At 38.2% G+C, this 57,671-nt stretch carries 52 protein-coding genes and 1 other RNA gene (1 of these 53 only partly in view); 7 read left to right on the forward strand and 46 right to left on the reverse strand.

Annotation, left to right across the window (positions count from 1 at the left end; all coding sequences use genetic code 11):
- Positions 1-206 precede the first annotated feature (206 nt).
- From trmD to G396_RS0100415, 25 genes are all read right to left on the reverse strand, one after another.
- Positions 207-929, reverse strand: a complete 723-nt coding sequence (gene trmD, locus G396_RS0100295; protein WP_028124672.1) for a tRNA (guanosine(37)-N1)-methyltransferase TrmD — start codon at positions 927-929, stop codon at positions 207-209.
- Positions 919-1,446 carry a ribosome maturation factor RimM gene (gene rimM, locus G396_RS0100300; RefSeq protein WP_028124673.1) on the reverse strand — a complete coding sequence of 176 codons (528 nt, stop codon included), beginning with the start codon at positions 1,444-1,446 and terminating at the stop codon, positions 919-921. The genes trmD and rimM overlap by 11 nt, the downstream gene beginning before the upstream one ends.
- A 469-nt stretch (positions 1,447-1,915) precedes the next feature.
- On the reverse strand, positions 1,916-2,185 hold the full coding sequence (locus G396_RS0100305; protein ID WP_028124674.1) for a KH domain-containing protein: 270 nt from the start codon (positions 2,183-2,185) through the stop codon (positions 1,916-1,918).
- A gap of 31 nt (positions 2,186-2,216) precedes the next feature.
- Positions 2,217-2,489, reverse strand: a complete 273-nt coding sequence (rpsP, locus tag G396_RS0100310; RefSeq protein WP_006418336.1) for a 30S ribosomal protein S16 — start codon at positions 2,487-2,489, stop codon at positions 2,217-2,219.
- Between the two features lie 95 nt (positions 2,490-2,584).
- Entirely contained in the window at positions 2,585-3,412 is an 828-nt protein-coding gene (locus G396_RS0100315) for an energy-coupling factor transporter transmembrane component T family protein (RefSeq protein WP_028124675.1), read from the reverse strand.
- A complete protein-coding gene (locus G396_RS0100320) occupies positions 3,405-5,135 on the reverse strand; it encodes an ABC transporter ATP-binding protein (RefSeq protein WP_028124676.1) in 1,731 nt (576 codons plus the stop codon). The genes G396_RS0100315 and G396_RS0100320 overlap by 8 nt, the downstream gene beginning before the upstream one ends.
- 6 nt (positions 5,136-5,141) lie before the next feature.
- Entirely contained in the window at positions 5,142-5,705 is a 564-nt protein-coding gene (locus G396_RS0100325; protein ID WP_028124677.1) for an ECF-type riboflavin transporter substrate-binding protein, read from the reverse strand.
- A gap of 14 nt (positions 5,706-5,719) precedes the next feature.
- The gene (locus tag G396_RS0100330; RefSeq protein ID WP_028124678.1) at positions 5,720-6,556 is read right to left on the reverse strand and encodes an SAM hydrolase/SAM-dependent halogenase family protein; all 837 of its coding nucleotides are present in this window, start codon (positions 6,554-6,556) and stop codon (positions 5,720-5,722) included.
- 188 nt (positions 6,557-6,744) lie between these two features.
- Positions 6,745-8,214, reverse strand: a complete 1,470-nt coding sequence (ffh, locus tag G396_RS0100335; protein ID WP_006418494.1) for a signal recognition particle protein — start codon at positions 8,212-8,214, stop codon at positions 6,745-6,747.
- A 17-nt stretch (positions 8,215-8,231) separates the two neighbouring features.
- Positions 8,232-8,555: a YlxM family DNA-binding protein gene (gene ylxM, locus G396_RS0100340; RefSeq protein ID WP_028124679.1), complete on the reverse strand. Its 324-nt coding sequence runs from the start codon at positions 8,553-8,555 to the stop codon at positions 8,232-8,234.
- A 193-nt stretch (positions 8,556-8,748) separates the two neighbouring features.
- Positions 8,749-9,762, reverse strand: a complete 1,014-nt coding sequence (gene ftsY / locus G396_RS0100345) for a signal recognition particle-docking protein FtsY (RefSeq protein WP_028124680.1) — start codon at positions 9,760-9,762, stop codon at positions 8,749-8,751.
- Between the two features lie 4 nt (positions 9,763-9,766).
- Positions 9,767-10,585: a Cof-type HAD-IIB family hydrolase gene (locus tag G396_RS0100350; RefSeq protein ID WP_028124681.1), complete on the reverse strand. Its 819-nt coding sequence runs from the start codon at positions 10,583-10,585 to the stop codon at positions 9,767-9,769.
- Entirely contained in the window at positions 10,586-14,161 is a 3,576-nt protein-coding gene (smc, locus tag G396_RS0100355) for a chromosome segregation protein SMC (protein WP_028124682.1), read from the reverse strand.
- A 2-nt stretch (positions 14,162-14,163) separates the two neighbouring features.
- Positions 14,164-14,865 (reverse strand): ribonuclease III, encoded by a 702-nt coding sequence (gene rnc, locus G396_RS0100360; protein WP_006418252.1) that lies wholly within the window; start codon positions 14,863-14,865, stop codon positions 14,164-14,166.
- 176 nt (positions 14,866-15,041) lie between these two features.
- Complete coding sequence (locus tag G396_RS0100365; RefSeq protein WP_028124683.1) at positions 15,042-16,802, reverse strand: oligopeptide ABC transporter substrate-binding protein; 1,761 nt, start codon at positions 16,800-16,802, stop codon at positions 15,042-15,044.
- A gap of 227 nt (positions 16,803-17,029) precedes the next feature.
- Complete coding sequence (locus tag G396_RS0100370) at positions 17,030-18,799, reverse strand: oligopeptide ABC transporter substrate-binding protein (RefSeq protein WP_028124684.1); 1,770 nt, start codon at positions 18,797-18,799, stop codon at positions 17,030-17,032.
- Between the two features lie 302 nt (positions 18,800-19,101).
- The gene (locus G396_RS0100375; RefSeq protein ID WP_100069384.1) at positions 19,102-20,031 is read right to left on the reverse strand and encodes an ABC transporter permease; all 930 of its coding nucleotides are present in this window, start codon (positions 20,029-20,031) and stop codon (positions 19,102-19,104) included.
- Positions 20,032-20,050: 19 nt separating this feature from the next.
- Complete coding sequence (gene opp4B, locus G396_RS0100380; RefSeq protein ID WP_006418432.1) at positions 20,051-21,013, reverse strand: oligopeptide ABC transporter permease; 963 nt, start codon at positions 21,011-21,013, stop codon at positions 20,051-20,053.
- A 2-nt stretch (positions 21,014-21,015) separates the two neighbouring features.
- Positions 21,016-21,978: an ABC transporter ATP-binding protein gene (locus tag G396_RS0100385; RefSeq protein WP_006418477.1), complete on the reverse strand. Its 963-nt coding sequence runs from the start codon at positions 21,976-21,978 to the stop codon at positions 21,016-21,018.
- A gap of 1 nt (position 21,979) precedes the next feature.
- Complete coding sequence (locus G396_RS0100390; RefSeq protein ID WP_006418499.1) at positions 21,980-22,993, reverse strand: ABC transporter ATP-binding protein; 1,014 nt, start codon at positions 22,991-22,993, stop codon at positions 21,980-21,982.
- 82 nt (positions 22,994-23,075) lie between these two features.
- Positions 23,076-23,315, reverse strand: a complete 240-nt coding sequence (acpP, locus tag G396_RS0100395) for an acyl carrier protein (RefSeq protein WP_028124686.1) — start codon at positions 23,313-23,315, stop codon at positions 23,076-23,078.
- A 101-nt stretch (positions 23,316-23,416) separates the two neighbouring features.
- Positions 23,417-24,409, reverse strand: a complete 993-nt coding sequence (gene plsX, locus G396_RS0100400) for a phosphate acyltransferase PlsX (RefSeq protein ID WP_028124687.1) — start codon at positions 24,407-24,409, stop codon at positions 23,417-23,419.
- 15 nt (positions 24,410-24,424) lie between these two features.
- Positions 24,425-26,449 carry an ATP-dependent DNA helicase RecG gene (gene recG / locus G396_RS0100405; protein ID WP_028124688.1) on the reverse strand — a complete coding sequence of 675 codons (2,025 nt, stop codon included), beginning with the start codon at positions 26,447-26,449 and terminating at the stop codon, positions 24,425-24,427.
- A gap of 82 nt (positions 26,450-26,531) precedes the next feature.
- Entirely contained in the window at positions 26,532-28,220 is a 1,689-nt protein-coding gene (locus G396_RS0100410) for a DAK2 domain-containing protein (protein ID WP_028124689.1), read from the reverse strand.
- Between the two features lie 31 nt (positions 28,221-28,251).
- The gene (locus G396_RS0100415) at positions 28,252-28,611 is read right to left on the reverse strand and encodes an Asp23/Gls24 family envelope stress response protein (RefSeq protein WP_006418203.1); all 360 of its coding nucleotides are present in this window, start codon (positions 28,609-28,611) and stop codon (positions 28,252-28,254) included.
- 253 nt (positions 28,612-28,864) lie between these two features.
- Between G396_RS0100415 and rpmB the strand changes: the two genes are divergently transcribed.
- Positions 28,865-29,053, forward strand: coding sequence for a 50S ribosomal protein L28 (rpmB, locus tag G396_RS0100420; protein ID WP_006418478.1), 189 nt, complete (start codon positions 28,865-28,867; stop codon positions 29,051-29,053).
- A gap of 178 nt (positions 29,054-29,231) precedes the next feature.
- Here rpmB and G396_RS0100425 read toward each other — a convergent pair whose 3' ends face one another.
- From G396_RS0100425 to gmk, 11 genes are all read right to left on the reverse strand, one after another.
- Entirely contained in the window at positions 29,232-30,194 is a 963-nt protein-coding gene (locus tag G396_RS0100425; RefSeq protein ID WP_028124690.1) for a phosphoglycerate dehydrogenase, read from the reverse strand.
- Between the two features lie 12 nt (positions 30,195-30,206).
- Positions 30,207-30,917 carry a thiamine diphosphokinase gene (locus G396_RS0100430; RefSeq protein ID WP_028124691.1) on the reverse strand — a complete coding sequence of 237 codons (711 nt, stop codon included), beginning with the start codon at positions 30,915-30,917 and terminating at the stop codon, positions 30,207-30,209.
- Complete coding sequence (gene rpe / locus G396_RS0100435) at positions 30,917-31,585, reverse strand: ribulose-phosphate 3-epimerase (protein ID WP_211224438.1); 669 nt, start codon at positions 31,583-31,585, stop codon at positions 30,917-30,919. The genes G396_RS0100430 and rpe overlap by 1 nt, the downstream gene beginning before the upstream one ends.
- A 22-nt stretch (positions 31,586-31,607) precedes the next feature.
- Entirely contained in the window at positions 31,608-32,525 is a 918-nt protein-coding gene (gene rsgA, locus G396_RS0100440) for a ribosome small subunit-dependent GTPase A (RefSeq protein WP_034907286.1), read from the reverse strand.
- A 186-nt stretch (positions 32,526-32,711) separates the two neighbouring features.
- The gene (pknB, locus tag G396_RS0100445; protein WP_028124694.1) at positions 32,712-34,736 is read right to left on the reverse strand and encodes a Stk1 family PASTA domain-containing Ser/Thr kinase; all 2,025 of its coding nucleotides are present in this window, start codon (positions 34,734-34,736) and stop codon (positions 32,712-32,714) included.
- Positions 34,736-35,488, reverse strand: a complete 753-nt coding sequence (locus G396_RS0100450; protein ID WP_006418430.1) for a Stp1/IreP family PP2C-type Ser/Thr phosphatase — start codon at positions 35,486-35,488, stop codon at positions 34,736-34,738. Before G396_RS0100450 ends, pknB begins: the two co-directional genes overlap by 1 nt.
- 20 nt (positions 35,489-35,508) lie before the next feature.
- Positions 35,509-36,879, reverse strand: a complete 1,371-nt coding sequence (gene rsmB / locus G396_RS0100455; RefSeq protein WP_028124695.1) for a 16S rRNA (cytosine(967)-C(5))-methyltransferase RsmB — start codon at positions 36,877-36,879, stop codon at positions 35,509-35,511.
- Complete coding sequence (gene fmt, locus G396_RS0100460; RefSeq protein ID WP_028124696.1) at positions 36,869-37,837, reverse strand: methionyl-tRNA formyltransferase; 969 nt, start codon at positions 37,835-37,837, stop codon at positions 36,869-36,871. The genes rsmB and fmt overlap by 11 nt, the downstream gene beginning before the upstream one ends.
- Before the next feature lie 14 nt (positions 37,838-37,851).
- The gene (gene priA, locus G396_RS0100465) at positions 37,852-40,263 is read right to left on the reverse strand and encodes a primosomal protein N' (RefSeq protein WP_028124697.1); all 2,412 of its coding nucleotides are present in this window, start codon (positions 40,261-40,263) and stop codon (positions 37,852-37,854) included.
- Between the two features lie 217 nt (positions 40,264-40,480).
- Positions 40,481-40,678 (reverse strand): DNA-directed RNA polymerase subunit omega, encoded by a 198-nt coding sequence (rpoZ, locus tag G396_RS0100470; RefSeq protein WP_006418446.1) that lies wholly within the window; start codon positions 40,676-40,678, stop codon positions 40,481-40,483.
- Positions 40,675-41,316, reverse strand: a complete 642-nt coding sequence (gene gmk, locus G396_RS0100475; RefSeq protein WP_006418227.1) for a guanylate kinase — start codon at positions 41,314-41,316, stop codon at positions 40,675-40,677. The genes rpoZ and gmk overlap by 4 nt, the downstream gene beginning before the upstream one ends.
- 177 nt (positions 41,317-41,493) lie before the next feature.
- Here gmk and G396_RS0100480 point away from each other — a divergent pair, with 177 nt between their 5' ends.
- Positions 41,494-41,853 (forward strand): hypothetical protein, encoded by a 360-nt coding sequence (locus G396_RS0100480; RefSeq protein WP_028124698.1) that lies wholly within the window; start codon positions 41,494-41,496, stop codon positions 41,851-41,853.
- Between the two features lie 68 nt (positions 41,854-41,921).
- Here the strand turns inward: G396_RS0100480 and G396_RS0100485 are convergent, their stop codons facing one another.
- The 5 genes from G396_RS0100485 to uvrB all read right to left on the reverse strand — a co-directional run bounded on the left by G396_RS0100485 (position 41,922) and on the right by uvrB (position 49,122).
- Positions 41,922-42,521, reverse strand: a complete 600-nt coding sequence (locus G396_RS0100485; RefSeq protein WP_028124699.1) for an energy-coupled thiamine transporter ThiT — start codon at positions 42,519-42,521, stop codon at positions 41,922-41,924.
- Between the two features lie 17 nt (positions 42,522-42,538).
- Positions 42,539-44,224 (reverse strand): ribonuclease J, encoded by a 1,686-nt coding sequence (locus tag G396_RS0100490; protein ID WP_006418349.1) that lies wholly within the window; start codon positions 44,222-44,224, stop codon positions 42,539-42,541.
- 200 nt (positions 44,225-44,424) lie between these two features.
- A complete protein-coding gene (gene pnp, locus G396_RS0100495) occupies positions 44,425-46,521 on the reverse strand; it encodes a polyribonucleotide nucleotidyltransferase (RefSeq protein WP_006418230.1) in 2,097 nt (698 codons plus the stop codon).
- Between the two features lie 157 nt (positions 46,522-46,678).
- The gene (gene rpsO / locus G396_RS0100500) at positions 46,679-46,948 is read right to left on the reverse strand and encodes a 30S ribosomal protein S15 (RefSeq protein ID WP_006418372.1); all 270 of its coding nucleotides are present in this window, start codon (positions 46,946-46,948) and stop codon (positions 46,679-46,681) included.
- Positions 46,949-47,127: 179 nt separating this feature from the next.
- Positions 47,128-49,122, reverse strand: coding sequence for an excinuclease ABC subunit UvrB (uvrB, locus tag G396_RS0100505; protein ID WP_028124700.1), 1,995 nt, complete (start codon positions 49,120-49,122; stop codon positions 47,128-47,130).
- A 197-nt stretch (positions 49,123-49,319) separates the two neighbouring features.
- Here uvrB and rpsT point away from each other — a divergent pair, with 197 nt between their 5' ends.
- Entirely contained in the window at positions 49,320-49,574 is a 255-nt protein-coding gene (gene rpsT, locus G396_RS0100510; protein WP_006418511.1) for a 30S ribosomal protein S20, read from the forward strand.
- Positions 49,575-49,649: 75 nt separating this feature from the next.
- Here rpsT and holA read toward each other — a convergent pair whose 3' ends face one another.
- Entirely contained in the window at positions 49,650-50,690 is a 1,041-nt protein-coding gene (holA, locus tag G396_RS09730; protein WP_006418375.1) for a DNA polymerase III subunit delta, read from the reverse strand.
- 135 nt (positions 50,691-50,825) lie between these two features.
- Between holA and G396_RS0100520 the strand changes: the two genes are divergently transcribed.
- On the forward strand, positions 50,826-51,551 hold the full coding sequence (locus G396_RS0100520; RefSeq protein ID WP_028124701.1) for a gamma-glutamyl-gamma-aminobutyrate hydrolase family protein: 726 nt from the start codon (positions 50,826-50,828) through the stop codon (positions 51,549-51,551).
- A gap of 47 nt (positions 51,552-51,598) precedes the next feature.
- Here the strand turns inward: G396_RS0100520 and G396_RS0100525 are convergent, their stop codons facing one another.
- The 3 genes from G396_RS0100525 to G396_RS09735 are packed head-to-tail and all read right to left on the reverse strand — an operon-like array spanning position 51,599 to position 54,078.
- Positions 51,599-51,889, reverse strand: coding sequence for a glycine cleavage system H family protein (locus G396_RS0100525; protein WP_006418382.1), 291 nt, complete (start codon positions 51,887-51,889; stop codon positions 51,599-51,601).
- A 26-nt stretch (positions 51,890-51,915) separates the two neighbouring features.
- Complete coding sequence (locus G396_RS0100530; RefSeq protein ID WP_006418426.1) at positions 51,916-53,103, reverse strand: FtsW/RodA/SpoVE family cell cycle protein; 1,188 nt, start codon at positions 53,101-53,103, stop codon at positions 51,916-51,918.
- Positions 53,104-54,078, reverse strand: a complete 975-nt coding sequence (locus G396_RS09735) for a YihY/virulence factor BrkB family protein (RefSeq protein ID WP_006418238.1) — start codon at positions 54,076-54,078, stop codon at positions 53,104-53,106.
- A gap of 151 nt (positions 54,079-54,229) precedes the next feature.
- On the opposite strand from G396_RS09735, the gene G396_RS0100540 reads away from it, so the two are divergent.
- From G396_RS0100540 to G396_RS0100545, 3 genes are all read left to right on the forward strand, one after another.
- Complete coding sequence (locus G396_RS0100540) at positions 54,230-54,922, forward strand: histidine phosphatase family protein (RefSeq protein ID WP_028124702.1); 693 nt, start codon at positions 54,230-54,232, stop codon at positions 54,920-54,922.
- A 112-nt stretch (positions 54,923-55,034) separates the two neighbouring features.
- Positions 55,035-55,396, forward strand: a transfer-messenger RNA (tmRNA) gene (ssrA, locus tag G396_RS11090).
- 134 nt (positions 55,397-55,530) lie between these two features.
- Positions 55,531-56,349 (forward strand): MBL fold metallo-hydrolase, encoded by an 819-nt coding sequence (locus tag G396_RS0100545; RefSeq protein WP_006418472.1) that lies wholly within the window; start codon positions 55,531-55,533, stop codon positions 56,347-56,349.
- A gap of 32 nt (positions 56,350-56,381) precedes the next feature.
- On the opposite strand, the gene G396_RS0100550 is transcribed toward G396_RS0100545, so the two are convergent.
- Positions 56,382-57,671: the 3' portion of an APC family permease gene (locus G396_RS0100550; protein ID WP_028124703.1), read on the reverse strand. Its footprint extends 51 nt past the window's final position; the window shows 1,290 of its 1,341 coding nt (coding positions 52-1,341); the start codon falls outside the window, past its right edge; it ends in the stop codon at positions 56,382-56,384.

Consider the following 57,671-nt stretch of genomic DNA (forward strand, 5'->3'; position numbering starts at 1 on the left):
TTCATAGCAAGAAATACGATCGGATAAAGATTTTATAACTTATTAACTTTACTTATTCACAAATATATGAAAACGTTTTAAATAACTATAAAAATTTTTAAAATAAATAAAGTGAAAATAAAAATGGAACTTCATTGCTAATTCCCTTCAAAATCGAAAGTCAAGTAGCTTAAGAAATTCCACTTTAATCATTGCTTATTTATATATTAAACATCAGTTTGATTATCGGTTAAATAATGAATCTCTGATGGGCTTAATTGTAACTTTTCAATTAAATCTGGTCGTCTTAACAAGGTACGCTTCAAAGCTTCTTGCTTACGCCAAGCCTCAATCTTGCCATGGTTCCCAGATATGAGAATTTCCGGAACTTCATCGCCACGAAAATTTTGCGGCCTAGTATATTGGGGATATTCTAATAGGTTATGTTGGTGGGATTCGTCCACAATCGATTCTGAATTCCCTAAAACCTGAGGCAATAAACGAACGGTAGCATCAATCATAACCATAGCTGGAAGTTCTCCGTTGGTTAAAACATAATCTCCAATAGAAACTTGGTCAGTCACGTAATTTTCAATTCGTGCATCATAACCTTCATAATGACCACATATAAAAATTAAATGTTCTTCTTGGGCCCATTCATGGGCCTTCTTCTGAGTAAAAGGTTGGCCTGACGGATCGACTAAAATCACCCGCGCTTGGTCATGGCCCGGAATAGCTTCCAATTGATTGACTAGAGGTTCAATCCGCAAAAGCATCCCCGCTCCACCCCCATAGGGGGTATCATCCACATGACCATGTTTATTAACCGCATAATCACGGAAATTATGGGTTTCAAAGATTAGGATCTGATCTGTTTGAGCTTTACCCATGATGGAGGAATTCAAAGGGGCAAACATTTCAGGAAATAAGGTCATTACATCAATCTTCATCATCAATTAGCCCTTCCATTAAAGAAATAATTACTTGTCCTTTTTCTAGGTCAACCTCTTTCACCACATCATCAATATAGGGAATTAAAGCATCGGCTTTATTATTCTCATGACGTTTTACGACCCAAACATCATTAGAACCTAATTGTAAGATTTCTTTGATTTTTCCTAATTTTAGTCCTTGGTGCGTCACAACTTCTAAGCCAATAATTTGATGGTGATAATAGACATCGTCTTCTAATTCTTCTTGACTTGAACTATCAATCGCTAGCCAAGAACCTTTAAAGCCCTCCACTTGATTAATATTATCAAATTCTTCAAAAGACAAAATATAAGTTCCTTTAGCCTGACGGGCATCAAGGACCGTCACTTGAGCAAGTACTTGGTCATCCTTTAAGATATATAGTTTGTTTCCACTCGCAAAGCGACTTTCAGGAAAATCAGTATCTGCGATTACTTTAATATGGCCACGAATTCCGTGAGTATTTACAACTCGGCCAATACGGTAATATTCCATCGTATTCCTCCATTCTTTAATCTTTATCTTATACTAAAAGAGTTTAGTAGGCTAGCTAAAACTATAATCTTAAGTTAAAAGAAAGGAAGTTGGACTTTTTCGACCAACCTCCTTAAATTTATTATCACTATATATGAAGCCTAATCTTAAAGATAACAATTACCAAAAGAAATAAATATTATTTATTGCTATGCCTTATTTATATCTTACTTGGAGTCCATAGCTTTTTTAACGGCATCAATGATTGCCTTCTAGTACACCTTCTCTAAAATTTATTGTACATAATATCACTAGATGTAGTTTGATACTTTTTTGAAAACGATGTTAATTTACTCTTATCCTCAAGTTCAGGTTCCTTTAATTATTTTATACAAAAAAGCTATAACTCCTTAAAGTCTGGAGTTATAGCTTTCTGATAATAAATTTAATCTATTAGCTAAATTTATTAAAAGTTTTTATTTTCAGCTTTTTAATCTTCAAATTCTTCTACACTAGAATCTTCTTCATCAACTACAATTCTTGAGCGTTTTTCACCTTTATTGCGGATGGAATAAACAATTGTCCGGATTGAGCGAATAACTCGCCCCTTACGTCCAATTACGCGTCCAATATCCTCAGGGTTCAAAACCAGATGATATTCCATGAATTCGTCCGTTTCTTCTTTTTCAATCGAAAAATCAGACGGAAATTCAATCAAAGGAGTCACCATTGTAGTGATTAAATCTTCGATATTTGGCATGAAATCATTCCTTTATAAAAGACTTGGGAAATTATTTAGCGTATTTTGAATCATGGAATTTTTGCATAATTCCTTGTTTTGAGAACAAGTTACGCACGGTATCAGATGGTTGAGCACCATTAGCTAACCATTTTAAGGCTAACTCTTCATCAATTTTTAATTCTTTATCTGCGGATACTGGATTATAAGTACCGATTTGTTCGATAATACGTCCATCACGTGGAGAACGAGAATCTGCAACTACCAAACGGTAGAAAGGTCTTCTTTTAGAACCCATCCGTTTCATACGAATTTTAACTGCCATGTAAGTCACCTCCATTGTTTTACTATCACGATTACATACTATAACAGACTTTTTTTAACCTGTAAAGGTTTTTTACTTTACAGATTAAACTTTTTTTAAAAAGGATTATAAAACCGACCCTGATTAATGAAGAATAAAGCTATTCCTATTATAGAAAGGATCGTAACAAAACTTATTGCTAATAAATCTCCCTTAGAAAAGGGGCGATAAGAATACCAGGTCCGCTTATTCCCCTTGCCGAACCGTCTTAATTCCATTGACTGAGAAATCATCTCAATCCGATCTAAGGAATTGAATATTAGGGGCATAATAATTTTGGCTGAGTGCTTTAGGCGTTGCAGCAATGGAGCTTTACGACTCATGTCAATCCCTTTGGCTTGTTGCGCTTGCCGAATGGCATCAAAATCTGCCTGAATATCCGGAATATAGCGTAAGGCTAAGGCAATGGCATAAGAAATCCGATAAGAAACCCCAATATGATTAAAGGAAGCGGCTAATTCCGAAGGATGCGTGGTTAGAATAAAAATAAACGCCAAGGGAATCGTCGAGAAATACTTCAACAAAATATTTAACTCATAGAAAAGCTGCTCCTTAGTTAACCAGTATGGACCCACCAGATGGCTGATAACTGTTCGATGATGGTAAATTTTCACACCTTCTTCCGGTGAAAAGACAAAAATCATCAATAAATTAATCACAGCAAAGACTAAAATAAAATAAGTAGGATATTTAATTTCCTGCCACCGGATTTTACTGATTTTTAAGACAATTAGCGCAAAGACGCCCGAAATAAAAAGAAAACGGGTGTCGTAAGAAACCATACAAATAATGGATAGGACTAGAAAACAAATTAATTTGGTAGTTCCACTTAATCGGTGAATTGGAGATGACTTCTCTTGGTAACCTAAGTAATTACTAGCCATGGTCCAATCCCCTTTCGTAAGCGATAAAACTATCGATAAATTTTTGGGCCGATAAATGAGGTAAGTCTTGTCCTAAAAGATATAAACTGGTTGGGACAAGGTGAGCTTGGTCCAATAAAGCCGGTTGATTAAATAAATCAGATGGTACAAGGTCTGCAACTAAATGTCCCTGGTCAAAAACAAGACATCGTTGAGCATATTCTTGAATTAAATGCATATCATGAGAAATCATGATAATAGTAATGCCATGGTCTTGATTTAATTCTTGTAAGAAAGCCATCATTTTTGTCTGAGTCCGATAATCTTGTCCTGCAGTTGGCTCATCTAAAATAATCACTTGAGGATTTAATGCCAAGATAGAAGCAATGGTCACCCGCCGTTTTTGACCATAGGAAAGAGCCGAAATCGGCCAGTTCCTAAACGGAAATAAACCACAAATATCAAGAACTTGATTTACTCGAGTTTCAATCTTATCGGGCGACCAACCCCGATAAACCAAACCTAGACCCACCTCATCTTTAATAAAGTGGTTGGAAATCATTTGATTTGGATTTTGTAGCACAAAACCGATTGAATCTGCAATTTCTTTGATGGACCAAGCTTTTAAATCCTGATTACCTAACATAATTTGACCTGATTGGGGCCGCAGGAAACCACAGATTAACTTAGCTAAAGTAGATTTCCCCGCACCATTGGTCCCAACAATCCCAACCATTTGACCCTTCTTAATCTTAAAGCTAATATCTTCTAATTGTTTTTCTGTACGATCCTTATAAGCAAAAGAAAGTTGATTAATCGTCAAGATATCCTCAGCGTCTTGCTTTAATTGATTATGCTCCAAAGCCATCAACCAGTCTTCCACAGATTCTAAAATTTGATCTGGTAACTTAATTGCCTGATAATCCCCTAAATAAGGAATCGTCGGTAAATTAACCTGAGCATATTCTAAAGCTTTTAGATATAAGGGTTTCCGTAGTCCCACTTGATCAAGTAAATCGCTATGGAGTAAATCATTCATAGAACCATTAAAAGCCAAACGTCCTTGGTCAATGACCAAAACTCGATCAATATCAGCTACCAAGCATTCTTCTAAGCGGTGTTCGATAATTAAACTAGTCAGCCCATGTTTATGGCTAATTTGATTAATTAATTCCATTGTTTCCCTACCGGTTTTAGGATCAAGATTTGCCAAAGGTTCATCAAAGAGTAAAATCGGCACTTGATTAATTAATACACCAGCTAAGGACACCCGTTGTTTTTGCCCACCGGACAAGTCATGGGGTGCTAAATTCAATAATTTTTCTAAGCCCAAATCTTTAGCCCAATTTGTGACTCTAGCTTTCATCTCTCCTTGATTCACTTGATCGTTCTCCAAAGAAAAGGCCATATCTTCTGCCACCGTTAGGCCGACAAATTGATGGTCGGTATCTTGTAGAACTGAACCTACTTCTAAGGACAAATCAAAAATAGAGGCATTCTTAATGGAATGCCCTTGGATCCGAATATCACCTTCCATGGTTCCTGGAAAGGTATTAGGGATTTGACCATTTAAACATTGTCCCAAGGTTGATTTGCCCGAGCCCGAAGGCCCTAGGATAATGACCTTCTCTCCCGGATAAATGGCAAAGTTCAAATTATAAAGGGTAGGTTTAGCTTGAGCATCATATTTAAAGGAAAAATTATCAAATTCAATCACTGGAAGTGCGGTTGGTCTTGCCTCCATAAGGGACTATTCCTTATCTAGTGAACCAGAAGAAACCCGGGTTTTAGCATAAGCAGCTAACAATATACTTCCGAGGACCCCTGTGGCAATTAAATTAGCAAGTCCAGATACAATTCCTTGGGTAAAAACCTTATTGGCAGGTTCAGAATAGACAAGGATATCTAATACGGGTGCTGCTAATGCCCAAGTCACTAAATTTACGATGGCTTGGCCTATATTAAATTTTATTATATCGGTTTTATTGAATTGACCTTGGTTAATCTTCAATTTACGACTAACTAAACCAAAGCCTAAACCAGCTAAACCAGAACAGATAATCCATGACCACCAAGGACCAAACGTAAGGAAGTCTTTAATAGTATGGCCAATAAAGCCCACAAAAAAGCCAACAATTGGTCCATAAATCGCTGAAATTAAAGCCAAAAATGGATAAGTTGTTTCAATATTTGTGTTAGGTATACCGGTTGGGATTGATAAGAAACGACCTAAAATAAAAAATACAGCTGCACCAATTCCAATTGCAACAATTGAAGTTAATGAGAATTTTGAATTATTATTTGAATTTTGCATAATTTAAGCTCCTTTTACTTTTTTACATGAATAGTCCATTGATTACCCGTACCAATTTTATATCCTAAAGCGAAGTTACCTTGATTAATTCCCAGGGCTAGACGGATTAAAGAATTAACATAAGCAATCGGTCTACCAATTGCGACTGCAGCAAAAGATCGTCCAAATAGAACTTGTTCCCGGTAACGCTCTTGACCATGTTCTTTAATGACTATTTCTAAATAATCTCCTTGATGGATATTATTTGCTTGTAGTGTTTCTAAGGGGATATTGGTCCACAGAGAACCAAAACGGATATCTAAAATATCAATGGTACCCTGGATACCCTCTTCACTCACTACAGGATCAACTAGATCCAAATAAGTTAACTCACTCAAATCTAATTGATTTGGTAAACTTTCAAAAAAAGCATTATCTTGAGCGAGTAAGGCACCATTATAGACATATACATCTCGACCATGAAAAGTATGTGAGTCTTGGGAATGTGGCAAGCGGTTAACTGCCTCATCAATTTGACGTACTTGGTCAAGGCCCACATATTTTGCAATATGAGATAAGGTCCCATTGTCTGGGGTCACGACATAATGACCTGATTTAGTTTTAGCCATGATTGATTTACGTTGTGACCCAACACCTGGGTCAACCACTGATACAAAAACACTCCCTTTAGGCCAATAAGTCAAGGCCTGAAACAAACGATAAGAGCCTTGAAAAATATTATACGGTTCAATCCCATGAGTTAGATCATGAATCGTAATTTCAGGGGCCGTAAAATATGCCACCCCATACATGGCTGCTACCGCACCATCGTCTAATCCAAAGTCAGACTGAAGCACCAAAAATTTTTTCATGCTTGCATCCCTTTCTTTCTTATTATTACTCCCTTATTCTACCTTATAGCTAGGCTTAATCCTATGCTTTTTTGATAGATTTTAATGAAATTTTAAGAATTATTCGGACTTTAATGTATTACATTGTCATAAAAATCAAATGAATAGTATAGGGACTGGCCCTACATTGGAACAGTCCCTTCATTATTTTATCTTTTTTTCTTTTTCTTCAACATCCTCCGTAATTTCTTTTCTTCTTTTTGTTTAGCCGCTTGTTCTGGCGTCATCATTGGACCCATATCAGGGAAGCCTCCACCAATCCCCCCTGCTTGTCCTCCTTGCATCCGCTTCATCATCTTATTCATACCTGACATCTTACCATTAGACATTTGACTCATCACTTGGCGGGTTTGATTAAATTGTTTGATTAGTTGATTAACCGCTTGAAGGTCTAAGCCACACCCCTTAGCAATCCGTCGCCGTCGACTTTGGGAAATTTCATCAGGATTTTCCCGTTCATAGGGCGTCATTGATTGGACAATGGCCTTAACCCGTAACATTTCTTTTTCAGAAACATCAAACTCGTCAAGTCCAGGGATTTTATTCATACCTGGAATCATCTTGATAATATCTTTAATTGATCCCATTTTATTCACTTGGTCCATTTGGGCCACAAAGTCATTAAAATCAAAGGAAGCATCTTTGATCTTGCCAGCCATTTTCTCAGCTTCAGCTTCATCAAAGTCCTTTTGGGCTTTTTCAATCAAGGTCATCATATCGCCCATACCCAGAATCCGACTTGACATCCGGTCTGGATAAAATGGTTCAAGGGCGTCTAATTTTTCACCTTGTCCAGTAAACTTAATCGGTTTATCAATAATAGACCGGATAGATAAGGCTGCCCCACCCCGGGTATCACCATCTAATTTAGTAATAACTACACCCGTAATGTCCAAGGCTTCGTTAAAGGCATCAGCCACATTCACCGCATCTTGCCCTGTCATCGCATCAACCGTTAAAAGAATTTCATCTGGATTGACAGCTGCTTTAATATTACGTAATTCATCCATCAATTCTTCATTTACATGAAGACGACCGGCCGTATCAATAATAACAACTTGATTGCCATTTAGTTTTGCTTGGTCAAGCGCACGTTTGGCAATCTCGACTGGGCTGACTTGGGTTCCTTCATCATAGACTTCAAAACCTAACTGCTGACCAATAGTCTTTAATTGGTCAACCGCTGCCGGCCGGTAAACGTCCCCAGCCACAAGGAGAGGTTTCTTCTTGCCTAGCTCTTCAGTAATATATTTAGCTAATTTACCGACTGTAGTGGTTTTACCAGCCCCTTGAAGCCCAACCATCATCATAACGGTTGGTGGTTGACTTGCCATATTTAAGGGTTCACGTTCGCCCCCCATAAGGTCAGTCAATTCCTCATCAACAATTTTAACCACTTGTTGAGCAGGTGATAAAGATTTTAATACATCAGAGCCTAGGGCTCTTTCATTGACTTGCTTTACGAATTTTTTAACTACTTTGAAATTTACGTCAGCTTCTAATAAAGCTAAACGAATTTCCCGCATCATTTGTCTTAAATCTGCTTCTGAAATTTTCCCACCCTTACCAACGGATGAGATTGCACCTTGCAGGCGTTCGGATAGTCCTTCAAATGCCATAAATACGCTCCTTTATCTTACGAAATACGATCATTATCTAGGTCCAGTATGGCCTCAATAATAGATTGGTTGTCTTCATTTAACAATTGATTTAAAAGTTCTTGCCGTAACTGTCTTTTCTGATGAATCTTTAGTTGCTCCTCATAATCACTTAAGGCGGACTCGCCCCGTTTTAGACTATCCCTCACAGCTTGGCGGCTAATTCCATAATGTTCTGCAATTTCTGATAAGGAATAATCTTCCTCATAATAAAGAGCTAACATCTGGGCCTGCTTCTGAGTTAATAAAGATTTATAAATATCAAAAAGTTCAGTTAACCAGATTGTCTTCTCGATGGACATTAGCTCAACTCCTAGGAACTTAATTTCTTTTGTTAAAAAAGATAGGTCTTATATAGTGTACCATTTACCAAGGCCTACAACAATATTAAGCTAGTACTTATTCTATTTATAAAAACTTCCAAACAAAAAACCTCAAAAGCAGGATAGAAGTTGCTTTTAAGGCTAAACGATTCGGGTAAACCCTGAATCAGTTTTATTTTTTTTCGATGACTCCTTTAACGAGGTTAAACATATATTCTTCTGCATTAAATGGTTGCAAGTCATTAGCACCTTCACCTAATCCGATAAATTTAACGGGAATATCCAACTCATAACGAATGGAAAGAATGACGCCCCCTTTGGCTGTACCATCTAGTTTAGTAAGGACTAGGCCCGTAATTTCGGTGGCTTCATTGAATTGTTTGGCTTGGATTAAGGCATTTTGACCAGTCGTTGCATCAAGGACCAAGAGAACTTCTTGAACCCCATTTGGATTTTCTCGCTCAATAATTCGTTTAATCTTGGCCAGTTCTTGCATCAGATTTGCTTTGGTTTGCAGACGTCCTGCAGTGTCAACTAGTAAATAATCATAATTTCCTTCTTTGGCAGCTTTCACTGCATCAAAGACCACCGAAGCGGGGTCACCTTGGTCAATCCCAGTCACGACCGGAATATCTAACCGTTGCCCCCACACACTCAGCTGTTCCACTGCACCAGCTCTAAAGGTATCTGCTGCCGCCATAATTACTTTTTTGCCGGATTCCTTTAATTGATAGCCAATCTTGCCAACAGAGGTGGTTTTACCTACCCCATTAACCCCCACAAAAAGAATCACGGTTGGGCCATCGGGATTTTCATTTAAAATGACATTTTCATGCTCATGGTCTTCATAGACCTTAACCATGGTTTCTATCATAACCCGTTTAACATCTTCACCTTTATATACATTCTGAGCTTCAATTTCATCTCGAATCGCATCGGTTAAAGCGATGGTCATATTAAAGCCAACATCAGCTGAAATCAAGGTTTCTTCAAGGTCTTCATAGAATTCCTCATCCAACTCTCTAAAACCAGTAAATAAATCAGCTATCCGGTCTGAAAAATTTTTGCGAGTCTTTTCCATCCCTTTGTCATATTTCTCTAAAACAACTTCTTCTTGTTTACTTTCTTCTTTGACAATTGGATCTTCCCCAGTAAAGGCGCGTTTAATACGATCAAATAATCCCATTGATTTACTCCTTTTCTTTTTGTAAGTAATAGTCAATTGCTTTGGCGACTCCAGCATTATTATTAGTATCAGTGATGTATTCCGCTAAAGCTTTAATTTCTGGCTCTGCATTCCCCATTGCTACCCCATGACCGGCTTTTTCAATCATAGCCAAATCATTGAGCTGGTCTCCAATTGCAACCATATCAGCGGTATCGATATTTAAAACCTGGCTTAGCTGGTCTAAGGCATAACCTTTATCAATCCCCTGTGCCATGATTTCTAATTGGAAGGGATATGACCGTGAGAGGGAAAACTCTGCCATCAAGTCTGGATCCATTTTTCCTAACTGTTGTTCTAAATAATCTGCTTCAACTGTCACTACCAATTTATTAAAGCGGTGGTCAGCAGCAAATTGATTAAAATCTGCATGGGTTGCTGGTGCTGACGAGACCTTACCCACATAAAACGAAGGATGACCTTCAGGATAGCTAGCGGGTTCGTATACCCAATCCGAATCAATAATATTAAAAGGGATTTGTAAGCGTTCAGTTTCAGCATACCAACGAAGCATATCTGCCTGACTAATTGTTTTCTCACTAAGAACCTGGCCCGACACAGCTTTACGAATCTGCCCCCCATTAAAGACAGCAACCAAATCATGATCAGTAAAGCCTAATTGATCAACTATGGGTTTTACTGCTGTATATGGGCGGCCCGTACAGAGCACCACCCGAACTCCTGCCGCTTGAGCGCGGTGGATAGCTTTAATATTTTCTAAAGGTATTTCTTTTTGATCATTGACCAAGGTGCCGTCAAGATCGATAGCGATTAATTTTATCATTTAGCGAGTTCCTCTTTCTTGTATTTCTTCTATTGCTTCGGTTAATTTAACTGAGGCTAGCTTAGAAACCCCAGATTGCTCCATAGTCACTCCGTATAAAACATCCGCCGATTCCATGGTTCCCTTCCGATGGGTAATGACAATGAACTGAGTCTGGTCGGTAAAACTTTGAATATATTCACCATAGCGAAAGACATTGGCATCATCTAAGGCTGCTTCTACTTCGTCCAAAATCACAAATGGAACTGGTTTGACTTCTAAGATGGCAAATAACAAGGCAATAGCCGTCAAAGCTCTCTCACCACCTGATAACAAGGCTAAATGTTGTTTTTTCTTGCCGGGTGGCTGGGCGATTATGTCTACACCCGTAGTTAATAGGTTATCTGGTTGGGTCAACTCTAATTGGGCTTGACCTCCAGAGAAAAGCCGTCTAAAGGTCAATTGGAACTGTTCATTAATGACTTTAAAGGTTTGTCCAAAGCGTTTAATGACTTCTTGATCCATTTCATCCATGGTCTCTTGTAATTGAGCCATGGCTGCTAATAGATCTTCCTCTTGTTCGACTAACAAATCATAACGATCTGCTAGCTGGTCATAGTCTTCAATCGCATTTAAGTTAATCGGACCCAAGCTTTGAATATCCACTTTAAGTTGCTTAATCGTCGCTAAAACAGCCTTCTCATCTTCAACCGGTTTAGATAATTCTTGGGCCGCTTCAAAGGACAATTGATACTCTTGGTTTAGGTATAAGAGTTGGTTATCAATCGTCACCTGAATTTGATCAATCCTTGCTTCTAAGCGGGCTTGTTCTTTAAATTTAGCTTGATTATCCTGCAAGAGTGTCTGTAACTGAGATTCTGCCTCACGTATGGTCTGACTCAGTGCTTTCCGTTCCTGCCGCATACTTTCTAACTCCTCTGGTAATTGGTCAGATACGTCCTGATACTGAGCTAAATCTGCTTCTTGCTGAGCTAAATCTTCTTTTAAACTCATTAGATTGGCTTGGTAACTTGCTTCTTGAGCTTTAAATTGGCTTTGAGTCTGTAAGAAAGCTTGCAATTCTTGTTCTAATTGTTTCAGTTGCGCATTTACCTGGTCTAAATCGTATTCTTTTAAATTAATATCAGTTTTTAATTGAAAAATATCCTGGTTCAGTACTTGCGCTTTATTTTGTCTATCTTCTTGACTAGAATTAAATTTTTGCAATCGAGCTTGTAATTGTTGGCTTTCAACTTGAACTTGCTTTAATTTTTCTTGCGCCTCTAGTAAGGCGGCTTTATCTTCTTTCAAGGTAATGCTTGCTTGTTGGAATTCATCCTCAAGAATAATTTGTCGGTCACCTAATCGCTGAAATTCTTCCTGTTTCTGGGCTAAACTTTGTTTTAAATACTGCAATTCTAGCGAGGTTTCCTGTAATTGCTGACGATTTTGGTTGTATTCAGTTTCTAAGTTTTTTAAGCTCTGATTTAATGCTTGGTTTTCTCGGTCTAATACTTGTAGCTTTTCAGAATCTTTTTGGTTTTGACTTTTTATTGCTTTTAACTGTCCTTCTCTTTCGAGTACCGATTCTTGACGATTCTTATTTCGTCCTCCTGTAACCGCCCCACCCGCTTGAATCATTTCACCTTCAAGGGTGACAATCCGAATCTTTTGGTTTAGAGCTCGAGCTAGATTTTGTGCATTTGCTAGGGTATCCACCACAACAGTAGTACCCAATTGACTTTCAATAATGGCACGATATTGGTCATCCGTCTTTACGAGTTGACTCGCAATATCAACAAAACCCTGACTGCGCTGGGCAGTTTGATATAAATGACTGGCTAAGGAACGACTCCGAATATTACTTAAGGGTAGGAAGGTTGCCCGGCCTGCTTTTTGTTTTTTTAGGTAAGCAACTGCCTGACCTGCTGCTTGATCATTAGTAACAACAATATTTTGTAAGCCAGCCCCGAGAGCTGTATCGATGGCAATTTGATAGCTTGCTTCAACTTGAATTAAATCAGCTAAAGTCCCATGAATCCCATCTAATTGGCTTTGGGCCTGCATAACTGCCCTCACCCCAGCATAGAAGCCCACATATTGAACTTGCATCTGACTTAGGTGTTGTTCTTGGCTTTTATTTTGCCGATACTTTTGTAAGAAATCTTCGTAGTCTTTTATTTTTTTAGCTTGGGCTTGTTTTAGGCTTTGATAATTAGCTTGACTTGCTTGAATTTTCTCTCGATAAGTAATTTCTTTCGCTTCAAGTTGGTGCAATTTACTCTCTTCAGCCGTAATTTGTTCACCCTGTTGAGCCTTTGCTGCTTTTATATCATCCAGCCTAGTCTGGAAAGATTGATTCTTTACTTCAATTCCTTCAACTTCCTGTTTATATTGTTGTATTTTATTCTTATAATCCGCTTCTGATTGATAGATTTGAAAAATTTCATTCCGTAACTGGTCTGAAACCTGGCTTTGATCTCCGGTCAAAGCTAAATAATCTTGGTTTAAAGGTTCTAATTTAGTATGTAAGTCTGCCAATATACTTTCTAAGTCATTCCGTTTTTGAATTAACTCTTGGCGTTTTTCAATTAACTGGGAATTACTGGCTTCTTCTTTGTCGAAATTCGCTTGACGATCTGCTTGGCGGTCACCAAGGTTTGAAATTTTCGTTTGAAGAATTTGAATCTGACTTTCTAGAGCTTGTTTCTTTTGGGAACTTTCAAAATACTCATGCCGAGTAGCCTCTATCGTCTGAGTCATCGTTTCTAACTGGTCTTTATCATCTTTAATCCCATTTTGCAAAGTTTGAATATCTGCTTCTAGTTGATTAAGAACCAAGTTGATAGCTTTTAATTGGCTTTCAAATTCAGCCCATTGATTTTTAGCTAACTTTATCTGCAGACTATACAAGGAAATTTCTAATTCTTTTAATATCTGACTTTTTTCTAAATAGATTAGGGCTTTATCTTTTTGCTTGGCCAAAGGGTCTAACTGTTGCTTTAATTCATGAATAATATCTTTTACCCGGTTTAAATTGTCCTGGGATTTTGTTAGTTTACGCTCAGCTTCATTCTTGCGGTATTGATATTTTTGAACGCCTGCGGCCTCTTCAAAAATGGTCCGTCTTTCTTCGGGTTTATTTAAAAAGATTTGTTCTACTTGACCTTGGGAAATAATTGAAAAAGAATTTTTCCCTAGACCTGAGTCCAGAAGCAAGTCAACAATGTCTTTTAAACGCACAGTTTCATTATTAATAGTATAGGAAGAATCGCCATTTCGATTATAAGAGCGAGCTATAGCAATCTCACTATAATCCGAATCAAGATAATGGTCTTCATTATTCAAGACCAAGGTTACTTTAGCAATATTGACTGCTTTACGGTCTTGGGTTCCATTAAAAATAACATCTTCCATCTTACTGCCTCGTAAGGACTTAGCAGATTGTTCTCCTAAGACCCACCTAATGGCTTCAGATAAATTAGATTTTCCTGACCCATTTGGCCCAACCACTGCAGTCATTCCTTGGTCAAATTCAATCACCGTCTTGTCCGCAAAAGATTTAAAGCCGGTCATTTCAACTCTACTTAAGTGCATACTTACAATTTACCTTTCTCGTCCATCGCTTCTAATGCCGCCTCAGCGGCTGCCATCTGAGCGGATTTCTTACTATACCCTTGTCCTTGACTTACTAATTGATCATCAAGATAGAGGGCCACTACAAAGAGACGGTGATGGGCCGGTCCCTCTTCCTTAATAAGACGGTAATCAATATTAACGGGTCCTTGGCTCTGAACTTTTTCTTGAAAAAGAGTTTTATAATCAATGTTAATCACTTTAATAATTTGAAGATGGGGTTTTAACAAAGCTTGTTGCAAAAATTCTGTCACTCGTGCAAAACCTTGGTCTAGATATATCGCACCTAAAAAGGCTTCAAAAGCATCTGACACAATAGAATCCCGGAATCGTCCGCCTGAAGCCTCTTCACCCTTCCCTAATTGAATCAATTGGTCCAATTGGTATTTACGTGCAACCAAAGCTAAGGAAGGCTCTTTAACTAGTTGAGCACGCATCCGGGTTAACTGTCCTTCTGGTTTATCGGGATAGGTATTAAAAAGAAAATCAGAAGTAATTAATTCCAGGACCGCATCACCGAGAAACTCTAGACGCTCATTATCTTTCAATTTTTCTTTAGCATGCTCATTGGCATAAGAAGTGTGACAAAAAGCTGTTTGTAAGATTTCTATATTAGTAAATGTTATCCCAGTATTTTTTTGAATTATATCTGCGATTTTTTCCATGATATCCCTCAATTCTCTGTTCTTTATTTTACCCTACTTAGCTAAGTCAAGCAAAGTATATTCCATAATGAAGGACTATTGTTAGCTTTGAAACTTATGCTAATGAAGATATGGATTATTTAATGGCACAAAAAAAGGATAGACTTTCTGTCCATCCTTTCAAATTTAGTAGAGAATTATTCAGCTTGTGGTTTGTCAGATAATAATTTAATTTCAGACCATTCTAAGTCAGAACCAGTCTTGATATCATATTGACTCACCCGTTTGTTTACCGCAGTTAATTCTTGACGGAATAAGGTTGGGATAGCTGGCACTTCATCAATGAAGTATGCTTGCCAATCATTGAAAGCTTTCACACGGAAGTCTTTATCGAAGGCTTCGTCTGAGTTAATGGCAGCCAATAATTTATCATTTTCTTCAGAAGCAAAACGAGTGTAGTTAAATGGAGAATTACGGCCCCATAGACCTGTTGGGTTAGGGTCACCACCAGTACCAAAAGCACCTTGGTAAACATCAATACCTTCATCGTTGGCTTCAACACGTTCATAGAAGGAGTTCATTTCCATTAATTTACCATCAGTTAATTCAACCTTAATACCCACTTGTTGCCAAGCTTGGATATAATATTGAGCCAATGGTTCTGCAGTTTCACCACCAGACATTGAAGCAAAATGAAGAGTAAATTCATTTCCATCTGGATCTTCAACGAATCCATCCCCATTTTTATCAACAAAACCAGCATCTGCTAACAATTGTTTAGCTTTTTCTGGATCATAATGGTAACCTTCTTGGTCAGCGTTGTTGTAATCCTTGAAGAATGAAGGAATATGAGAATTCGCATTCATACGGAGGCCATGATAGAATTCAGCACCAACAGCATCATTATCCATAGCATAAGCCATAGCTTGACGAAGAGCCTTGTTAGCAGTCAGTTTAGTATCATCGTAAACTACTTCGCCTTTTTCTTCATCCCAAGTACCTAAGTTAAAGCCGATATAAGTATAAGCATTTGAAACTTGACCTAAAACATCAAAGTTCTTAGCGTCTTTGAAGGTTTCATATTGGTCAGCTGGTAATGAGGCGATATCATAGTTTCCGGCTTTCATCTCTTGGATAATTGTTGATGGGTTAACAATTTCTACTGTAACTCCGTCAAGAGCTGGTGCACCACGATAGTAATCATCATTACGTACAAAGGTTACCGCTTCACCAGGAGTGATTTTATCTACCTTGAACGGACCAAAACCAACTAAGTTGGAACGAACTGCATCTGAATCTTCTTGTTCAGCAATTGGAATATCTTTAAAGATATGTTCTGGTTCAATATAAGCAGAAACGCCACCACCGGCTTGTAACATTGAGTTAGAGAAAGTCTTATAGTGGACTACTAAAGTATAATCATCCACACGTTCTAGACCTGAAATTTCTTCAGCATCCCCATTATGATATTCTTCCATACCTTCGACGTTCATGAAATCTTCACCATAACGAATTCCAGTGTAGTCTTTATTCCCTACAACATAGTAAGGATAGATTACATCATCAATGGTTACGTCCTCACCATCATGCCATTTAACCCCTTCAGGAATAGTAATTTTTACTGTTTTATCATCTTTATTAAATTCAACATCAGCAAAACCTGAGTTATCGATGGTAAAGTTTTCATCATACCCGAATAAAGACTCAGCGAATAAGTTAATGACTGCAATATCAGGATTTGAAGAATAATACATATTGTTGAAGACACCTGGGAAAGTCGTATCAGAAACTAAAGCTTGTTTTAAAATTCCACCTTCAATCGCTTCACCCTCATGTTTTACATCAGTTGAGAATGTAGGTGCATCTCCTTCAGCTAGAACACTTGCAAGATTAATATTAGGAATAACAGATAAAAGTGCCAGAACAGCTGACATTGGTTTCAATAAGGTCTTTTTCATTTTGTTTCCCCTTCTCATTTAAAATTAATATAAAATTATAATACCTATAAAAATAAAAACTTAAAATTTCAAGTCCTTTTTTTAATTTCTTTTTAATATTAAATCGTTTTTTTATCCTAAAAAAAGAATTTTACTTAAATAAAAACACATTTAATGAGAAAAAATCAAATTTTAAAACAAAAACAAGAGGCTTTTTAAGACCTCTTGTTTCTATCGTATCTATTTTTTTACTCAGCAATTGGACTATCCGCTAATAGTTTTACTTGTGACCATTCTAGATCATTACCAATAGTAATATCCCAATTACTTACCCGATTGTTCACGGCTGTTAATTCTTGACGGAACATAGTTGGAATAGAAGGAATTTCTTCCATCATGTATTTTTGCCAATCATAATACATTTTTTGACGAGTCTTAGCATCAAAAGCCTCTGGTGAAGACATTTGTTCTAAGAACTTGTCGTTTTCTCCAGAACCCCAACGAGCATAGTTAAATGGTTCTGACCGACCCCATAAACCACGTGGATTAGGATCACCCCCAACACCCATGGCTGCTTGATAAATATCAATATTTTCATCATCATTTTGAATACGATCATAGAAGGAATTCATTTCCATAAGTTTGCCATCGGTTAATTCAACATGGATTCCAACTTGTTGCCAAGATTGGATATAATATTGAGCCAATGGTTCTGCTGTTTCGCCACCAGACATTGAAGCAAAATGAAGGGTAAATTCATTGCCATTTGGATCTTCTACGAAGCCATCGTTATTTGTGTCTTTAAAGCCTGCATCAGCTAAAAGTTGTTTTGCTTTATCAGGATTAAATTCATAGCCCTTTTGATCTGGATTATTGTAATCTTTGAAGTTAGGGGTAATGTGTGAGTTAGCTGCAATCCGAATACCTTGATAAAATTCTTGGGTTACCGCTGCATTATCAATAGCATAAGCCATGGCTTGACGTAAGGCTTTATTATTTACGATTTTAGAATCGTCCATCTTAATTTCGCCCTTTTCATCATCCCAAGTACCAAACTTAAAGGCGATATAAGTATAGGTATTAGCCAAGACACCTAAGGTTTTAAAGTTTTTAGCATCTTTAAAGGTTTCATATTGATCAGATGGTAAAGATGCCACGTCATAATGACCAGCTTTTAACTCTGCAACGATGGTTGATGGGTTTACAATTTCCATAGTCACAGAATCGACTGCAGCTAGATCTTTATAGTAATTATCATTTCTAACAAATTTTACGGCTTCACCTGGTGTAATTGATTCAACCTTGAATGGGCCAAAGCCAACTGGCATCTTCCGAACTGGTTCAGAATCTTCCATATCTTTAACTTCAATGTCTTTAAAGATATGTTCAGGCTCCATATAAGCTGAGATTCCCCCTCCGGCTTGAAGCATAGATGGAGAAAATTCTTTGTAATGAACCGTTAATGTATAGTCATCCACGCGTTCAAGACCAGAAATTTCTTCGCTTTCACCATTGTGGTATTCTTCCATACCTTCAACATTTTCATAGTCAGCCCCATAACGAATACCAGCATAGTCCTTATGACCAATTACATAGTAAGGGAAAATAACGTCATCGATGGTAATCGGTTCACCATCATCCCATTTTTGATCCTTAGGAATAGTAATCGTCACTTGCTTGTTATCTTGATCAATATCAATATCAGCAAATCCTGATGAATCGACTTCAAAGTTTTCGTTATAACCAATAATTCCTGGGTTAAACATTGAAATTACTTGAGAGTCAGTAGAATCTGAATAAAACATGCTATTGAACACACCAGCAAAAGTTGAGCCAGACATAACCGCGTATTTCAAGTCACCGCCTTCAATGGCATCTCCTTTATTTTCAACTTTTGAGTCAAAAATTTTAGCATCTTCTTGGGCTGCCACGTGATTTAACGCCAATGGACTTAGACTAGCTACCAAGGATAAAACTGCCGTACTGGCGGCAAATGACTTGATAAGTGATTTTTTCATGTAATTCCTCCATCTTTCTTTTCCTTAATAATGATAAGGACATTGAAATTTATTAAGTAAATTATAACATAAAGGTCACTTTTTTCAAAAAATTCTCTCATAAATTTTAATAAAAATTTTATATAAGAAACTATATTAAATCAATATTATAAAGGTAAAAAAATAATTAAAAATTATTGTTTATAATTAAATGTTTTACAATTCAACTAATTTTTTTCAAATTTTATTAATCGAATGATAACCTGTTCAATCAAAAAAAGCCTGACAGTTAATTACTGTCAGACTTTTCTGATAACTATAAATTATCCAATCCGTTGTCTTGAGTCGAATGCTCTTTGCATTGCTTGACCAATATAAGATATAGATAACATTAGAACTAGGATTAAAATAACAGCTGGTAACCATACCCACCATTTATTTTGAATAACATCAGGATTTGATGCAGTCGAGATGAGAGTACCTAGTGAAGGTGTCCCGAATGGAAGACCAAAACCTAGGAAAGAAAGTCCAGTTTCCACACCAATATTTCCTGCAAAGTTCAAGGTCAAATATGTAATAATTAATGAAGATAAGTTAGGCATAACTTCCATATACATAATCTTCCAATCCCGGGTACCCATCGTTTTGGATGCCGAAACATAATCTTTCGAACCTTCAGATAAGGTTGCAGTCCGGAAAAGACGTGCATTCCCTACCCAATAAAAGGCAGAAAGCAGGATGATTAAGGTCCACATATTAAAACGAGGAATAATGGTTACAATTACAATGATAATCATCATAATTGGTAGCACCATCAAGAAGTCGATAATACGCATTACGATATCATCTACGATACCACCGTAATACCCAGCCATAATCCCAATAGCTATCCCAATGACTGAAGTGAAAATGGTCACCATGAAACCAATAAACAAGGAATTACGGGTACCAATTACGAGTAAGGTCAAAATATCTTGACCCCCTTCATTGGAACCAAGTAGATAACCATCCACACCGGGTTCTTTATAACGTCCAAATAAGTTAACAACTTGGGCCTTTGTTTCATCCATAAAGAATGGTGCAATAAAAGCAAATAGTACAATTGCAACTAAAATAAACAGTGAAAACATAGCCACCTTATCATGTAAGAATTCACGAACAATCACTTCGAGTCCCATAGGTGGTTTGGATTCAAATTCTTCCAATTGACCAACGACTTGTTCTTCAACTGGAACTGGTTCTTGAGGATTCATTTCCATTGTTATATACCTCCTATCGAATTCTAATTCGTGGATCCACGAAAATCATAATAATATCTGAGAGTAAGGTTCCTAATAGGGTCATAAATCCAAATAACAAGACCAAGGTGGTCATGACAGCAAAGTCACGTCCAGTAATAGAAGTAATAAATAATTGCCCCATTCCTTGATAAGTAAAGATTTGTTCTGTAATAACTGACCCTGAAATCAATCCCGTAATGGTGTACCCCATTCCTTGAGCAATTGGTAAGATTGAATTTCGGAAGATATGACGACTATAAATTGTACTTTCAGGCACCCCTTTAGCCCGGGCAGTTCTCACATAATCTTGTGACTTAGCATCAATAACCCCTGAACGTAAGTACTGGATAATCCCCGTCGTACTTAATAATCCAATCGTAACAGCAGGTAGAATCATGTGGTGCAAACGAGAAAGAAAGTATTGCATGGTTCCAGGTTCAAGACCTGAACCAACAGTACCCCGAGTAGGTACCCATCCTAAGGTATAACCGAAAATCCATAACATAAGTAGACCGGCAACAAAAGACGGAATGGCATATGTAAAGAAGTTATAAATATTAACTACACGGTCAAAGAATGTATTTTGATACCGGCCGGCTAATAATCCAAGCGGAAGTCCCACAGCATAAGTAATAATTGTCATAAAGAGTGACAAGGAAACGGTTGGCACGATCCGTTGTCCGATTGCTTGGGTCACGGGCATTTTTTGTGACCATGAACGACCAAAGTCACCATGGAAGGCAGCGGTCATCCAATCAATATACCGTTCAGGCCATGATTTATTTAAACCGAGTGATTCGCGCATGGCTTCAATTTGAGCTGCTGAGATAGTTGGATCAATTAAACCAGTCAAGGCATCCCCAGGCATCAATGAACCAAGGATAAAGACCACAATACTCAAAAGAAAGACTTGTGGAATCATCAGGATTAACCGTCTTAATATTGTTTTCCACATAACTAAATTCCCCCTTCTTGAATAATTGACATGTCATTCAATGCCACTTTGTGGTTATCATTTAGACTTTGAAGATCATAAACACGACCTTCTGGTGAGAAGAATTGAGCACCTTCAGCATGGAATTCAGTTTCAACTTCTTGACGAATCCGTTTATTTTCTTCACGCATATTAGGATCAATTTGAGGAATAGCAGAAAGCAAACGACGTGTATAAATATGTTGAGGATTATGATAAATCTCATCACTATCGCCGTATTCAGTGAAACGTCCCCGGTACATAATCGCAATCTCATCACACATGTGCTTTACAACACCGAGGTCATGAGAGATAAATAGATATGAAACATTAAATTCATCTTGAATCTGTTTCATAAAGTTAAGTACTTGGGCTTGTACTGACAAGTCTAGGGCTGAAACCGGTTCATCGGCAATCACTAATTTAGGATTCAAGGCTACTGCCCGAGCAACCCCAATCCGTTGCCGTTGACCACCAGAGAACTGATGGGGATACTTGTAAAGAGCATCTTCAGTTAAACCAACGATTTCCAACAATTCAATGGATCGTTTCTTTTCTTCTGCCGCCGTCATATTAGTGAAGTTCCGTAAAGGTTCAGACATGATATCTATAATCCGGCGTTTGGGATTAAATGATGACATGGCATCTTGGAAGATCATTTGAACATTTTGACGGTATTCAGACCGACGTTTACGCGCTTGTTTTGATACTTCTTCGCCTTTATAGAAAATTTGACCGTCGGTGATTTTTTCTAAACCAATAATAGCTTTACCTATCGTTGATTTACCAGAACCAGATTCACCTACAAGACCGTAGGTTTTTCCTTCTTCAAAGTGAAGATCTACGCCATCAACGGCATAAACGTAATCAGTAATCCGATTGAAGAAGCCTGACCGAATTGGATAATGGACTTTTAAATTTTTAACTGTGATTAATTCTTCAGCCATCTTATGCCTCCTCATCTGGGAAATAGAAATGTTCATGACAAGTACATCTTACCCAATGTCCAGGTTCTACCTCATGTAATGATGGATTTTCTTCATGAACATGTTCTGGAATCCAAGGCGTCCGGTCAGCAAAACGACATCCGGTCCGTTTCATTTTAGTAATATTTGGAACAGATCCTTGAATTACGTGTAATTCTCCAGTTTCATCATCGACCATATCATTTGATTGCGGAATAGAACGTAAAAGAGAACGTGTATATGGATGTTTAGGATTATTAAATAAATCATGTACTTCAGCGATTTCAACAAATTGACCCGCATACATTACAGCAACGCGATCAGCAGTCTCTGCAACCACACCTAAATCATGGGTGATTAAAATAATCCCAGATTCAGTTTCTTCTTGAATTTGGTTTAACAAGTCCAAAATTTGTGCTTGGATTGTTACATCCAAGGCAGTGGTTGGTTCGTCTGCAATAATAATATTCGGTTTTGCTGCCAAAGCAATCGCAATGATAACCCGTTGCCGCATCCCACCAGATAACTCATGAGGATATTGTTTATACATCCGATTTGGATTAGCAATCCCAACTTGGTCTAATAATTCCAATGTTCTTTCTTTTCGTTGGTCTTTATTAAAATCCGTATGATAATACAAGGCTTCTTCAATTTGAGCCCCAATGGTCATTAATGGGTTTAAGGATGCCAATGGATCTTGGAAAATCATCCCAATTTCACGACCACGAATTTTTAAATAGTCACTTTCACTATAATTAATAATATCCTTGCCCTTGTATAGTATTTGACCAGTTTGTCGGGTATTTTTGGGATCATGCAAACCAACAATCGATGTAGCTAGCGTGGATTTGCCACAACCAGATTCCCCTACAATTGCTAATTTTTCATTCTTATGTAAGGTGAAGGAAACACCATCCACCGCATCATAGAATTTATCACGAATCCGGAACCCAGTATGTAAATCTTTTATCTCTAATAAGATATCTGATTGTTCCATTAATTCTCCTCCTGTACTTTTTAACAAAAAAACACTACTCACATATGTCAGCAGTGTTATCCATACATGTATTCCTTAAAATCTATTTTAATTCATCAATGTAACGCACTGCGTCACCCACATTTTTTAATGCCTCGATTTTTTCATCTTCAAATTGAATATTGAAAGTATCTTCTAATTCCATGACAAGCTCCACTACGTCAAGTGAATCAGCCCCTAGATCATCGAAGGTCATTGTTTCGGTCACAGAACCTTCGTTAACTCCGAAACGATCAACAATCATTTCTTTAACGATATCGAATGTGCTGCGATTTTCAGACATTCACGCACCTCCATATAAGAAAATATAGTGTTACCAATAGTAAACATTTTAAACGTAAAATGATAGTTTGTCTACTAGATTCTAATATTTTTAATTATTTTTTATTCAAAATGGTGGGCCATAGTTTCGATAGCACCAGACTCTAAGACTAAACGAGCTTGTCGAATCGCATTATAAAAAGCTTCTGCGTTAGAGGAACCGTGGGCTTTAATGAGAGGATGCTTAATTCCAAGTAGGACAGCCCCACCTTGTTTTGTATCATCTAATTGACCCATAGACTCTTTAAGAGCCGACTTAATCATTAAACCACCCAGTTTAGTTTGTAAATTTCCTGATTTTAAAGTTCTAGATAAGAATTTGGCAAATTCTTTAGCTGTTCCTTCCAGTGTTTTTAAGACAGCATTCCCTGTAAACCCGTCGGTTACTGCCACATCCACAATACCTGTTAATAAGTCCTTAGCTTCAATATTACCAATGAAATTAATACTTTCTTCAGATGCTAATAATTCAAATACTTCTTTAGTTAAACTACTTCCCTTGCCTGCTTCTGTGCCATTATTAATGAGTCCCACGCGTGGTGACTCAATACCGAGTACACGCTTACTATAATAAGAAGCGAGAATAGCAAATTGATGTAAATTTATCGGTTTACACTCAGCATTGGCACCGGCATCCATAAGTATAAATTGGGGATGTTCACTAGATAGGCTTGGTACAATCGGCATTAAGCCCGGTCTATCAATATTTTTTAAGCGTCCAATGACTAGAAGGCCAGAAGCTAATAAAGCACCCGTGTTTCCCGCAGAAACAATTGCTTGATTGACACCATCCTTAACTGATTGTGCCGCCATAACCATGGACGACTCTTTCTTGCGTCGTACGGCCCTTACTGGTTCATCCTCACCTGTCACTACATCCGGACTATGGTGGATACTAATCCGCTCATGATTTGAAATCAGAGATTCAAGCGAACCTTGATCACCAAATAATTCTAAAGAAATATCGTCAAAGTTAGCCAGGGCTTGTAAACAACCGTCAACAATAGCCTTTGGTGCATTGTCGCCCCCCATGGCGTCGATTGCTATTTTATACATAAATAATCCTCTTTCTTATAATTCAATCCGACTCTTCTGATTTAAACTATTTAAAATTTCTCGATCATTTTGATTCAAATCTTGATAATGTTGCAAGCACCAAGCTACATCTTGACGGGCTTGGTTTAAACTATCTGAATCTTCTATTATATTAGCATACTTAAAAGTAGGCAGGCCACTTTGTTGACGCCCTAAAACATCCCCCATGCCTCTTATTTTTAAATCAGCCTTAGATATTTGGAAGCCGTTGCTTTCATCCACCATAATTTTTAACCTAGCCTTGCCTTGGTCAGTGGTTGGATTCCCAATTAAATAACAAAACGAAGGTTGGTTGCCCCGTCCGACACGTCCACGTAATTGGTGAAGTTGGGCTAGCCCAAATCGTTCCGCCGATTGAATAATCATCATCGTCGCATTGGGAACATCAACCCCCACTTCAACCATAGTTGTGGCTACTAAGACTTGGGCTTCATTTGCTTTAAAGGCTGCCATTGTTCTTGCTTGCTGGTCCTTAGCCATTTGCCCATGCAAGATTTCAATCTGGTAATCTGGGAACACTTGATCCAGTTTAGCTTTAACATTTAAAACATTTTCCACCTGGTCCAAGTGTTCAGATTGATCAATGATTGGTAATACATAATATATTTGTTGCTCTTTGGCTAAGATTTCTTGCATATGTAGGTATAGCTTATCCACTTGTTTTTCCGAAACGAGTCGGGTCTGAATCGGTTGACGACCTGAGGGCAGCGATTGGATTGTGGACACAGACATATCGCCATAAATCGACAAAGCCAAGGACCGTGGAATCGGGGTCGCCGTCATTTGCAAGATGTTTAAGCCAGGATTTTGATCTAAAAGCAACTGACGCTGGTCTACCCCAAACCGGTGTTGTTCATCTATCACTAACAAACCCAGCTTATGAAAACTAACCGCATCTTGTATTAGAGCATGGGTACCGATAATCACTTGGTGAAAGCCCTTTTTTATTCCCAGTTGCAGTTCATTTTTTTCTTTACTTGATATCTGACTAATTAGCAAACCCGTTTGATCTTCTAAATCCGGAAAAAGATTGCAAAAATTTTGATAATGTTGTTTAGCTAAAATCTCAGTTGGAACCATCAGGGCAACCTGGTAGCCTCCAATCACCCCTGCTACCATAGCCAAGAAGGCCACAATCGTCTTGCCAGATCCCACGTCCCCTTGTAACATCCGCCGCATCGCATATGGAGCCAGTAAATCAAGGCAAATTTCATTAACAGCTTTCTTCTGATCAGAGGTTAATTCAAAGGGTAACTCCTTAATAAAATCTTTAAGTACCTCAACATCATAATAAACTTGAAGACCTTTGTCTTGTCGGTGGTTAAAAGAGGCTGTTTGTAATTGCCATTGGTAATCAAAAAACTCCTGGTAAATAATTTTACGCCGGGCTGCTTCATATTGTTTATAACTTTGAGGTTGGTGGATTCCTTGAAGCGCTGCTCTACTAGACATAAGCTGGTGACGCTCATTCAAAAAACTAGGAACCGCTTCTGGAATTAAAGGTCCATATTCTGCCAGAGCCTGGCTAATCGCTTGGACAATTAAACTTTGACGCAAGCCCTTGGTTGCAGAATATACCGGTTGGAAAATATTATCAGTTTTCTTTAAGACCTTCATTCCCATTAAAGTCTGTCGTGTTTGATCCCATTTACCGTAAATTGATTTCTCATCACTTAAAGCCACTTGCTTATTAAGGTAGGGTTGGTTAAAAAAGACCACTTGAATCACTTGATGGTCTTCCAATTCTAACCGAAAGCTTAACCGACTCCGTCTTTGGCCAAAGTAAGATACCACAGGGGGAGTAATCACCCGTCCTTTTAGTGTGACTTTCTCTTGATCCAGAATTGAAGCAAGGGGCCGCTCTTGAATATCATTAAAACGAAAGGGCAAATGGTAAAGTAAATCTGCAATTGTAACCACGCCCAACTGAGCAAAGGCTTGGACACTCTTAGGTCCGATTCCTTTCAAAACTGCTATTGAATCATTTAAAGTAGTTGGCATTCTGATAGCCCCCCTATGCCTATAATTAAAAAGCAGGTAACAAATTCTCTGCTACCTACTTTCTTATTTAATCAGCCTAAGACTATTCTACAAATAACATGTAATGATAAACGGGTTGATCTCCTTGTAAGAAATCAATTTCTAAATCTTCATAATCAGCCATGATTTGGTCTGCAACCTGATGAGCCAATGCTTCATCACCATCTTGACCAATCACTATGGTAAAGATTTCACTGTCATCATTTAGCATGGCTAGCATGGTGTCTAATAAAGTCTGTTCTAAGCTAGGCGTTGATACTTTAATTTTACCGTCAACGATTCCCATGAAATCATCTTTTTTAATTGAAACTTGGTCAATTTCAGTATCTCGAATTGAATAAGTAATTTGGCCAGAAACAACCGCTTCTAAAGCTTCGGTCATAGCCGTTTGATTTTCTTCAAGGGACATTTCTGGATTAAAAGCAATTAAACTAGCTAAACCTTGAGGAATTGAGGTTGTTTCAACAACTTTGGCTGGTTTATCGATTACTTGGCAAGCTTGCTTGGCTGCCATAATGATATTTTTATTATTTGGTAAGATTAAAATTGATTCAGCATTCAATTGTTCAATCGCCTTAACAAAATCCTCCGTCGAAGGGTTCATGGTTTGACCACCTTCTAAGACATAATCAACTCCGGAAGTTTGGAAGATATCTTTTAGACCTTGGCCAGCTGCCACTGCTACTAAAGCCACCTTCTTTTGATCTAAAACTGATAAATCAGGCATCTTTGTAATCGTGGATTGCATCGCTTCTTCTTTACGTTCTAATTCGCGCACTTGTTCACGCATATTATCAACTTTAACTTTAACTAGTTCACCATATTCTTGACCTAACTTCATGACCTTACCAGGGTTTTCAGTATGAACATGGACTTTAATAATTTCATCATCCGCCACTACTAATAAGGAGTCTCCCATTTCGTTCAGGGTTTGGCGGAATCCTTCATAGTCAAAATTCTTGTTGGTCGTTGGATTCTCACCAATCCGCACCATAATTTCAGTACAATATCCAAAAGTAATATCGTCCATTGAGATTGGATTCTCATTGGCTTCATCAAAAACTGCATGGGCATGCTGACTGGTATTAGCTTGCGCTAAATCTTCTGAAGTTAGATCTCCTTTAAGATATGCTAAGAAACCTTCATAAATCGTTAATAAACCCTTACCACCAGAATCGACTACCCCCACTTGTTTAAGAACGGGTAAAAGTTCTGGCGTTAAATCAAGTGCTTCTTGACCTGTTGCTACGATGGCTTCCATTACTTCAATAATATTATCAGTCTCTTCTGCCTTGGCTTGACCAGCTAGGGCAGATTCTCTAGCAACGGTAAGGATGGTCCCTTCCACAGGCTTCATCACTGCTTTATAGGCTGACTCTACCCCACCAATAAAAGCTTTTGCAAATAATAGGTTATCTAGTCTAGCTTCATCTTCGATTGCTTTAGAAAAACCTCTAAAAATTTGGGATAAAATCACCCCAGAATTCCCCCGGGCTCCCATCAATAAGCCCTTAGCCAATACAGCAGATAAACGCCCTACATGGCTTTCGGTTGATTTCACTAAATAATCATTACCAGAAGTAAAGGTCATATTCATATTTGTTCCTGTGTCTCCATCTGGAACTGGAAAGACATTTAAAGCATTTATTAAGTCCACATTATTAGTTAATTTTTGTGCACCTGCTTGAATCATGCCTTTGAACTCAGGTGCTTTAATCGTTTTAATTTCCAAGAATTATCCTCCTCTATCTGAAACTCTTTAATTATGAATCGAGTTTCACTCCCTGAACATGAACATTGACATAATTCGGTTCAAATCCAAGTAATCGATTAACATTATATTTAATAGTTTGCTGAATGTTCCGACAAATGACAGAAATTTTCGTGCCATAAGTTACCAAAATATAAACATCCACCGAGATAGAATCATTTTCTTGAGTCAAAACAATCCCTTTTTGGTAGTTTTCTTTTTTTAATATTTCAATTAGATTATCACGGAGTAAATTTTTACTTACCATACCGACAACCCCATAGTTATCAGTTACTGCTGCCCCAACAACTGTCGCAATCACTTCATTACTTAAGGTAATTTGACCTTGTTCAGTTGGAATTTTAATAGCCACGTTGGTTTCCTCCTTATAAGAATAAGACTAATAAATTATTTTCTAGTTAATTATAGCATTAGACAATAGCTAAAGTCTATCAAACCCCTATCAGACTGACAAGCTATCCCTAAGGATTAGGTAACCTTTAGTTGCTAAGTAGGGTTTGAGAAAAAGATTAAGTAATTCCTCTTGCAAGTTACTTTCAGCAATGCTATAATTTTACGGTATGATTATGAGGAGCACAGACTCCTGAAAAAAGGAGGAAACAAGAATGGCTAAAGAATGCTATTATACAGGTCGTAAAGCTAAAAGTGGTAACACTCGTTCTCACGCATTAAATGCAAGCAAACGTCGTTTTGGTGCTAACTTACAAAAAGTTCGTATCATGGTTGACGGACAACCTAAAAAAGTATGGGTTTCTGCCCGTGCACTTAAATCAGGTTTAGTGGAACGTGTTTAATAATAATAAAAGCTTGGCGAAAGCCAAGCCTTTTTTATGCATAAAATTTATTTCATCCTATTGAAATGCTTCATACTCCTATATAGGAAAAAATGAAGTTAATCAGACAATGGAACGCCCTAAACTAGTGAAGCTTTTGTTTTTCACTAAATTAGGGCGCTTCTTTTATTTTATTAGATTAATAACCTTTTTGGGGATCAACTTGATTTCGGACTAAAACACCTTCAGCTAAAAAAGACTGTAAATTAGGAAAGAAGATTTTAAAACTTTCTTGCATAAAGTGTTCAACTATCCCAGTAATATGGGGGGTAATCACAATATTATCCAATTGCCATAAAGGTGACGTTTCAATGAGCGGTTCGCTTTCAAACACATCCAAATAGGCTGATTCAATCAATTTATCTGAAAGAGCTTGATGTAAATCTGCTTCCTTAACAGAGGCACCACGACCAATATTAATAAATAAGGCACTGGATTTCATAGTTTTAAAGTAGTCTAAATCAAAATACTCTCGATTAAGATCGGTTAAAGGCATAGCATTAATAATAATATCAGCTCGACACGCCCATTCTTTATCCTGACCAAAGGCAATGCATTGATCAAAACCTTCAATTGGTCGCCCATTAGTATTGACCCCTATTAACCGGCTGCCCAAAACCGCACCGATTTGAGCCATTCTGATACCGATATTACCGGTTCCATAAACCAAAATAGTTTTGTCATCTAATGATCTAAATAAATTAGGGTCTGGTGGAGACCATACGCCTTGTGCTTGACTGGCAGCCATTTGGGGCATGCACCGATAATGGCTTAAAATATAGGCGAAAACATGTTCACTAATGGGTTGGGCATGAATTCCCGACATATTCGAAATCAAAAGGTCCTCTTTCTGCCGAAAAGAAAGTGGAATCGCGTCAACACCAGCCGATTCCTTTTGAATCCATTTTAAGGCCGGCATTGTTTCAAGTCGTTCTTGCGTAAGGTCGGACGACCAACCATAGATAACCGCAATATCTTGATCATCAGTGTCTAAGAGCTCGTCTTCCATTTTAACTTGGTAGCCATATTGATGGGCCAAGTCTTTAATTTGATCAACTTGTGAATCTTTAAATTCTTTAAACATCGCAATAAGTTTTGTCATATTATGTCCCTTCTAATCCTTTGCTTGAGCTTGCTCACGAATCCATAGGACCGCCACTAAACCTTGTGAGAAGCTTAAAGTCACAATATCTTTCGGATTTACAAATTCATTGGAAATTAAGGCCCGAGGATAAGTCCACTCACTTTGAGGCAGATTATATTTTGCCCCTTCAATTATCCAGTCTTTAATCGGTGTTAAGGCAATGATGGATAAATAATCAGAGTCTAAACGGTCTGTTAACCGATAATTTCCTGGCTGAAAAACTTGGACCTGACAGGCTCGCTCAAGAAAAATAATCTGCTCAAAGAGGTCTTTAAAATCAGGATGAAAGGCCATCCATAAATTAGCTATAGTATGGTCCAAACGTCCTCCTGGTCCCAGACAACCCAAAAGATAAATGGCTTCAATCTCATAACCTTCTTCGATAAGTTTCTTAATATGATAGAGTGCCATTTCGGTATCTGTATTGTCCTTTTCAGGAATCAATTGTTCAAATCGATCACTCGCAGCCTGAATCTGTAGACATTCTTCTGGACTAACTGAGTCAAAATCACCCACCGCGTAATTCAACTTTAAGCCGGTTTTTAAGATAGATAGACAGCCATAGTCTACCCCAATAAGATAGGCTTGATCTGAACTTTGATAAATATTTTTAAGACTATCTAAATCAGGCTTAGGCGCACCTGCACATACTAAAACAGTGATTGGACTTTGAGGCGTCATTAAATAAATTCTCCTGTCATATCAATATGGCTATGAAAGTCCAAAATAGCTTTAGCCCAATCTGTTTGGTTAAAAAGGAAAGACCCAGACACCAAGACATCAGCGCCAGCTTGAGCACAAGCTTTTCCTGTTTCAAAATTAATTCCACCATCTACTTCGATTTCAAAATCCAAGCCTTTTTCTTCTCTCATGACTTTTAGTTGCTTAATTTTTTCTAAGGATGCCTGAATAAATTTCTGACCACCGAAGCCAGGATTTACAGTCATAATTAAGACGAGGTCACACAAGTGGAGGATGGGTTGAATTTGATTTAAATCAGTCCCTGGATTTAAAACAACACCTGCTTTTTTACCCAAAGCTTTAATCATGGATAAGCTTTGGTAAATATGTTTGGTTGCTTCAACGTGCACTGAGATAATGTCCGCCCCTGCAGCGGCTACCATATCTAAGTAGCGTTCGGGTTGATCCACCATTAGATGGCAGTCAAATGTTTTATCGGTTAATGGTCGGACAGCTTGATATACCATTGGACCAAAGGAAATATTTGGCACAAAAGACCCATCCATTACATCAATATGGATATAGTCACAACCTGCTTGGTCCATGGCCTGAATTGCCTGACCCAAATTAGCAAAATCAGCACTTAAAATTGAAGGGGCTATTTTAATCATAAAAAATCTCCATTCTAATTTAACGATAGTTTATTTTCTTTTGATCAATCTGTTTAAATAAATTGACATAATGATTATATCGACTGGCATCAATCTTACCAGCCGCTACATCAGCTTTAACTTGACACTTAGGTTCATTGATATGTAGACATGACGAGAACTTACATCCTTTACTAGCTTCTGCCAAATCTGGATAATAATTACCCAAATCATACTTATCAATCATAGTTAAATCCATGGCAGAAAAACCAGGAGTATCGGCAATCAAGGCGCCTTTAAAATCATATAATTGTACATCGCGCGTGGTGTGTTTCCCACGATTTAAACTTTGCGAAATTTGATTAGTTTCCAAGTTTAAATCGGGGATTAAATGATTAATCAAGGTAGATTTTCCCACACCTGACTGACCCATAATGACATAAACCGCTTCTGGCTGCATGATCGACTCAAATATAGCTTTCAAATTCTGAGTATGGTCAATCATAACCACTTTATAACCCAGACTCTGGTATAACTCAATAATATGCATCAATTTACTTTGGCTATCCTCAACCTCTTGGATAAACAAATCATACTTACTTAATAAGATAATTGGTACAATATGGTTGATTTCCACCGTCAATAAATAGTTATTCAATAGATTAAAAGAGAAATCTGGCTCGACTAGCGACATGACAATCATGGCAAAATCTACATTCGCCACCGGCGGTCTGACTAATTGATTCTTCCGGGTATGAATTTCTGTTAATCGATGGTCAGACAAGTCATCTTCGGAATTATATTCAAAGGTCACCCAGTCACCTACCAGGGGTTTTATCTTCTGATGACGAAAGAGGCCTTTGGCTCGACTGGTAAAAACTTGTCCCTGACTCCAAATATAATAAAAACCACTTAAAGATTTATAAATTCTACCCTCTCTTAATTCAATTTCCCCCATAAAAAATCCTTTCTTGTAATTAGATAAACGTATTATAACATCTTTTATCAAACCGTTTCATTTTTGACCCATAAAAAACCTCACTCTTATCCTTATTTTTGAAAACTTATCTATAATAAACAAAAAACCATAATAAAGATAAGTATTTTAGTAATAAAGATAAAAATGAGGTTGTGGTTTTAAGGCTTATTCACCCGGCTGAACATCATTTCGTTCTTCAATCACTTGTCCATCACGAACAATGCGATATTGACCGACTGAATTAGTCTTGATATATAAAGTGATTTCTAAATTCTGAGATTGGGTAATTTCAAATTCTTCTGCGACTTCATTAATGTTGTTATTTGCATCACCAATAAAAATTTGAATTACATTTGAAAGCGGCTTATTTTGATTTGGATCATTTTCCGCATATCGTGGAACATATTCTATATAGGTCGGTATCTTAGTCGTTGTAATTGATTCTTCACTAGGACCAGATGATACGACTACTTCAATTGTATCACCAGGAGATAATTCAACTCCTGAAGCTGGACTTTGACTAATGACTTGACCTTCAGGAATATAGTCATCATTAGTGTATGACTCTGAAACACTTAAACCATAGGCTTCAGCAAAGGTATAAACCATCTTAAGTGGTAAATTTGAAAAATCTTGCATCTGCACATTATCAGAAGCAACCCCCACCGTAAAAGTTATTTGAGTTTCTGAAGGAATGACTTGGGTTCCAGGTTCAATACTTTGATCGAGAATTTTTCCAACTTGATCTGGGTCGTTGGTCCAGAAATCACGTCGTTCAACAATAAATGTATCGATGTTTTTCCCATTGGCATCGGTTTTTCCATAACTCATCAATGAGCGACGAATTTTTTCATAATCCTCGCCGACATAATTTTCTAGTTTAACTAACTGCTTCCCATCACTGATATAAAGGTCAACTTTCTTTCCTTTATCTATCTTATTACCTACTTTGGGCTCTGACTTAACAACCTTATCCTTTTCAATTGATTCATCCCAAACATGCTTTACTTCTCCGAGAGTCAACTTGGCATCTTTTAATGCTTGTTCCGCTTCCGCCTGGGTCATATTTTCCATATCAGGAACAGTGGCTTGTAAAATCACCTGATTAAAAGCCCAATAACCCGCTAAAGCTAGTGTTAATAGTGAAAGAATTAGGAAGAGTAATTTCAAAATCCTATTGCTTCTTCTCGGTTTAACCAAGGGTGGCAATTCATCATAAACTACAATTTCTTCATCCACTTTCTTTTGCTTTTTCTTTTCTTGGTGTGGATGTGATTTATTTTTATTTATTAAAGGTTTAATTGGTTTAAGGACCAGGGTTTTCTCATTTTGACTGGCTGGTACAAACAGAACTTCCTTCATTCGTGATGCACTTAATGAGGTCCGCAAGTCCTGCAACATTTCATCGACACTCTCATATCGGTCAGCTTGTAATTTTGTGGTTGCCTTCAAGACAACATTCTCCAAGCTTTGGGGTACATAATCTAAACTATCTTTGATACGTGGAAATGACTCTTGGAAATGTTTTAAGGCAATTGAAACAGCTGATTCACCATCAAAAGGCACTGTTCCCGTAATCAGTTCATAGAGGACGACACCCAACGCATAAATATCCGACTTAATTGTCGCAGCATTCCCCCGGGCTTGTTCAGGAGATAGATAATGAACTGAACCCAATAAAGTATTAGTTTGGGTGATTGAAGTATCGGTTAAAGCCACAGCAATCCCGAAGTCTGTAATTTTAACCTCATTATCCTTGGTAATTAAAATATTCTGTGGCTTAATATCCCGGTGGATAATATTTTGTTGATGGGCAATCCTGATGGCTGAGAGAATTTGACTCATAATATTTACTACTAACTCTAATGAGATAGGTGACTTTTCTTTAATATAAGTCTTTAAATCCGTTCCTTCTACATATTCCATAACAATATATTGTTGGTCGTTTTCCTGTGAAACATCATACACTTCAACAATATTATGATGGAGTAATTGACTCGCTGACATAGCTTCACGCTGGAACCGACGAATCGCATTTTGATTATCTTGGAAGTCAAAGCGGAGAACTTTAACTGCAACTTTTCGGTCTAAAATCAAATCTTGGGCTAGGAATACATTCGCCATCCCTCCTTGCCCAATTGGACGAAGAATTTTATAACGGCCTGATAATTTTTCATTGATTTCTACCATTAATCTTCCACCGTCCCTTCAGCTAGATCTGTCACCAAGATTAAAGTGATATTATCTGAGCCGCCAGCATCATTAGCTGCTTTAATTAGAGCTTGTCCCAATTGGTCCAAATCTATATGCTCTACAAAAAATGCTTCCATTGTTTTATGACCCACCATATTAGATAGACCATCTGAACATAAGAGTAAGTCATCCACTTGAGCAAGTGAACATTGATTAAATTCATAATCAACCCAGTCTGTTCCCCCAATTGATTGGGTAACGATATTACGTTGAGGATGATTTTGACCTTCAGATTCTGAGATTTCACCAGACCGAATGAGTTCATTAACTAAGGAGTGGTCTTCAGTTACTTGATTTAATTGACCCTCATGATAAATATAAGCCCGGCTATCGCCAACATGTGCAATCACTAGTTGATCTTCAGCGACGACCGCAATAACTAAAGTGGTAGACATACCAAATAATTTAGCATCCGTCATCGATTGATCATAAATAGCCTGATTCACCTGGGTGATTTGTCGAGCCATCCAGTCTTTACTATCTTCAATTGATAGTTCCCGGTCAACTGTTTCAAACGCTGCTCCCAATAATTCAGTCGTTGTTTTAGAAGCAACATCCCCTGCTTGATTACCACCAACTCCGTCACAGAGCACAAAAAGAATCTGCCCTGCTTGGGACTTAAAATAATCAGCATAATCTTGATTGGATGTCCGTTTTTTTCCAATATTTGAGTGAACTGAAATCTGCATAATACACCTCAACTGTCTTTTTACTTAATCTTTTTTAATCGTGCAATAAAGAAACCATCGGTATGATATTGATGGGGCCAAATTCTTATCATGCCTTGGTCATTGATTAAACCAGCTGCCATAACTTCATCAGCGATAATCTGATCTAATTCAAAGTCTTCGCGCTCCTGTAGAAATGCTCCGACTTGTTCCTCATTCTCCTGACTTGCCAGTGTACAAGTCGAATAAATTAAATATCCACCCGGTTTAAGCAAGGAACTAGTATGATTCAATAACTCTGCTTGAATTTCGGCCAAGGCTTGAATATGGTTGGCCTGTTTACTATATTTAATTTCAGGTTTACGACGCATCAAACCTAACCCTGAGCATGGTGCATCCAGATATATTCTATCATATAATTTACCATCTGTTGGTATAAATTTACTAGCATCTTCAACCTGCAAACTCACAAATTGAGATAAGCCTAAGCGTTGAAGATGGTCGTCTACTTTTGTTAATTTAGCCGAAGAAATATCTAAGGCTTGTAATTTTCCGCCACCCAAATCTCGTAAAATTTGGGCAATATGTGTCGCTTTACCACCCGGTGCAGCACAGGCATCCAGTACAGTCATCCCTGCCTGTAATTTTCCTAAAGAAGCCACTAATTGACTCGATTCATCTTGAATCGTTAAAGCTCCCTGTTGAAATAGTGACGAATGAACGGGATTGCCTGATTCAAACCGCAAACCCACTGGTGATATTGGACTAGCTTGACTCGTCAACCCTTCTTCTGATAACTGTTCCCGGGCAGCCTGACTATTTAAACCAGACTTGACGATTCGAGCCGACACATAGGGTTCTTCTAATAAAGATCCTAATAAAGCTTCTAAATCTGCCTCACTGATTTGATGCTGAAGCTCTTTAATAATCCAAGGAGCGATTGAATATTTTACCGCAAGAGCTTGAAGTGGATTTTCTAGCTTATTTAAATCCAAATCGGCTCGACGTTGAAAATTGCGGAGAACCCCATTGACAAAGCCACCTAGGCCAGCATGCCCAATTAGTTTGGCCATTTCAACTGCTTGCGAGAAAACCGCATGATCGGGAATACGGTCAAGATAAATAAATTGATAGATAGACAGGCGCAATAAGCTGGCCACCCAATCATCGACTTTTTTCCCCTTTATAAAGGGTGCTAGAAAATAATCCAAACTATATCGTCTTTGAATGACCCCATAGACTAATTTAACTACTAGATTAGTGTCTACTGGACTGAGACTGGTTTCTTGATGAAAACGATCGAGGAGGACATTTGAATATCCTCCATGGTTTTCCACTTGGTCAAGAATCAGTAAGGCTTGAAAGCGGGCTTGACTGGCTAATTTTCGAGCAACATTTTTCTTAACCTTCATGACCAGAACTCATTTCAAACACTTGGTTAACCAATTCATGGTCTGCCATTCCATTTAAATATTGTTTAACCGGCATTCTTTTTTTGCCATTAGGTTGAACTTCTTCAATGGCAAAATAAGTGTTTTGGCCTGCCTGAACAATCAGTTGGTCCTCGGTACTTGCTACAATTTGACCTACTTGACCTTGAGGAAAGTCTCCAGTAATTGGTCGGCCAGCCCAAATTTTAAACCGTTGCCCCTTTAACCGTGTAAAAGTTGAAGGAAAAGGTCTAAAGGCACGCACATGGCGGTCGATTTCAATGGCTGTCTGATTCCATTGAATTTCTTCTTCTTCTTTGCTGATATTAGGCGAGAAAGTTGCCTCTGCTTCATTTTGAGGCCAAGCTTGATCTGTCCCAGCAAAGACGGAGGGTAAGGTTTTTAATAATAAGTCACGACCTAGGTCGGCCATCTTAGCAAAAACATCAGCCACGTCATCCCGGTCAAGAATCGGAAGTGAGGCTTGGGCTAAGATATTGCCGGCATCCATTTTAGGTGTCATATAAATCAATGAAATCCCGGTTTCCTTCTCCCCTTTCCAAATTGCATAATGGATGGGAGCGCCCCCACGATATTTAGGTAGGAGTGATGCATGGACATTAATGGCTCCATATTTGGGTGCATTGAGAATGGATTTAGGGAGAAACTGACCAAAGGCTGCCGTAATGATAAGGTCAGGCTTCATTTCAATAATAGTTTTGGCTTGGTCAGACCCAGCTAATTTTTCAGGTTGAAGTACGGGAATCCCATAGGCTTGCGCCAATTCTTTGACTGGTGATGGAGTAATCACACGCTTCCGGCCTACCGGCCGATCAGGTTGTGTAACTACTGCCATTATTTCATAGGCCTGACTATCAATTAGGCCTTGTAAAACTGTACGGGAAAATGCCGGCGTCCCCATAAAAATTACTTTTTTCATAAATTGCTTCCTTTCTACATAAAGAATAAAGGATCATTGTCAATGGTTACATAGATACCATTTTTAACTTCACTTTGATTGCTTTCAAGAATAATATCCAAAGCCTGGTCTATTTGACTTTTTTGCTTATATTTTAATAATAACTGAAAATAATATTGATTGTTAATTTTAGCAATTCCTGATTGGCTTGGACCTAGTAAGATAAAGTCCCGATTAGTCCCTGTGATTGACTGGTTTAACTGACTTTTTAAATCATAAGCTTTACGAAGAGCCTTGCCTTCGTACTTACTAGAGACGGTAATTAAAGTCATAAAATAGTATGGTGGATAGGCTGCCATATGCCGTCGTTGCATTTCATAATAATAAAAGCCCTCATAATCATGTTTTTGGGCAAAATGTAAGACATAGTGTTGTGGGTTATAAGTTTGAATAATAACTTGGCCTTGATAGGCACCCCGCCCCGTTCGTCCTGCTACTTGAGTTAAGAGTTGGAAACTTTTTTCAGCGGCGCGAAAGTCTGGTAGGTTCAAAGAGGTATCAGCATTAATGACACCCACCAAGGTGACCTTTTCAAAGTCGAGTCCCTTAGCAATCATTTGGGTACCTAAGAGAATATCAGCTTGACCTTGACCAAATTGATTCAGGATTTGTTCATGTTGGCCTTTACGACGAGTTGTATCATTATCCATCCGTAGAATGCGAGCTTGTGGAAAAAGACTTTGTAGGCTTTCATACACCTTTTGAGTGCCAAGGCCATGCCCCCGTAAATGGCGTGAACCACACTGAGGACAGGTTTGCGGCACCTGCTCTCGATAATCACAATAGTGGCATTTAAGCTTAGCATCATGCTTATGATAAGTTAATGAAATATCACAGCGAGGGCATTGTATAACATGCCCACATTCGCGACACATGAGATAAGAAGAATATCCCCGGCGATTTAATAACAAAATAATTTGTTCTTGCTTGTCCAAGCGTGTTTGGATAGCTTCTTTTAGCAAGGGGGAAAACTCATCAAGCGTTTCTTGAGCCAACATTTGTGACATATCTACAATTTGAACGGGTGGTAAAGGTGCTTGATTTACCCGATCTTTCATCGTAATAAGATGGTAATTGCCAACTTGAGCCCGGGTACGCGACTCAATTGACGGGGTCGCAGACCCCAGGACTAAAGGACAATGGTGGTATTTAGCCCGTAACTTAGCGACCTGACGTGCATGGTAACGTGGGTTGTCTGACTGTTTATAGGTACTTTCATGTTCTTCGTCCATGATTATAATCCCAATGTTTTCTAAAGGAGCAAAGACTGAAGAACGTGCCCCAACAACAATTTTGGCTTCATGTTTGAGGATGCGACGCCATTCATCATAACGCTCCGCTGTTGACAAGCCAGAATGAAGAACCGCCACCCCTTGGCCAAACCGCCCCACAACCCGCTCAACCATTTGCGGGGTCAATGAGATCTCAGGAACTAATAAAAGAGCTGTTTGCCCCTTTTCTACTACGCGGTCGATTAATTGTAGGTAAACCTCAGTTTTTCCTGAACCTGTGACACCTTCAACTAAGAAGGTGTCATTTTTTTCTGTATCAATTGCTAAGGCAATTGCCTCATAGGCCCGTAATTGTTCCGGTTTAAGGTCCTGTTTTTGACTTCTTTCTAAATCCAAATGTTTTAACGGATCACGATATGCTTGGACTTGATTTAGACGTAACCACCCTTTATCTTGAGCCCGTTTAAGCACTTGATAATCAATCTTTGTATCTGTCATTACACTTTTAGCGGGGATAGCCTGTTTATCATCCACATCACGTAAATAATTTAATAAAGCACGTAAGTTACGGTAGTTCGCTGGAGTGTTATCTAAAATAGCTTGATAACCTGTCTGGTCCAGTAAGGGCTCGACCATTTTGATGTATTTCTGACTCGTTTGGTCAACCACATGGTATTCTAATTCAATTATTCCTTGGTCAACTAATTTACGAATACGATAGGCCGATAGCTTAGCTTCTAAGTCTTCCTTGGTTATAGCCTCTTGTGCTAAAATCCCCGTTTCGGCTTCAAAACTTTGTCGATCATGAATCAGAATCCTAGTCTCATACTTAACCCGTAACATATTAGGTAACATGGCCTCAAGCATGGAAATCTCAAATACTTGTAAATCGTGGGCTAACTGATGGGCCAAAGAAATCAATTCTTGGTTCAGAAATGGTTGATAATCCAGTAAAGCAGAAATTTCCTTTAATTTACCATCAAAGTTAGTTTCGTCAACCAGTTCAACAACAAAACCCAAAAGATGTCGGGAACCAAAGGGGACTTTCACCCGCATACCAACTTGGATTAAAGCTTCAAACTTTTTGGGAATCTTATAGTCAAAGGGGCGATTCACTTGTGCAACTGGAATATCCACAATAATCTTCCCAATCATAGGTTCAACTCCTTTTAACCTGTCATAAAAAGAGAGCGGGAGAACAGGTTTCTAGCTTGCCAAAACCTCTATCATCCCACCCCTAGCTTTGTGGTTTTCTTGGTGGTCTGTTTTATCTATTGATAAACTCCTGTGAGCCACCCAAATAGATAAACACAATCATATTTAATATAAATTATGGCTGAAACATTTATTTGTTCCAGCCATTTTTATCCCATTATTTATCAACGATTTCTAACTTATCTGCGACTACTTCTTCTAAAGCTTGCCCCACTGGTTTAACTGATTGGTAGTCATCTAATTGATATTTCTTATGGGCTTGCATCTCATGCGCACGTTTACTTGCTAAAATAATTAAACTATAAGTTGAAGGAACTCTCTCAACCAACTTATCAATTGAAGGATATAACATCATAGGTCTTCATTTCCTTTCTGAAAATAATCACGAATTTGACTCTGAATTTGGTCTACAACGCGATCTACTTTTAAATGTTCGCTTTGGATAATTGCATTTACCTTTTGAACGGCATTTGAAACTTGATCATTCACTACAACATAGTCATAGTGTTTCATCATTTCAATTTCTTCTCTAGCTTTCTGCATACGTTCATAAATGACTGCCATATCATCAGTGCCACGGCCAATAATACGTGATTCTAACTCATGGAGATTAGGTGGTGCGAGAAAGATGAAAATTCCCTCAGACATCCGTTCACGTACCTTTAAGGCACCTTGAACTTCAATTTCTAAGAAAACATCTTTCCCTTTGGCTAAATTTTCTTCTATTTTTTCAATGGGTGTTCCATAGTAATTCCCCACGTATTCTGCATATTCAAGTAATTTGTCATGACGAATAAGTTCTTCAAAATGAGAACGTGTTACATAATAATAGTCTACCCCATCTTGCTCCCCAGGCCGCATTTTGCGGGTGGTTGCTGAAACAGAATATACATAGTTAAAAATATTGTTTTCAAAAATAGCTGCTCTTACTGTACCCTTACCTACACCAGAAGGGCCAGATAGGACAATCAGCAATCCTCGTCGATCCGTCATGATCTACCTCCATCTGTCTGCCAATTTATAATCCCTATCATAACACATTAGAAGCTCAACTTAAATGAATTCTAGCATTTCTTCCAAATTTTTCCTAGAAAAACGCTTGACAAAACGAACAAGTGTTCGTATAATAAAAACACAAACACATGTTCGCATAGAAAAGAGATGAAAGAAATGGAATCACCAATTAAATACAACTTCATAGTACACTTAAACCAAGAAAAAAATAAACTAGTTAATAAGTTAATGGATACCTTTAATTTGGCTGAATTCCGGGCGCCCCTTTCTACTACTATCATGCCGGTCACTCAAGTTGAACAGACCCTTAACCAACATTATGTAAGCCTAGACCCAATTTATATTGAATTTGAATACTACAATCATCAGAATAAAATCCAAGAAGATTACCGGGTTGTTCAAGTACTTGCACCGATTAACCATGAACGACACGTTCAACTGCTAGATTGTCAAACCCATCAACAATTTTCTTTAAGCCTTCAACAAATCCTAACGGTCTCTGCCAAGGCCGCTTAGGATATATAAGAAAGACTTGTCTAGGGAAAGCTAGTATCTATTAGCTTTCTAAGACAAGTCTTTTTTATTTAATCATTTAATAAAGAAGAAGTTTCTTTACGTGATAGATAACGACTATGAGGAGGAATAATTAATTTCGGCCAAAGTCGAGCCACAATTGAAAGGATTCCCCCTGTAATTAGCCCTGTTAACAAACAAGATAACCAAAAATTAAGCGATGTCAAGCTAAATTGGTTTGAAGCTTGTAGTAAATAACTAGCCAGTAGAAAAGCTAATAAATAATAAACTACTGAGACCAAAATGCTTGCTGTTATTATATTCAGGTAGACAGACGAATAACGACGATTATTTAGGGTTTTTTGTGTATTTTTGGTAAATAACCCTAACAAGACTAAACTCATCACTGGAACCAAGTAACGCAAGATTAGGGGTAACCATTGATGTTCTTGACCAATAAACCAACCAACACCAAGTCCAGCTAGAGCTCCCGTCAGGATTGCTGCAGGTGCGCCTTGGCGTAAACCTAGCCAAATTAAAGGTATAAGAAACAAAGCAAAGCGATAAGGAAGTTGATTATTTAAGACTTGGTAAGCTACAAAAGCTAAGCCTAAAGCCAGAATTAAAGCAATCAAGCAGTCGCCCAACAAGCGGCGAGTTCGTTTATTCATAGGTTATTTCTCCTTTATTAACCTTCATCTTCAGGCTGATAACTAGAGCCTTCCATAATGATTGGCAAAATGACTGGACGTCGTTTGGTTTCCTTAAAGAGGTATTTACCAATTTTCTCACGTAGATCTGATTTCAAATTACCCCAGTCAAAATCGTCTTTGGCTAAATGTTCTTCAAGCACATCTAGGGTCATATCGGAACATTCTTCAATCAAATCTAAACTAGTCTTCATGAAAACAAATCCTCTTGAAGTTATTTGTGGCCCAACCAAAACACGTTTAAGTCGGCGAGAAATTGTAGCAACTACCACAAAAATACCATCTTCACTTAAAATACGACGATCTCTTAAGACCACATTCCCTATATCCCCTACGCCTGAACCATCAACGAGTACATCGCCAGCTGGCACAGAAGCAGCGATATTGACTGAATCCTGTTTAAATTCAATGACATCACCTAAAACTGGCATCAAAATTTGATCATCAGTATAGGCTAGTTCTTGGGCTAACTTAGCATGGGCATGTAAAGTTCTAGACTCACCATTAACTGGAATAAGATAATGGGGTTTTAAGAAATTCAACATAAACTGAAGGTCATTTTTATTAGCATGTCCAGAAACTTGTGCGTCTTCCTTAATCGAACGAACACTGGCACCAGCCCGGTAAATCATATCTGCCGTTTTAGCTTGGGTCGTTTCCATGGCAACAGATGGGGTTGTCCCTATATAGACTAAATCCCCTTCTTTTAAATGAACCGTTTTATGACGATTATTAGCCATCGCTTGCAAGGCTTTGATAGGTTCACCCACATTACCAGTTTCTAAGACAATAATTTTATCATCTGGGGTCTTAGTCATATCTTTCATTTGGCCAATGACATCTTTACTTGGAATCTGAATCTTATCAAGTTTAATAGCAACATCAATTAATTGCATTAATTGGTTACCACCAAAAAATACGGTCCGACCAGATAAGTAAGCCGCATTCAAAACTTGTTGAATCCGGGCGATATTAGAACCAATACTAGCAATAATGACCCGTCCAGGTGTATTCATAAATGTATCTGCCATATTTCCAACAATCGTGGTGACAGAATCATTGTTGGTCAAAATTTCTGCATCGGCTGAGTCACTTAGTAAAGCCAGAACACCCTTTTCACCAATATCGGTTAAACGGCCGAAATCTGTTTTATACAATTCTGAGGCAGAAGAATCAAATTTAAAGTCACCCGTATAGACAATAGCTCCTAAAGGCGTTGAGAGTACAATCCCTACTGATTCAGGGATGGTATGGGTGGTTTTAAAGAAAGAAACTGTAGAAGTCTCAAATTCAATTTCAGTTTCCGCATCAATCACAAAGAAATTATCCAAATGCTTCCCTAAACCAGCTGCTTTAGCATCTAACTTAGCTAGTTCAATCGTTAAATCGGTTCCGAATACAGGAGCTTCTAGCGTATCTAATAAGTAAGGTAAGGCACCCATGGCATCCGCATGCCCATGACTTAAGAAAATACCAACAACCCGTTCCTTATTTTCTTCTAAATAGGTAAAGTCAGGAATTACTGCATCAATACCTAACATTTCGTCTTCAGGGAAGACCAAACCACAATCGAGCACATAAATGGCCTCATCTATTTCGACCACATACATATTCTTGCCCTCTTCGCGTACCCCGCCAAGAGGAATAATTTTAACTGCATTCATATAGCACCTCATATATATTTATCTATTTTTCTTGTTTACAATCGTATTTAGTATAACACATTCTTAACTTAATTTAAAAAGCATCTGATTACTAGCGTCCTAAAAGATTTTTGCCTTAATTGCGCAAGTTTTTTACATTACAAAAAACCCAATCAACAAAAGGAATTAACCTATTGCTAATTGGGTAATATAGACAAATTTTACTTGATTAATACTTTCCGTGATAAATTAATCCGACCCCGGTCATCAATTTCAGTTACTTTAACTGTCACATCATCACCCATGGCTAAGACATCTTCAACTTTATCGATTCGTTCTTTAGCTATTTGAGAGATATGGAGTAAGCCTTGTTTGCCTGGTAAGATTTCAACAAAAGCGCCGAATTTTTCAATCCGAACTACTTTCCCCGTATAGACTTCACCAGCCGCCACTACATGGGTTAAACTTTCAATAATATCTTTGGCTTTATTAATCATGGCTTGGTCTTCAGAGTAAATTGACACATTACCTTCATCATCAATATCGATTTTAACACCTGTTTCATCGATAATTTTGTTGATCGTTTCGCCACCCTTACCAATCACCACTTTGATTTGGTCAATATCAATTTTAACCATTTCAATCTTAGGTGCATACTTACTCAATTCAGGTCTTGGTGCTGCAATGGTGGAAGTAATTTGATCCAAAATCTGCATCCGGGCTACTTTAGCTTGAGCTAAGGCTTCCCGCAAGATTTGTTCTGTAATTCCTTGGATTTTAATATCCATTTGTAAAGCGGTAATTCCTTTAGCAGTACCAGCTACCTTGAAGTCCATATCACCGAGGTGATCTTCTAGGCCCTGAATGTCCGTTAAGATGGTATAATCAGCATCATCATCCATCACCAAGCCCATGGCGATCCCAGCCACTGGAGCTTTAATTGGGATACCAGCATCCATCATGGCTAGGGTTGACCCACAAATAGAGGCCTGGGAAGACGAACCGTTTGATTCTAAAACTTCAGAGACAAGACGAATCACATATGGAAATTCTTCTTCTGAAGGAATAACATGTTTCAAGGCCCGTTCACCTAAAGCACCATGGCCCACTTCACGACGACCTGGGCTACCCATCCGGCCAGTTTCACCCACTGAATATGGAGGGAAATTATAGTGATGCATAAACCGTTTATAATCTTCGGTACCTAAGCCATCAATAATTTGATGCTCTCTTAATGGGGCCAAAGTTGCAACAGATAAGGCTTGCGTTTGTCCCCGAGTAAAGAGACCAGAACCATGGACCCGTGGTAAGAGACCAACTTCTGAAGAAAGTGGACGAATTTCATCAATTTTACGACCATCTGGCCGCACCCGTTCTTTGGTAATTAAACGGCGAACTTCATCTTTTTCTAAATCATGTAAGGCAATATTTACAGACTTAATGATTTCTTCAAATTCAGGATTACTATCATATTTTGTTTGGAAATATTCCACGGCCGCTGCCATAACGTCAGCAACGGCTTCTTCCCGGGCTTTCTTTTCTTCAGTTTGAATGGCTTGAACCATTTTAGCTTGGAAAAGTTCATTGACTTGGTCCACAATGTCAGGCAGAGGTTTAGCCAAGGTCAATTCAAATTTTTCTTTACCCACAGCTGATATGATTTCTTCTTGGAAGGCAACGAGTTCTTTAATAGCCTCATGACCGAATAATAAAGCTTCTAACATTTCGGCTTCAGGAACTTCAGCCGCATCAGACTCAACCATATTAATTGCTGTCTTAGTCCCAGCTACCGTTAAGTCAATTTCAGTTGTAGCGAGTTGGTCAACACTTGGATTAATAATTAATTGACCATCTACTCGAGCCACTTTAACCCCAGCAATTGGACCATCAAAAGGCACATCAGAAACACCTAATGCTAAGGAAGCACCAAACATAGCGGCCATCTCAGGACTATTATCTTGATCAACGGATAAGACGGTTGCTACAATTTGAACCTCATTCCGGACTCCATCAGGAAACATTGGCCGAATTGGACGGTCAATTAAACGCGCGGTTAAGGTTGCATGTTCTGAAGGACGCCCTTCTCGTTTTAAGAAGCCACCTGGTACTTTACCTACAGCATACATTTTTTCTTCATAGTTAACTGTCAGTGGGAAGAAATCACCAGTTCCAGCTTTTTTAGATCCAACCGCTGTAGCTAAAACAACCGTTTCACCGTAGCGAACTAGAACGGCACCCGATGCTTGCTTGGCAACTTGGCCAATCTCAACTTGTAGAGGTCGACCCCTAAAATCAAGCTTAAATACTTGTTTTGTCATATATACTCTCCTTTTTATTGCAAACGGTAGACTACTAAACAAATATCAATTAAACTCCTTAGCGTTTAGCTCATACTTGTATAGTAGTGACCAACCATTTGTATATTTTTATATAAAAAGAAGGATGACAAAAATGTCACCCTTTTTAAAATCATGATTAACGACGTAATCCTAAACGAGAAATTAATTCACGGTAACGAGGAATATCGTTTTCACGTAAGTAAGCTAATAAGTTACGACGGTGCCCGATTTTCTTCATTAAACCACGATAAGAATGGAAATCTTTCTTATGTTCTTTAATATGCTCATTTAATAAGTTGATTTCTTCAGTTAAAACGGCAACTTGTACCTCAACTGAACCTGTATCGCCTTCATGAGTAGCATATTCTTTAATGATTTCGCTCTTGCGTTCTTTGCTTAATGCCATCTCATTTCACCTCTTTCTATGATTTTGTCCCTAACCAAGTAAACGTTGGTGATTCGATTACTGAGTTAAGGCTTTGCGCCCACCGTCCGTCGGTCAAAGACAGCAACAGACGGCTACTTGAATAATATAGCTTATTTACTAAGGATATTCAAGCTAAAACCGGATTTTTTATAGGGTTTTTATTTTTTCTTATAAAAAACAGCCTTTAATTCCATAATAATATCTCTAAGCTCGGCGGCTGCCTCGAAGTTCATGGCTTTAGCATGTTGCCTCATTTCCATTTCTAAGCGGTCCAACTCTTCTTCTCTTTGGGCCCGCGATAGGGATTTGAATTGTTGCAAGATATTTTCTTCTTGTTCATCAGAAGATACTTCCTTAGATATCTTAATTAGATCGCGGACTTCTTTCTTAATGGTTTGTGGCGTAATCCCATGAGCTTCATTATAAGCCATTTGAATTTTCCGGCGTCGTTCTGTTTCATCCATGGCTTTCCGCATGGAATCGGTGATTGCATCTGCATACATAATCACCTTCCCATGATCATTCCGGGCAGCCCGACCAATGGTTTGAACTAAAGACCGTTCTGACCTTAAGAAGCCTTCTTTATCCGCATCTAAAATCATAACTAAGGAAACTTCGGGTACATCGAGTCCTTCCCGCAACAAGTTAATCCCGACTAAGACATCAAAGATTCCCAGGCGAAGATCACGAATTATTTCCGTCCGTTCCAGAGTCTTAATATCTGAGTGAAGGTACTTCACCTTAAAGTCTAATTCCTTCAAATAATCAGTTAAGTCTTCGGACATCTTCTTAGTTAAAGTTGTAATGAAGACCCGGTCACCACGGGAAATAGTTTCATTTATCTCACTAACAATATCATCCATTTGACCCTTGATTGGTCTGACCTCAATCACCGGATCAAGTAAGCCAGTTGGCCGGATTATTTGCTCAACATATTGGTTATCAGTTAGGTTTAATTCATAAGGACCTGGGGTGGCCGAAACATAGATCATTTGATTAACTTTTTTCTCAAACTCTTCCAAGCGTAATGGTCGATTATCTAAAGCTGACGGTAACCGAAAACCATAATCAATTAATTGTTGTTTCCGAGCCCGGTCACCGTTATACATACCGCGAATTTGGGGCAAGGTTATATGTGATTCATCGGCTACAATTAAATAGTCATCAGGGAAGAAATCCAAGAGAGTAAAGGGTGCTTGCCCTGGTACCCGACCATCCATGTGCCGAGAGTAATTTTCAATACCTGAACAATACCCCATTTCCAAGAGCATTTCGATATCATAGTTGGTTCTTTGTTCCAAACGTTGGGCCTCAAGGAGCTTATGTTCTTTATTCAGTTCGGCCAGTCTTTCTTCTAATTCAGCGCGAATGGTTTCCACTGCCCTCAAAGTCTGTTCTTGGTTGGCCACAAAGTGAGTAGCAGGATAGACTGGGAAGTGCTTCAATTCGGATTTAATTTCACCTGTCATCACATCCACTTCACGGATCCGGTCAATTTCATCACCAAACCACTCAACCCTAAGCACAGAGGAGTCATGGGAGGCGATGAAAATTTCAACCACATCTCCCCGGACTCGGAAAGTTCCCCGTTGGAAATCATAGTCATTACGGACATACTGCATTTCAACTAAGCGGTTTAAGACATAGGCACGCGAGATTTCTTGTCCTTCTCTTAGAGACAAAACTTGGTCCCGGTACATTTCTGGGTCAACCAAACCATAAATACAAGATACCGACGCAACCACAATAACATCACGCCGTTCTAATAAGGCTGAGGAAGCAGAGTGACGTAATTTATCAATTTCATCATTAATAGAGGCTTCTTTTTCAATATAGGAATCAGATGAAGGTACATAGGCTTCTGGCTGATAGTAATCATAATAAGAGACAAAATATTCAACTGCATTATCCGGGAAAAATTCTAATAACTCACTATATAATTGACCTGCTAAAGTTTTATTGTGAGCTAGGACTAAAGTTGGCTTGTTTATTTCCTGTATCACATTAGCAATAGTAAAGGTTTTACCTGTCCCAGTAGCGCCTAAAAGAATTTGATCCCGTTTTCCTTCTTTTAGACCTTTTACTAAATCGGCAATCGCTTTGGGTTGATCCCCTGACGCTTGATAAGGTGCTTTTAAATTAAAATGATCCATCGTTTTACTCCTTTACGAATGAATGTTCGCTTTTATGATACCCTAATTTCTAAAAAATGCAAAAAGTAGGATTATATCTAAAGAAAAATAAAAAAAAGATTGCTTTTAGCTTTTTAAATACGTTATAATACTTCTTGTTGACTAAGTCAGCTTTGACTTATATACTATTAAGAACCAATATTGAAAGAGGTGACATCATGGCAAACTCAGCACAAGCAACTAAACGTGTGCGTCAAAACACTACTAAACGTGACTTAAATAAAGCTCAAGTATCTGAAATGCGTACCGCTATCAAAAACTTTAAAGCTGCCGTAGAATCTTCAGCCGATAATGCACAAGAATTATTCAATGCAGCCGCAAGTAAAATTGATCGTGCAGCTAAAAATGGTTTAATCCATGGTAATAAAGCTGACCGCGATAAAGCTAAATTAAACTCATTATTAAATAAATAATTAAAATAAATATTTTGAGCCAGCCTCTTCGCGATGCTGGCTTTTTTCTTTACTCTTTTTTATTTATTCTTTAATTTAGCTTTTATTTTTTTCTACCATATCTTGTAATTTCATCAGTAAAATATAAAAATAGGTTTCTTTATTGCCCAATCCTTGTTTCATAGCAAAATCAGCTTCTACCAAATCCATATAAAATTGTTGTAATTGATTCAGACTAAGGATCCGGTTATTTTTTAAAGCTAATTTAACCCGGTAAGGATGGACCGAAAGGGTTTTAGCAATATCTCCTTCTAAGTGGCCTGCTTCCATGAGGATTCGACTTTGGATAAATAAGCGAAATTGGGTAATCAGTAAAGCGTGCAATTGAATAGGATTATTGTTTAATAAGAGTAAATCGCGGTATATTTTGACTGCCTTTTCAATTTGGAGGGCCACCACCGCATTCGATAATTCAAACACATTTGATTCTAGGCTGCGAGGTACCAATAATGAAATATCTTTTTTGGTGATTAATTGGTCCGGATTAGCAAAAGAATTCAGTTTATTTAATTCACTTGTTACCTTTGTTAAATCATAATTTGTCCTAATTAATAGTTCTTGGATACCCTCTCTTTGAATCTTAAATTTTCCATCTCTAAGAAATTCTTTTAAATAGGCTTCAACCGCCCGTTCATCCATCGGCGTCATTTCTACGAAATTCGCCTCTTTTAAGAGTGCCTTACTTAACTTGCGCCGTTTGTCTAAATTATCCTTTAAGACCCTAAAAATCAATACTGAAGCCTCATTGGGTTGGGCTAAATACTCTAATAAGGCTGCTTGCTCTTTATCGGTGATACTTTTACGACTGGCCCCAATCAGGCTATCCGCTTGATCAACCACAATGACCCTGCGGTCTGCAAAGAAAGAAAAGAGATTCGCTTCATCAAGGACTAGGGTTAAACTGTCTTCTTGTAAATCAAAGCGCGTTAAATCAAGCTCCTCTTGTCCTTGACGACAATGGTCTAAGAGACTAGACAGAAAGGTATCTTGGAGATACTGTTCACTCCCATATAATAGATAGACTGGACTTACTTGGCCAGTTTTTAATTTTTTTAGGGCTGATTGGTAACTTGACACGAAATCTCCTCCTCTTACAAGATTACAATACTATTATCCTAGTTTAGCTTATTCTTTACTTAAATTAAAGCTCAGACTTGCATGTATTTTTCAAAGCTATATAATAGGGAACATATTCTAGAAAAGGAGCCCATTATGAAAGCAAAAATTGGTATTACTGGTAATATTATTACCTACAAACGGCCTGAAGAAGTGGCTGCTTTTGACGCCAACTACACGCCACGTGAATTCTCACAAGCTGTAGAATTAGCAGGGGGAATTCCCTATATCATTCCGATTATGGATGAATCACTAGCTGAAGAAATTATGTCTAGCTTAGATGGCCTCATTCTAACGGGTGGGCAAGATGTTTCGCCCCTCTTATATAATCAAGAGCCCCATCAAGCCATCCAAGAAACTTCGCCCCAAAGAGACACCTTTGAATTAGCCCTTATCAATGCAGCAATTCACCAAGGTAAGGCTATCTTAGGTATTTGTCGCGGACTACAACTATTAAATGTCCGCTATGGGGGCACACTTTATCAAGATTTATCTGAAGATAAGACAGCTTACCTTCAACATAACCAACAAAGTTTACCCCAATTTCCAACCCATCGCATTCAAATCAAAGATCAGTCGAGTTTATCACCCATCTTTGGTAAGGAAATTACCGTTAACTCCTTCCATCACCAATCAATCGATCAATTAGGTCAAGGGCTTACGGTGATTGCTCAATCTCTGGATCAGGTTATCGAAGCGGTTGAAGCACCCGCAGATAATGTCATCGCGGTCCAATGGCATCCTGAGTTAACCCATATTCATGACCAACACTCCATTAACCTCTTTCGAAATTTAGTCGAACGTGCCTTGCCAAAAGATTAAAAAATAAAGCTAGAGAGTTCTTCTGAAGAACTTTCTAGCTTTTAATATTAGGCTTCAATTTTAACAATCCAATTTTTTTCTTCATCTTGTGAATCTAAGAGGCTGGGATTATTTTCAGCTTCTACATGTTTAACAACAATTTTACCCGAAATTGGACTAGGAATTTCAATAGTGGCTTTGGAAGCTTCCACATTTAAGAGGGTATCCCCTGCTGCAATTTCACCCAGACGGGCTATATTCGCATAGACAATCTCGCCAACTTCTTCTTGTAGGACTTCATTAACACCTAATACGATTTGACCTGAGGCTTCTTTTTGCCATAAATATTCTACATTCATCTTAATTCCCCTATCTTTTTGTATGTCTAAAAATCATCATTGTCGAAAATGTATGACTTATAGTGATAACGCATTGACAGTATCAAGCCTACCCCAATCATGTTGGAAAGTAAAGCTGAACCCCCTTGAGAAATAAAAGGTAATGGCACCCCGGTAATTGGTAGGAGTCCAATATTCATTCCAATATTTTCCAAAATATGGAAGAGGATCATTGAAATAACCCCAGTTGCAATATAGGTATAAAACTCATTCTTAGTTTTAAAACAAGTTTGAACCATTTGATAAATCAAAATAAAATAAATTAAAAGTAAGAATGAGGCACCGATAAAACCAAAATTTTCACCAATGGTGGTAAATATAAAGTCAGATTCCCTAACCGGCACGGTTACTTCTGAAACCCCTAGTCCTTTGCCAAGTAACTGACCTGACCCAATGGCTTTAATTGATTGAGCTAACTGATATCCAGACCCCCGCGTATCCGCAAAAGGCTCTAGCCAGTCTTTAATCCGGTTAATTTGATAAGCTTGAACCAACTTATTCTCAATCAAGAAGTCTGGGAAAAAGACCACAGCAGAAAGTATTCCTGCAGCCAAGGCTACAACAATCAGAATCGCCGGTAATAAGATTTTCCAAGAAATACCCGATACCAGAATCACACCGCCGGTAATGGCTAACATAACCAAGTTCGTCCCTAAGTCATTTTGAAGTTGAATCAAAACCATTGCTGGCAAAGCAACCACAGCAATTTTTCCTAATAATAACCAATCTGATTTAAGGGTTCTTTCAATAAATTCATGGTTATGTTGGGTTACTACCCGCGCTAACATAATAATGTAAGCCGGTTTAACAACTTCCGAAGGTTGGAAAGATAAAGATCCTAGTCTAAACCAAGAACGAGCCCCCGTTTCAGCAGCTAGTTGCCGGTCGTAAAAAATAAGCACAAAAACTAATAAAAGGAGTCCTAAGCCATACAAGTAAGTGGATAATTTCCAGTATTGTTCACTATTAAACTGCATGACTACAATAACGGCAATCGACCCTACAGCATACCAGAGGGCATGAAACAAGGTTGGGGCGATATTTTCCCCATTAATCATGGTCGTGGTTGCATAGACGGATATTAAGCCAATTAGGGCTAAGATAATAATTGTTAAGATTATGCCATAATCAACCCGAGATTCTTGTTCAATTTTTAATTTTCGTGACATGTTCATTTAAATAGACTCCTTCGAAGTGTGGTCTGACTCCACTTGATATATCTGATTTTGTAAAACTGGTTGACTTTGACCATAGTAAACATAATTCGAACTTGTGGCCCGAAAGACTGCTTGATCTTTTACTTGGTCTGAGATTTCCCAATAATTTTTTTCTTTAAAGTCGTGGTAAAAGACATTAATAAAAGCACCAATCGCAATCACCATGGCATTAAAATATAACCAAATCAGTAGGATGATAAAAACACCAATTGTCTGATTCGAAGTAGACCGGCCCATCATGGAAACAACCAGTCCAAATAATTGGGATATCAAGGTAAAGCCAAGGAGAGCAAATAAAGTGCCCGGAATAGAATACCGCCAAGTCCAATTAACATTTGGGATAAATTGATAAATAATTAATAGAACTAAAGCTAATAAGGCAAACCCAATCAAACCACTCTGATTAATCAGGATTTCCAATAAAGCAAAATCAAAGCCAAAAATATCTTTTACTGCCTGGTAGAAGGTTTCACCATATAATACGGCAAAGCCTAGGAAGACCCCTACCAATACAAAAGCTATCGTAAATACGTAGGAAAACATTCGAGCAATTAAGGCATTTTTTCTTGGTTCCGCCTTATAAATCGTATTAAAAACCCTTTGAATCGTATTAAACACATTTGAAGCGGGCCATAAAGAAATAATCAAACCGAGTGAGAAAGCTCCAGAAGATGTTGATGATAGATAATCTTCCAATAAAGGCAGCAGGAGCCCTTGCACTTGGCTCGGCAGAACATCTTTAATTGTGGCTACAATATCCGTAGGTGAAAATGGTAAGACAGAAATTACGTTAGCTAAAGCCAACATTAAGGGAACAATGGCCCAAATGATATAGAAGGAAAGCTCAGCTGCATAGGAGCCAAAAGCTAACTGCTTTTGATTGAATTGAAAAGTTTTCAGTAAACGTTGAAAGACTGATGGTTGTTCTGACACACTAGCCCTCCTCTCCACTTTAATAGTCTTAAAAATTTTAACACACTTAGGAAAAAATTTCACTCATAGCTATTGGAAATTTGCTTTGCTTTTCTTAGACTTTTTCTAAATCTAGGTTATAATTAAATGGTAAAGAAAGGGAGGAAGATATATGTCTAAAGGTTTGACATTTTATTTTGTAAGACACGGAGAAACCTACCTAAACCGCTATGGCCGCATGCAAGGCTGGGCTAATGCCCCTTTAACCGATGAAGGGATTGAAGTGGTTCACCAAAGTGGTAAAGGCCTATCAAAAGTAAAATTTGATGCGGTTTATACTTCAGACCTTCAAAGAACCATTGATACAGCTAATATTTTATTAGAAGAAAATTTATATGCTGACGGATTAGAGATAACCCCCATGAAAGAATTCCGGGAAGTCCATTTTGGTTTCTATGAAGGCCTACCTGCTGAAGAAATTTGGCCCAAGGTGATGGAAGAAGCCTTAATTATTCATGACCTACCCGCTGGTAGTGAACCTGACATTAAAACAAGTCTAGACTTGGTAAAGAAATATGATCCTTATCACTATGCTGAATCTTACGCTGAGTTTTGGAACCGAGTTGAATCAGGTCTCCTAATTTTATTAAATAAACACGCTGCGACTGATCAAAATATTCTCGTAGTCTGCCATGGTATGACCATTCGCAATTTATTACATGGTCTGGTGGCTGACTTTAAAGAAACCATCCCACTCGACAACGCCTCTGTTTCTATTGTCCAATACAAGGATGGTCATTTTAAAATGACTGCTTATGGTAAGACCGACCACTTTGCAAAAATTGCGGAAAAAGCTGGGGAATAACATATAAATCGATAATTCGCTCAACTTCTTTATTGGAAGTTGAGCTTTTCTTTTGAAAGTGTAGCTTTTGCGTTTAATAAAATAGTATGCTATAATTAGTATCTAAATTTTCGGGGGTGTACTGGTTTCGACAGATTTCATACGAGCTCTTGATGCGTCAGGAAGGCAGCGACTACCTAAAAACGCTACAGTTAAATATAACTGCAAACAATAATAATAATTTTGCTTTAGCAGCCTAATAACTGCTTGCAAAGATCAGCCCGGTATCGCCCATGTACCGGTTCCTGGTCTCAATTAAGTGGGATACGATTTAACTTTCCGTCTGCAAGTTAAGTAAGAGATTATCAGACTCGCGACCTCAAATGCCTGTTGGTCGGCTATGAGACAGCTAAATCTTAATAGGATCAACTATTGACGTAGATTCGGGAGTGGCGGGCTTTCTGGACAGGGGTTCGATTCCCCTCATCTCCATAATAAAATAGCTGGACTTTGGATGTTTATTATCCAAAGTCCAGCTATTTTTATGAAAAAATGTAATAATTGAAACGCCATATTTTTTATTTAATAATAAATATGCTATACTCTTTACAATTTGAGGAGGTAATTCTATGCGTTTGTTCCAAGTTGAGTCAATTACTGAAGATATTTTCCGTATCAAAATGCCCTATGTTTGCGTTTATGTCTTTGAGGGACGAGATCGAGCGCTTGTCTTAGACACCGGCTGGGGCTACGGGGACCTAAAGTCAGTCATCGACTCAGTCACCACCAAACCATATGATGTAATTATTTCCCATGCCCATTCTGATCATTATGGAGGCGCTTCTCAATTCAATGAAGTCTATATGAGTTTACCTGATAAAAATGGCTATTTAAACCGACTTAAAAATGATATTCGACCACGAATTATGCGCAATGCTCTCAAAAAAGACAACTTTCCCGTCCATAACCCCCTCTTTGTTGATCCTATCCCCAAAGCAATTAAATATTATTCTAATGGTCATATCTTCGATCTTGGGGGTCTTTCTCTCCAAGCCCTTCATCTACCAGGACACACACTCGGTGAAATGGTCTTTCTTATTCCAGAACGGCGCCTCCTCTTTACTGGTGACGCCTGTACCGACAATACCATGATTTATTTTGACCACTCTGCCCCCTTATCCGCATTTCGTGAGAGCCTTTTAAATATATTGAAAATTAAAGAACAATACGATACTGTTCTATTGAGTCATGCTCCCTATCAAATAGATAAAGAAATCGTCGACTCTAACTATTATTGGGTCGAGGAAATTTTGGCCAATCGGGATGATCAATTAATCATCGGTGATAATGACGGCCAACCCATCTATACAGCACGTGACCGCCGTAAATCATATCCTCCCCTTCAAAGCCTAGGTAATATTCGCTATAGCCAAAATCTAAAGTATTAAAAAACCTCCGAGGGGAGTTTTTTCTTTTATGCTTAATGATTTTTTTGATAAAGCCGAATAAAATAAACCACAAATATAACCGACATAGTCATGGTTAGCAATGCAACTTTCCAGTTTAATACAATTGATCCCACAACCAGGATTATAATCCCAAAAGTAGCTAATAAAGGACAAACAATCCCAAAGAAGGCTGATTTGATTTCCCCCTGCTTGTGGAGCCGGTAGGTTGCATAAAATAAAGGTAAAAGACAAATAGAGTTAAAAACCACAGCAGATTCACAGATATCAGATCCAGGTAACCATTGGTATTTTTCAACTAAATAATGAATTCCTAACCAAAAAATAGTTAAGCCATAAGTTAAAAGCGTTGATGCCGTGGAAACTTGATATTTCGGATGTAATTTAGCCAAGCGCGGTGACTGAATCCATTGACGTTCTGCCATGGCTTGAGGCAAACGTTGGGCGGCTAAATACATGCCGTCAGCAACCCCCATAACTGATACAATCACACAGAAGATAATAGCAGAAGCAAATCCCTTACCCAGAATCATTTGGGCCGCATATTGGATGGCAACATTTCCCGTAGATAAAATAAAGGTCTCCCCTAAGATTTCATTCAGTCCCCAGAAATAAACCACATAGATAAAGACAATAGCCAAGGGGCCTAAGGTATAAGCCAAAGGTAGGTTGCGTCGCGGATTCTTCACTTCAGGTGCAATGGTTGCGGCTACAGTCCAGCCATCATAGGTGAAGGCTAAAGGAACCAAGGACGCTAACCACCCCCAACCATTATCAAAGGGTTCAATCACCTTTATTCCTTGGGGTACAATTGGCAAATCTTTAGACCAAAAGAATCCAACGATCGCAATAATGACTAAAGGAATCACTTTAATAAAGGTGGCTGCCGATTGAAATTGCCCTGCTAACTTCTTAGACAGATAATTTATGGCTACAATCCCGGACATATAAACGAAGGTTAATGCAATTTTTGCTTCTAAACTAGCATTGGGATTAAAAATCGACAAAGTATAAGCTGACCCCACCCAAGAAACGATCACAGTAAAAATCGGAAAATAAACGAAGGCTTGGTAGGCTCCCACCCCGGTAGCAAGCGCAGGACTGACAAAATCGCCAATATAAGAGGCAATCCCCCCTGCTTGACTAGAGCGTTGGGCTAGTTGAGCCAAGGCTAGAGAGCCAAAGACAATAACAAGGGCACCAAAGACAATTAGGACAATTCCCAACCAAAGTTTCCCTCCAGTAAACATCAGGATATCATCGGCTTTAAAATAAATACCGGATCCGATTACGGATCCTACAAT

The organism is Eremococcus coleocola DSM 15696 (assembly GCF_000428865.1).
Classification (GTDB): domain Bacteria; phylum Bacillota; class Bacilli; order Lactobacillales; family Aerococcaceae; genus Eremococcus; species Eremococcus coleocola.

Coding starts and splice junctions, on each gene's coding strand:
- ffh (WP_006418494.1), bottom strand. CDS start 8,214: ATGGCATTTGAAGGACTATCCGAACGCCTGCAAGGTGCAATCTCATCC.
- G396_RS0100485 (WP_028124699.1), bottom strand. CDS start 42,521: ATGAATAAACGAACTCGCCGCTTGTTGGGCGACTGCTTGATTGCTTTA.
- fmt (WP_028124696.1), bottom strand. CDS start 37,837: ATGAAAAAAGTAATTTTTATGGGGACGCCGGCATTTTCCCGTACAGTT.
- G396_RS0100325 (WP_028124677.1), bottom strand. CDS start 5,705: ATGCAAAATTCAAATAATAATTCAAAATTCTCATTAACTTCAATTGTT.
- rsmB (WP_028124695.1), bottom strand. CDS start 36,879: ATGAAGGTTAAGAAAAATGTTGCTCGAAAATTAGCCAGTCAAGCCCGC.
- G396_RS0100320 (WP_028124676.1), bottom strand. CDS start 5,135: ATGGAGGCAAGACCAACCGCACTTCCAGTGATTGAATTTGATAATTTT.
- rpsT (WP_006418511.1), top strand. CDS start 49,320: ATGGCAAACTCAGCACAAGCAACTAAACGTGTGCGTCAAAACACTACT.
- G396_RS0100540 (WP_028124702.1), top strand. CDS start 54,230: ATGTCTAAAGGTTTGACATTTTATTTTGTAAGACACGGAGAAACCTAC.
- plsX (WP_028124687.1), bottom strand. CDS start 24,409: ATGTATAAAATAGCAATCGACGCCATGGGGGGCGACAATGCACCAAAG.
- ylxM (WP_028124679.1), bottom strand. CDS start 8,555: ATGTCCATCGAGAAGACAATCTGGTTAACTGAACTTTTTGATATTTAT.
- rpmB (WP_006418478.1), top strand. CDS start 28,865: ATGGCTAAAGAATGCTATTATACAGGTCGTAAAGCTAAAAGTGGTAAC.
- rpoZ (WP_006418446.1), bottom strand. CDS start 40,678: ATGATGTTATATCCTTCAATTGATAAGTTGGTTGAGAGAGTTCCTTCA.
- G396_RS0100430 (WP_028124691.1), bottom strand. CDS start 30,917: ATGACGCCTCAAAGTCCAATCACTGTTTTAGTATGTGCAGGTGCGCCT.
- recG (WP_028124688.1), bottom strand. CDS start 26,449: ATGCCAACTACTTTAAATGATTCAATAGCAGTTTTGAAAGGAATCGGA.
- G396_RS0100525 (WP_006418382.1), bottom strand. CDS start 51,889: ATGAATGTAGAATATTTATGGCAAAAAGAAGCCTCAGGTCAAATCGTA.
- G396_RS0100350 (WP_028124681.1), bottom strand. CDS start 10,585: ATGATAAAATTAATCGCTATCGATCTTGACGGCACCTTGGTCAATGAT.
- ftsY (WP_028124680.1), bottom strand. CDS start 9,762: ATGGGATTATTTGATCGTATTAAACGCGCCTTTACTGGGGAAGATCCA.
- G396_RS0100480 (WP_028124698.1), top strand. CDS start 41,494: ATGGAATCACCAATTAAATACAACTTCATAGTACACTTAAACCAAGAA.
- G396_RS0100375 (WP_100069384.1), bottom strand. CDS start 20,031: ATGAATCCTCAAGAACCAGTTCCAGTTGAAGAACAAGTCGTTGGTCAA.
- G396_RS0100330 (WP_028124678.1), bottom strand. CDS start 6,556: ATGAAAAAATTTTTGGTGCTTCAGTCTGACTTTGGATTAGACGATGGT.
- G396_RS0100365 (WP_028124683.1), bottom strand. CDS start 16,802: ATGAAAAAGACCTTATTGAAACCAATGTCAGCTGTTCTGGCACTTTTA.
- pnp (WP_006418230.1), bottom strand. CDS start 46,521: ATGACAAAACAAGTATTTAAGCTTGATTTTAGGGGTCGACCTCTACAA.
- G396_RS0100520 (WP_028124701.1), top strand. CDS start 50,826: ATGAAAGCAAAAATTGGTATTACTGGTAATATTATTACCTACAAACGG.
- pknB (WP_028124694.1), bottom strand. CDS start 34,736: ATGGTAGAAATCAATGAAAAATTATCAGGCCGTTATAAAATTCTTCGT.
- trmD (WP_028124672.1), bottom strand. CDS start 929: ATGAAGATTGATGTAATGACCTTATTTCCTGAAATGTTTGCCCCTTTG.
- uvrB (WP_028124700.1), bottom strand. CDS start 49,122: ATGGATCATTTTAATTTAAAAGCACCTTATCAAGCGTCAGGGGATCAA.
- rsgA (WP_034907286.1), bottom strand. CDS start 32,525: ATGGGGGAAATTGAATTAAGAGAGGGTAGAATTTATAAATCTTTAAGT.
- G396_RS0100370 (WP_028124684.1), bottom strand. CDS start 18,799: ATGAAAAAATCACTTATCAAGTCATTTGCCGCCAGTACGGCAGTTTTA.
- gmk (WP_006418227.1), bottom strand. CDS start 41,316: ATGACGGATCGACGAGGATTGCTGATTGTCCTATCTGGCCCTTCTGGT.
- acpP (WP_028124686.1), bottom strand. CDS start 23,315: ATGTCTGAAAATCGCAGCACATTCGATATCGTTAAAGAAATGATTGTT.
- smc (WP_028124682.1), bottom strand. CDS start 14,161: ATGCACTTAAGTAGAGTTGAAATGACCGGCTTTAAATCTTTTGCGGAC.
- rpsO (WP_006418372.1), bottom strand. CDS start 46,948: ATGGCATTAAGCAAAGAACGCAAGAGCGAAATCATTAAAGAATATGCT.
- priA (WP_028124697.1), bottom strand. CDS start 40,263: ATGATTGGGAAGATTATTGTGGATATTCCAGTTGCACAAGTGAATCGC.
- G396_RS0100385 (WP_006418477.1), bottom strand. CDS start 21,978: ATGGCTGAAGAATTAATCACAGTTAAAAATTTAAAAGTCCATTATCCA.
- rimM (WP_028124673.1), bottom strand. CDS start 1,446: ATGGAATATTACCGTATTGGCCGAGTTGTAAATACTCACGGAATTCGT.
- G396_RS0100530 (WP_006418426.1), bottom strand. CDS start 53,103: ATGAACATGTCACGAAAATTAAAAATTGAACAAGAATCTCGGGTTGAT.
- G396_RS0100545 (WP_006418472.1), top strand. CDS start 55,531: ATGCGTTTGTTCCAAGTTGAGTCAATTACTGAAGATATTTTCCGTATC.
- G396_RS0100425 (WP_028124690.1), bottom strand. CDS start 30,194: ATGACAAAACTTATTGCGATGTTTAAAGAATTTAAAGATTCACAAGTT.
- rnc (WP_006418252.1), bottom strand. CDS start 14,865: ATGGAAAAAATCGCAGATATAATTCAAAAAAATACTGGGATAACATTT.
- G396_RS0100305 (WP_028124674.1), bottom strand. CDS start 2,185: ATGCCAAATATCGAAGATTTAATCACTACAATGGTGACTCCTTTGATT.
- G396_RS0100390 (WP_006418499.1), bottom strand. CDS start 22,993: ATGGAACAATCAGATATCTTATTAGAGATAAAAGATTTACATACTGGG.
- rpsP (WP_006418336.1), bottom strand. CDS start 2,489: ATGGCAGTTAAAATTCGTATGAAACGGATGGGTTCTAAAAGAAGACCT.
- G396_RS0100315 (WP_028124675.1), bottom strand. CDS start 3,412: ATGGCTAGTAATTACTTAGGTTACCAAGAGAAGTCATCTCCAATTCAC.
- opp4B (WP_006418432.1), bottom strand. CDS start 21,013: ATGTGGAAAACAATATTAAGACGGTTAATCCTGATGATTCCACAAGTC.
- G396_RS0100490 (WP_006418349.1), bottom strand. CDS start 44,224: ATGAATGCAGTTAAAATTATTCCTCTTGGCGGGGTACGCGAAGAGGGC.
- G396_RS0100450 (WP_006418430.1), bottom strand. CDS start 35,488: ATGCAGATTTCAGTTCACTCAAATATTGGAAAAAAACGGACATCCAAT.